At 71.5% G+C, this 56969-nt stretch carries 54 protein-coding genes (1 of these 54 running past the window's edge); 29 read left to right on the top strand and 25 right to left on the bottom strand.

Features of this window, described 5'->3' with window-relative positions:
• The 4 genes from AB0C15_RS17280 to AB0C15_RS17295 all read left to right on the top strand — a co-directional run.
• On the top strand, window positions 1-1064 hold a 1064-nt coding region (locus AB0C15_RS17280; RefSeq protein WP_357352940.1), incomplete at its 5' end, for a sugar ABC transporter permease.
• Window positions 1057-1896 carry a carbohydrate ABC transporter permease gene (locus tag AB0C15_RS17285; protein ID WP_357352942.1) on the top strand — a complete coding sequence of 280 codons (840 nt, stop codon included), beginning with the start codon at window positions 1057-1059 and terminating at the stop codon, window positions 1894-1896. The genes AB0C15_RS17280 and AB0C15_RS17285, both read left to right, overlap by 8 nt.
• A 29-nt stretch (window positions 1897-1925) precedes the next feature.
• Window positions 1926-3302 (top strand): GH1 family beta-glucosidase, encoded by a 1377-nt coding sequence (locus AB0C15_RS17290; RefSeq protein ID WP_357352944.1) that lies wholly within the window; start codon window positions 1926-1928, stop codon window positions 3300-3302.
• Between the two features lie 108 nt (window positions 3303-3410).
• Window positions 3411-4079 (top strand): TMEM175 family protein, encoded by a 669-nt coding sequence (locus tag AB0C15_RS17295; RefSeq protein ID WP_357352946.1) that lies wholly within the window; start codon window positions 3411-3413, stop codon window positions 4077-4079.
• Here the strand turns inward: AB0C15_RS17295 and AB0C15_RS17300 are convergent.
• Complete coding sequence (locus AB0C15_RS17300; protein ID WP_357352948.1) at window positions 4024-4671, bottom strand: NTP transferase domain-containing protein; 648 nt, start codon at window positions 4669-4671, stop codon at window positions 4024-4026. The genes AB0C15_RS17295 and AB0C15_RS17300 overlap by 56 nt on opposite strands.
• 103 nt (window positions 4672-4774) lie before the next feature.
• On the opposite strand from AB0C15_RS17300, the gene AB0C15_RS17305 reads away from it, so the two are divergent.
• Genes AB0C15_RS17305 through AB0C15_RS17330 form a run of 6 tightly spaced genes read left to right on the top strand, consistent with a single transcriptional unit; the run spans window position 4775 to window position 9937 of the window.
• Window positions 4775-5314 carry a 2Fe-2S iron-sulfur cluster-binding protein gene (locus AB0C15_RS17305; protein WP_357353290.1) on the top strand — a complete coding sequence of 180 codons (540 nt, stop codon included), beginning with the start codon at window positions 4775-4777 and terminating at the stop codon, window positions 5312-5314.
• A complete protein-coding gene (locus AB0C15_RS17310) occupies window positions 5311-6294 on the top strand; it encodes a xanthine dehydrogenase family protein subunit M (protein WP_357352950.1) in 984 nt (327 codons plus the stop codon). Before AB0C15_RS17305 ends, AB0C15_RS17310 begins: the two co-directional genes overlap by 4 nt.
• Window positions 6291-8381, top strand: coding sequence for a xanthine dehydrogenase family protein molybdopterin-binding subunit (locus tag AB0C15_RS17315; protein ID WP_357352952.1), 2091 nt, complete (start codon window positions 6291-6293; stop codon window positions 8379-8381). The genes AB0C15_RS17310 and AB0C15_RS17315 overlap by 4 nt, the downstream gene beginning before the upstream one ends.
• A 28-nt stretch (window positions 8382-8409) precedes the next feature.
• Window positions 8410-8775: a metalloregulator ArsR/SmtB family transcription factor gene (locus AB0C15_RS17320; RefSeq protein WP_357205230.1), complete on the top strand. Its 366-nt coding sequence runs from the start codon at window positions 8410-8412 to the stop codon at window positions 8773-8775.
• A complete protein-coding gene (locus AB0C15_RS17325) occupies window positions 8775-9410 on the top strand; it encodes an SRPBCC family protein (RefSeq protein WP_357352954.1) in 636 nt (211 codons plus the stop codon). Before AB0C15_RS17320 ends, AB0C15_RS17325 begins: the two co-directional genes overlap by 1 nt.
• An 11-nt stretch (window positions 9411-9421) precedes the next feature.
• Window positions 9422-9937 carry an NUDIX domain-containing protein gene (locus AB0C15_RS17330; protein ID WP_357352956.1) on the top strand — a complete coding sequence of 172 codons (516 nt, stop codon included), beginning with the start codon at window positions 9422-9424 and terminating at the stop codon, window positions 9935-9937.
• Window positions 9938-10151: 214 nt separating this feature from the next.
• On the opposite strand, the gene AB0C15_RS17335 is transcribed toward AB0C15_RS17330, so the two are convergent.
• The 3 genes from AB0C15_RS17335 to AB0C15_RS17345 all read right to left on the bottom strand — a co-directional run bounded on the left by AB0C15_RS17335 (window position 10152) and on the right by AB0C15_RS17345 (window position 15327).
• A complete protein-coding gene (locus AB0C15_RS17335; protein WP_357353292.1) occupies window positions 10152-12095 on the bottom strand; it encodes an ABC transporter ATP-binding protein in 1944 nt (647 codons plus the stop codon).
• Between the two features lie 75 nt (window positions 12096-12170).
• Window positions 12171-13625, bottom strand: a complete 1455-nt coding sequence (locus AB0C15_RS17340) for an ATP-binding protein (RefSeq protein ID WP_357352958.1) — start codon at window positions 13623-13625, stop codon at window positions 12171-12173.
• Window positions 13626-13668: 43 nt separating this feature from the next.
• On the bottom strand, window positions 13669-15327 hold the full coding sequence (locus tag AB0C15_RS17345) for an FAD-dependent oxidoreductase (RefSeq protein WP_357352960.1): 1659 nt from the start codon (window positions 15325-15327) through the stop codon (window positions 13669-13671).
• 151 nt (window positions 15328-15478) lie between these two features.
• Here AB0C15_RS17345 and AB0C15_RS17350 point away from each other — a divergent pair, with 151 nt between their 5' ends.
• The 7 genes from AB0C15_RS17350 (at window position 15479) to AB0C15_RS17380 (ending at window position 22391) form a co-directional block, all read left to right on the top strand.
• Window positions 15479-17707, top strand: coding sequence for a hypothetical protein (locus tag AB0C15_RS17350; protein ID WP_357352962.1), 2229 nt, complete (start codon window positions 15479-15481; stop codon window positions 17705-17707).
• Between the two features lie 73 nt (window positions 17708-17780).
• A complete protein-coding gene (gene smpB / locus AB0C15_RS17355) occupies window positions 17781-18272 on the top strand; it encodes an SsrA-binding protein SmpB (protein WP_357352964.1) in 492 nt (163 codons plus the stop codon).
• A 143-nt stretch (window positions 18273-18415) separates the two neighbouring features.
• Complete coding sequence (locus AB0C15_RS17360) at window positions 18416-18808, top strand: SCO5389 family protein (RefSeq protein WP_357352966.1); 393 nt, start codon at window positions 18416-18418, stop codon at window positions 18806-18808.
• 354 nt (window positions 18809-19162) lie between these two features.
• Window positions 19163-19585, top strand: a complete 423-nt coding sequence (locus tag AB0C15_RS17365) for a helix-turn-helix domain-containing protein (protein WP_357352968.1) — start codon at window positions 19163-19165, stop codon at window positions 19583-19585.
• Between the two features lie 44 nt (window positions 19586-19629).
• Window positions 19630-20415, top strand: coding sequence for a molybdate ABC transporter substrate-binding protein (modA, locus tag AB0C15_RS17370; RefSeq protein WP_357353294.1), 786 nt, complete (start codon window positions 19630-19632; stop codon window positions 20413-20415).
• Between the two features lie 65 nt (window positions 20416-20480).
• A complete protein-coding gene (locus tag AB0C15_RS17375; RefSeq protein WP_357353296.1) occupies window positions 20481-21251 on the top strand; it encodes an ABC transporter permease in 771 nt (256 codons plus the stop codon).
• A 36-nt stretch (window positions 21252-21287) separates the two neighbouring features.
• Window positions 21288-22391, top strand: coding sequence for an ABC transporter ATP-binding protein (locus AB0C15_RS17380; protein WP_357352970.1), 1104 nt, complete (start codon window positions 21288-21290; stop codon window positions 22389-22391).
• A gap of 19 nt (window positions 22392-22410) precedes the next feature.
• Here the strand turns inward: AB0C15_RS17380 and AB0C15_RS17385 are convergent, their stop codons facing one another.
• The 3 genes from AB0C15_RS17385 to AB0C15_RS17395 all read right to left on the bottom strand — a co-directional run bounded on the left by AB0C15_RS17385 (window position 22411) and on the right by AB0C15_RS17395 (window position 24778).
• The gene (locus tag AB0C15_RS17385; protein ID WP_357352972.1) at window positions 22411-22824 is read right to left on the bottom strand and encodes a type II toxin-antitoxin system Phd/YefM family antitoxin; all 414 of its coding nucleotides are present in this window, start codon (window positions 22822-22824) and stop codon (window positions 22411-22413) included.
• 60 nt (window positions 22825-22884) lie between these two features.
• Window positions 22885-23427: a GNAT family protein gene (locus AB0C15_RS17390; RefSeq protein ID WP_357352974.1), complete on the bottom strand. Its 543-nt coding sequence runs from the start codon at window positions 23425-23427 to the stop codon at window positions 22885-22887.
• Between the two features lie 124 nt (window positions 23428-23551).
• Complete coding sequence (locus AB0C15_RS17395; RefSeq protein ID WP_357352976.1) at window positions 23552-24778, bottom strand: hypothetical protein; 1227 nt, start codon at window positions 24776-24778, stop codon at window positions 23552-23554.
• Window positions 24779-24953: 175 nt separating this feature from the next.
• On the opposite strand from AB0C15_RS17395, the gene AB0C15_RS17400 reads away from it, so the two are divergent.
• Window positions 24954-26501 carry an NAD(P)/FAD-dependent oxidoreductase gene (locus tag AB0C15_RS17400; protein ID WP_357352978.1) on the top strand — a complete coding sequence of 516 codons (1548 nt, stop codon included), beginning with the start codon at window positions 24954-24956 and terminating at the stop codon, window positions 26499-26501.
• On the opposite strand, the gene AB0C15_RS17405 is transcribed toward AB0C15_RS17400, so the two are convergent.
• The 4 genes from AB0C15_RS17405 to AB0C15_RS17420 all read right to left on the bottom strand — a co-directional run bounded on the left by AB0C15_RS17405 (window position 26449) and on the right by AB0C15_RS17420 (window position 32021).
• On the bottom strand, window positions 26449-30201 hold the full coding sequence (locus AB0C15_RS17405; RefSeq protein ID WP_357352980.1) for a serine protease: 3753 nt from the start codon (window positions 30199-30201) through the stop codon (window positions 26449-26451). The genes AB0C15_RS17400 and AB0C15_RS17405 overlap by 53 nt on opposite strands.
• Window position 30202: 1 nt before the next feature.
• Window positions 30203-30568, bottom strand: coding sequence for a CU044_2847 family protein (locus AB0C15_RS17410; protein WP_357352982.1), 366 nt, complete (start codon window positions 30566-30568; stop codon window positions 30203-30205).
• A gap of 137 nt (window positions 30569-30705) precedes the next feature.
• Window positions 30706-31524: a hypothetical protein gene (locus AB0C15_RS17415; RefSeq protein ID WP_357352984.1), complete on the bottom strand. Its 819-nt coding sequence runs from the start codon at window positions 31522-31524 to the stop codon at window positions 30706-30708.
• A gap of 62 nt (window positions 31525-31586) precedes the next feature.
• A complete protein-coding gene (locus AB0C15_RS17420) occupies window positions 31587-32021 on the bottom strand; it encodes a TetR/AcrR family transcriptional regulator C-terminal domain-containing protein (RefSeq protein WP_357352986.1) in 435 nt (144 codons plus the stop codon).
• On the opposite strand from AB0C15_RS17420, the gene AB0C15_RS17425 reads away from it, so the two are divergent.
• The 3 genes from AB0C15_RS17425 (at window position 31996) to AB0C15_RS17435 (ending at window position 36974) form a co-directional block, all read left to right on the top strand.
• Window positions 31996-32790: an FAD-dependent monooxygenase gene (locus AB0C15_RS17425; RefSeq protein ID WP_357352988.1), complete on the top strand. Its 795-nt coding sequence runs from the start codon at window positions 31996-31998 to the stop codon at window positions 32788-32790. The genes AB0C15_RS17420 and AB0C15_RS17425 overlap by 26 nt on opposite strands.
• Before the next feature lie 38 nt (window positions 32791-32828).
• A complete protein-coding gene (locus AB0C15_RS17430) occupies window positions 32829-33362 on the top strand; it encodes a hypothetical protein (RefSeq protein ID WP_357352990.1) in 534 nt (177 codons plus the stop codon).
• A gap of 150 nt (window positions 33363-33512) precedes the next feature.
• Window positions 33513-36974: a ThuA domain-containing protein gene (locus AB0C15_RS17435; RefSeq protein ID WP_357352992.1), complete on the top strand. Its 3462-nt coding sequence runs from the start codon at window positions 33513-33515 to the stop codon at window positions 36972-36974.
• 146 nt (window positions 36975-37120) lie between these two features.
• Here AB0C15_RS17435 and AB0C15_RS17440 read toward each other — a convergent pair whose 3' ends face one another.
• On the bottom strand, window positions 37121-40171 hold the full coding sequence (locus AB0C15_RS17440; protein ID WP_357352994.1) for a S8 family serine peptidase: 3051 nt from the start codon (window positions 40169-40171) through the stop codon (window positions 37121-37123).
• 276 nt (window positions 40172-40447) lie between these two features.
• On the opposite strand from AB0C15_RS17440, the gene AB0C15_RS17445 reads away from it, so the two are divergent.
• Window positions 40448-41149 carry a VOC family protein gene (locus AB0C15_RS17445; RefSeq protein ID WP_357352996.1) on the top strand — a complete coding sequence of 234 codons (702 nt, stop codon included), beginning with the start codon at window positions 40448-40450 and terminating at the stop codon, window positions 41147-41149.
• A 22-nt stretch (window positions 41150-41171) separates the two neighbouring features.
• Here the strand turns inward: AB0C15_RS17445 and AB0C15_RS17450 are convergent, their stop codons facing one another.
• On the bottom strand, window positions 41172-41465 hold the full coding sequence (locus tag AB0C15_RS17450; protein WP_357352998.1) for a hypothetical protein: 294 nt from the start codon (window positions 41463-41465) through the stop codon (window positions 41172-41174).
• A gap of 137 nt (window positions 41466-41602) precedes the next feature.
• Here AB0C15_RS17450 and AB0C15_RS17455 point away from each other — a divergent pair, with 137 nt between their 5' ends.
• Together AB0C15_RS17455 and AB0C15_RS17460 are read left to right on the top strand one after the other, a co-directional pair.
• Window positions 41603-41854, top strand: coding sequence for a thiamine pyrophosphate-binding protein (locus AB0C15_RS17455; RefSeq protein ID WP_357353000.1), 252 nt, complete (start codon window positions 41603-41605; stop codon window positions 41852-41854).
• Entirely contained in the window at window positions 41851-42111 is a 261-nt protein-coding gene (locus AB0C15_RS17460) for a thiamine pyrophosphate-dependent enzyme (protein ID WP_357353003.1), read from the top strand. Before AB0C15_RS17455 ends, AB0C15_RS17460 begins: the two co-directional genes overlap by 4 nt.
• Window positions 42112-42198: 87 nt before the next feature.
• Here the strand turns inward: AB0C15_RS17460 and AB0C15_RS17465 are convergent, their stop codons facing one another.
• A complete protein-coding gene (locus AB0C15_RS17465) occupies window positions 42199-42546 on the bottom strand; it encodes a hypothetical protein (protein ID WP_357353005.1) in 348 nt (115 codons plus the stop codon).
• Window positions 42547-42645: 99 nt separating this feature from the next.
• Here AB0C15_RS17465 and AB0C15_RS17470 point away from each other — a divergent pair, with 99 nt between their 5' ends.
• Together AB0C15_RS17470 and AB0C15_RS17475 are read left to right on the top strand one after the other, a co-directional pair.
• Window positions 42646-43446, top strand: a complete 801-nt coding sequence (locus AB0C15_RS17470) for a GntR family transcriptional regulator (protein ID WP_357353298.1) — start codon at window positions 42646-42648, stop codon at window positions 43444-43446.
• A gap of 2 nt (window positions 43447-43448) precedes the next feature.
• Window positions 43449-44168, top strand: a complete 720-nt coding sequence (locus AB0C15_RS17475; protein WP_357353300.1) for a protein phosphatase 2C domain-containing protein — start codon at window positions 43449-43451, stop codon at window positions 44166-44168.
• Window positions 44169-44211: 43 nt separating this feature from the next.
• Here the strand turns inward: AB0C15_RS17475 and AB0C15_RS17480 are convergent, their stop codons facing one another.
• The 9 genes from AB0C15_RS17480 to AB0C15_RS17520 form a co-directional block, all read right to left on the bottom strand.
• Window positions 44212-45363: a hypothetical protein gene (locus AB0C15_RS17480; RefSeq protein ID WP_357353007.1), complete on the bottom strand. Its 1152-nt coding sequence runs from the start codon at window positions 45361-45363 to the stop codon at window positions 44212-44214.
• A complete protein-coding gene (locus AB0C15_RS17485; protein ID WP_357353302.1) occupies window positions 45356-46153 on the bottom strand; it encodes a sugar phosphate isomerase/epimerase family protein in 798 nt (265 codons plus the stop codon). Before AB0C15_RS17485 ends, AB0C15_RS17480 begins: the two co-directional genes overlap by 8 nt.
• A gap of 122 nt (window positions 46154-46275) precedes the next feature.
• Window positions 46276-47451, bottom strand: coding sequence for a dihydrodipicolinate synthase family protein (locus AB0C15_RS17490; RefSeq protein ID WP_357353009.1), 1176 nt, complete (start codon window positions 47449-47451; stop codon window positions 46276-46278).
• Window positions 47448-48599: a Gfo/Idh/MocA family oxidoreductase gene (locus tag AB0C15_RS17495; RefSeq protein WP_357353011.1), complete on the bottom strand. Its 1152-nt coding sequence runs from the start codon at window positions 48597-48599 to the stop codon at window positions 47448-47450. The genes AB0C15_RS17490 and AB0C15_RS17495 overlap by 4 nt, the downstream gene beginning before the upstream one ends.
• Window positions 48600-48638: 39 nt before the next feature.
• Window positions 48639-49433, bottom strand: coding sequence for an ABC transporter ATP-binding protein (locus AB0C15_RS17500; protein WP_357353013.1), 795 nt, complete (start codon window positions 49431-49433; stop codon window positions 48639-48641).
• Window positions 49434-49437: 4 nt separating this feature from the next.
• Window positions 49438-50442 (bottom strand): ABC transporter substrate-binding protein, encoded by a 1005-nt coding sequence (locus AB0C15_RS17505; protein WP_357353015.1) that lies wholly within the window; start codon window positions 50440-50442, stop codon window positions 49438-49440.
• Window positions 50443-50465: 23 nt separating this feature from the next.
• Entirely contained in the window at window positions 50466-51335 is an 870-nt protein-coding gene (locus AB0C15_RS17510; RefSeq protein ID WP_357353017.1) for an ABC transporter permease, read from the bottom strand.
• 178 nt (window positions 51336-51513) lie between these two features.
• On the bottom strand, window positions 51514-52230 hold the full coding sequence (locus tag AB0C15_RS17515; RefSeq protein WP_357353019.1) for a cupin: 717 nt from the start codon (window positions 52228-52230) through the stop codon (window positions 51514-51516).
• Complete coding sequence (locus AB0C15_RS17520; RefSeq protein ID WP_357353021.1) at window positions 52223-52567, bottom strand: cupin domain-containing protein; 345 nt, start codon at window positions 52565-52567, stop codon at window positions 52223-52225. The genes AB0C15_RS17515 and AB0C15_RS17520 overlap by 8 nt, the downstream gene beginning before the upstream one ends.
• A 93-nt stretch (window positions 52568-52660) precedes the next feature.
• On the opposite strand from AB0C15_RS17520, the gene AB0C15_RS17525 reads away from it, so the two are divergent.
• Both AB0C15_RS17525 and AB0C15_RS17530 read left to right on the top strand, forming a co-directional pair.
• Entirely contained in the window at window positions 52661-53734 is a 1074-nt protein-coding gene (locus AB0C15_RS17525) for a LacI family DNA-binding transcriptional regulator (protein ID WP_357353023.1), read from the top strand.
• Complete coding sequence (locus AB0C15_RS17530) at window positions 53731-54750, top strand: aminoglycoside phosphotransferase family protein (protein WP_357353025.1); 1020 nt, start codon at window positions 53731-53733, stop codon at window positions 54748-54750. Before AB0C15_RS17525 ends, AB0C15_RS17530 begins: the two co-directional genes overlap by 4 nt.
• 52 nt (window positions 54751-54802) lie before the next feature.
• Here the strand turns inward: AB0C15_RS17530 and AB0C15_RS17535 are convergent, their stop codons facing one another.
• Complete coding sequence (locus AB0C15_RS17535) at window positions 54803-55465, bottom strand: fasciclin domain-containing protein (RefSeq protein WP_112602446.1); 663 nt, start codon at window positions 55463-55465, stop codon at window positions 54803-54805.
• A 133-nt stretch (window positions 55466-55598) separates the two neighbouring features.
• On the opposite strand from AB0C15_RS17535, the gene AB0C15_RS17540 reads away from it, so the two are divergent.
• Window positions 55599-56084, top strand: a complete 486-nt coding sequence (locus AB0C15_RS17540; RefSeq protein WP_357353027.1) for a GNAT family N-acetyltransferase — start codon at window positions 55599-55601, stop codon at window positions 56082-56084.
• Window positions 56085-56244: 160 nt separating this feature from the next.
• Here the strand turns inward: AB0C15_RS17540 and AB0C15_RS17545 are convergent, their stop codons facing one another.
• Window positions 56245-56969: the 3' portion of an MFS transporter gene (locus tag AB0C15_RS17545; protein ID WP_357353029.1), read on the bottom strand. Its footprint extends 556 nt past the window's final position; the window shows 725 of its 1281 coding nt (coding positions 557-1281); its start codon lies beyond the right edge, outside the window; the stop codon is at window positions 56245-56247.

Raw genomic sequence — 56969 nt, forward strand, 5'->3', positions numbered from 1 at the left:
CCCACGGCGACCCGGGGGGCGGGGGTGGGGTCCGCACCCCCACCACGGCCACCGACTCCGAGAGGACCCCGATGGCTACCAGCACCACCGCGCCGGACGCTGCCCGGCGCGAACCCCGGGCCGGGTCACCGGCACGAGGGCCGGCCCGCCGGCCCGGCGGCCCGCGCCGCTCACTCCTGCCATACCTGCTGCTCGCCCCGGCCATCGTGCTGGAACTCGCCATCCACGTGATCCCGATGGTGGTCGGGGTCTGGATGAGCATGCTGGAGCTGACCCAGTTCCACATCCGCGACTGGTCCACCGCACCCTTCGTGGGGTGGGAGAACTACCGGGCGACGCTCGACGTGAACAGCGCCGCAGGCAAGGAACTGCTGCACTCGTTCTGGGTCACCCTGGCCTACAGCGTGCTCTCGGTCGGCTTCGCCTGGCTGCTCGGCATCTCGGCGGCGGTCGTGCTGCAACGCCCGTTCCGGGGGCGGGCGATCCTGCGGGCGCTCTTCCTCACCCCGTACGCCCTGCCGGTCTACGCCGCGGTGATCACCTGGAGCTTCCTGCTGCAACGCGACACCGGCCTGGTCAACCACGTCCTCGTCGACCAGCTCGGGCTGCTGGGCGAGCGGCCGTTCTGGTTGATCGGCGACAACAGCTTCTGGTCGCTGCTGGTGGTGTCGGTGTGGCGCAACTGGCCGTTCGCCTTCCTGTGCCTGATGGCCGGGTTGCAGAACGTGCCCGGCGAGCTGTACGAGGCCGCCGCGATCGACGGCGCCGGGTTCTGGCGTCGGCTGCGCTCGGTCACCCTGCCGATGCTGCGGCCGGTCAACCTGGTGCTGCTGCTGGTGCTGTTCCTGTGGACGTTCAACGACTTCAACACCCCGTTCGTGCTGTTCGGCGGCTCCGCGCCGGCGCAGGCCGACCTCATCTCCATCCACATCTACCGCAGCTCCTTCAAGACCTGGGACTTCGGCTCCGGGTCGGCGATGTCGGTGGCGCTGCTGCTGTTCCTGATGATCGTGTCGGCCGCGTACCTGCTGATCACCAACCGTCGAAGGGACGACCATGCGTGAGACCGCCGGTGAGCGCTGGGGCCGACGCATCGTGCTGACCCTGCTCACCCTCTTCGTCGTCATCCCGCTCTACGTGATGGTCACCTCGGCGGCGAAGCCGTTGCAGGACGTGCAGAACGGCTTCACCTGGTGGCCCAGCCGGCCCACCCTGCAACCGTTCGTCGACATGTGGAGCACCGTGCCGCTGGCCCGGTACCTGGTGAACAGCCTGGTGGTGTCGAGCATCGCGGCGATCTGCTCGGTCGCGATCGCCATCTTCGCCGCGTTCGCGGTGAGCCGGTACCGGTTCCGTGGCCGGGGCGTCTTCACGGTGACGGTGCTGTCCACGCAGATGTTCCCCGGCATCCTGTTCCTGCTGCCGCTGTTCCTCATCTACGTCAACCTCGGCAACGCCACCGGCATCGAGCTGTACGCCAGCCGCACCGGCCTGGTCATCACGTACCTGACGTTCTCGCTGCCGTTCTCGATCTGGATGCTTGTCGGCTACTTCGACTCGATCCCGCGGGGTCTGGACGAGGCGGCGCAGGTCGACGGCGCGGGGCCGCTGCGCACCCTGTTCCAGGTCATCCTGCCGGCCGCCGTCCCCGGCGTCGTCGCGGTCACCGTGTACGCGTTCATGACCGCGTGGGGCGAGGTGCTCTTCGCGTCGGTGATGACCGACGAGGGCAGCCGCACCCTGGCCGTCGGCCTGCAGGGCTACTCCACCCAGTTCAACGTCTACTGGAACCAGATCATGGCCGCCTCGCTGGTGGTCAGCATCCCGGTCGTCGTCGGGTTCCTGGCCCTACAGCGGTACTTCGTCGCCGGCCTCACCGCCGGCGCGGTCAAGTGAGTCATCCGATCCCAGAGGAGAACCATCCCGTGCCCGACCTGTCCAAGCTGCCACCCGACTTCCTCTGGGGGGTCGCCACGGCGGCGTACCAGATCGAGGGGGCCGTTGACGTCGACGGCCGGGCGCCGTCCATCTGGGACACCTTCTCGGCCACGCCCGGCAAGGTCGACAACGGCGACACCGGCGCGGTGGCCTGCGACCACTACCACCGGTGGCCGGAGGACGTGGCGCTGCTGCGCCGACTCGGCGTGGACGCGTACCGTTTCTCGGTGGCCTGGCCCCGGGTCATGCCCGACGGCGTCGGGCGGGTCAACGCCGCCGGGCTGGACTTCTACGACCGGCTCGTCGACTCGTTGCTCGCCGACGGGATCCGGCCGTTCGTCACCCTCTACCACTGGGATCTGCCGCAGGTTCTGCAGGACTCCGGCGGTTGGCCGGAGCGCGCCACCGCCGAGGCGTTCGCCGAGTACGCGGCGGTGGTCGCCGGTCGCCTCGGTGACCGGGTGGCCGACTGGTGCACCGTCAACGAGCCGCTCTGCGTGTGCTGGATCGGGCACCTGGAGGGCAACATGGCCCCCGGTGAGCGGGACCTGACCCGCGCGGTGCACGCCTCGCACCACGTGCTGCTCGGGCACGGCCTGGCCACTCAGGCGATCCGGGCGAACGCCGCCCGACCCGCCTCGGTGGGTCTGGTCGTCAACCTCAGCCCGATCGAGGCGGCCACCGACCGCTCGGAGGACGTCGCGGCGGCCCGCCGGGCCGACGGGCACGTCAACAGGTGGTGGCTGGACCCGATCCACGGGCGCGGCTACCCGGCCGACATGATCGCCACCTACGGCGTCGAGCCGCCGGTACGCGGTGACGACCTGGCGGTGATCGCCACGCCCACCGACTTCCTCGGGGTGAACTACTACTTCCGTCAGCTCGTGGTCGACGACCCGACCGGGGCTGCCCCGTTCGCGAAGCAGGTGCCGGTGCCCGGCTCGGTGGAGACCGCGATGGGCTGGGAGATGTTCCCGGCGGGTCTGGAGCGGCTGCTCGTCGACGTGCACGAGGAGTACCGACCGGCCCGGATCATCGTCACCGAGAGCGGCTCGGCGTGGCCGGACGAGGTCACCGCAGACGGCACGGTGGAGGACAAGGAGCGCACCGACCACCTGGAGCAGCACCTGGCCGCGTGCGCATCGGCGGTGGCCCGGGGCGTGCCGCTGGACGGCTACTTCGTGTGGTCGTTGCTCGACAACTTCGAGTGGGCGTACGGCTACGACAAGCGCTTCGGGTTGGTGCACGTCGACTACGCCACCCAGCAACGGACGATGAAAGCGAGCGGTCTGCGCTACGCCGAGGTGATCCGCGCCCACCAGCGGGCCGCGCGGGCGGCCGACACGGCCACGCCGGTGGCCTGAGACGCGGGCAGTGCGGACGGCCGCCCGGGGGTGACCCCTGGGCGGCCGTTCGTGTTCCGGTGGGTCGAAACGCCGCGAGCCGCCGCGCCGAGTGGCTAGCCTGCGGCAATGTCCGCAGCACCCGACGAGGCCGCGCAGCCCGGGCCCACCGGGCGGGTGGCCGGCACCGACCGGATGAGCGCCTTCAGCGACGGCGTCTTCGCCATCGTCATCACGCTGCTCGTCATCGACCTGCGGGTGCCGGAGTACCACGAGGGCGAACTGCTCACCGATCTGCTCGACGAGGGCCCCTCGTACCTCGCCTTCGTGGTGTCCTTCGTCTACGTCGGGGTGCTCTGGCTCAACCACCACGCGCTGCTGCGGCTGATCCGCCGTACCACCCTGGCGCTGAGCTGGATCAACCTCGGCATCCTCTTCGGCGCGGTGATCATCCCTTTCCCCACCGCCGTGCTGGCGTCGGCGTTCACCCAGGGCGACACCGACGACCAGCGCGCGGCGGTCGCCCTGTACGCGCTGTCCGCGGCGCTGATGTCGGCCCCCTGGCTGGTCTTCTTCGGCTACCTGCACCGCCATCCGGCGTTGCTGGAGAACCGGGTCGACCCCGGGTATGTGCGGGCGCAGCGGCTGCGACCGATCACCGGCCTGGTGCTGTACGGGATCGGCGGTCTGCTCGGCTGGTTCGTCAACCCGCTGCTGGGCCTGATCGCCGTCATCGTGATGATCACCTATCACGCGGTGACGAGTCAGGGACTGCCCCGGTGGCGCGTCCACCGTTGACAGCGGAACGGCGGTGACGCGGCTCCAGGCGTAGCCGGAGCAGGTCGGCGGGGGTGTCCACGTCGAGCGGGGAGCCGACGTCGTCGCAGGGCACCTCGACGACCAGGTCCGGCCGGTCGCGCACCAGGTCGCGGGCACCCCGGTCGCCGACGGCGTACCCGCTCAGCAGCGGCCAGGTCTGGCGACCCAGCAGGATCGGGTGCCCGCGCCGGCCGGCGTAGGTGGCGACCGCGACGGCGGCCCCGCCGGCGTACGCGGTGCGCACCCGGCGCACCGCGACCGGGCTGAGCAGCGGCTGGTCGACGAGGACCACGACGGCGGCCGGCACGTCGACCGGCAGCGAGGCCAGGCCCCGTAGCAGCGACGACCCCAGCCCGTCGGGCCAGCGGTCGTGCCGGACCGACACCGCGCCCGGCAGGTCGGGCACCTCGTCGGCGCCCGCGCCGAGCACCACGTGCACGGGTCCGCAGCCACCGTCGGCGAGCAGCCGGACCCCGCGCCGCACCAGCGGTTCACCGTCCAGCTCGACGAGTGCCTTCGGCCGGCCGTACCGCCGCCCGGCGCCGGCGGCCAGCAGCAGTCCGGCGGTCACCGTGGTCACCTCCCCGCACGAAGGGCTTTGCGTTATTCACCCTGACATGTACCGACAAAGCTAGTCTGGGCCGGTGCCTGGCGACCCGGAGAACGCGACGACGATGGACACGCGCCACTCGTCCCGGGTGACTGTCGACGTCAACGGCGAGTCCCACGAGGTGACCCTGGACAACCGCACCACCCTGCTCGACGCGCTGCGCGAGCACCTCGACCTGACCGGGGCCAAGAAGGGCTGCGACCACGGCCAGTGCGGCTCCTGCACGGTGCTGCTCGACGGCCGTCGGGTGAAGAGCTGCCTGGTCTTCGCGGTCACCGTGGACGGCCGTTCGGTGGTGACCGTCGAAGGGCTGGCCGGCCCCGACGAGCTGTCCCCGTTGCAGGCCGCCTTCATCGCGCACGACGCGTTCCAGTGCGGCTACTGCACGCCAGGGCAGCTCTGCTCCGCCCGCGGCATGCTCGACGAGGTCGCCCGGGGTTGGCCCAGCGCGGTCACCGGCGACCTGGACACGCCCACCGAGCTGACCGACGCGGAGATCCGCGAGCGGATGGCCGGCAACCTGTGCCGCTGCGCCGCGTACCCGCACATCGTCGCGGCCGTGCGCGAGACGGCGAGCGCCGGTACGACGGCGGTGGCGCGGTGAGGGCCTTCCGCTACCACCGGCCGGCAGACGTGGCCGACGCGGTCGCCGTGCTGGTGGCCGAGCCGCAGGCGGCCTACCTGGGTGGCGGCACCAATCTGGTCGACCTGATGAAGCTCGGGGTGCAGCGCCCCGACCTGCTGGTGGACGTGACCCGGCTGCCGCTGGACACCGTCGAGGAGCTGCCCGACGGCGGGCTGCGGATCGGCGCGACGGTCCGCAACAGTGACCTCGCCGCCCACCCGGTGGTGCGCCGCGACTACCCGGTGCTGGCCCGAGCCCTGCTCGCCGCCGCCTCCGGACAGCTACGCAACATGGCCACCACCGGCGGCAACCTGTTGCAGCGCACCCGCTGCGTCTACTTCCAGGACACCGGCAAGGCGTGCAACAAGCGGGACCCGGGCAGCGGGTGCGCCGCCCTGCACGGCCAGAACCGTGACCTGGCGGTGCTGGACTGGTCCGAGCAGTGCGTCGCCACCCACCCGTCCGACCTGGCCGTCGCGCTGGCCGCCCTGGACACGGTGGTGGAGGTGCACGGGGCCGACGGCCCGCGCGACGTCCCGATCGCCGACCTCTACCGCTCCCCCGGCGCCCACCCGGAACGGGAGACCACCCTCGCCCGGGGCACCCTGATCACCGCCGTCCGGCTGCCCCCACTGCCGGCCGCGCGTCGCTCGACGTACCTCAAGGTGCGCGACCGGGCCTCGTTCGCCTTCGCCGCCGGGTCGGTGGCGGCGGTGCTGGACCTCGACGGGGACATCGTCCGCGACGTGCGGTTGGCGTACGGGGCGGTGGCGCACCGGCCGTGGCGGGCGTACCGGGCCGAGGAGGAGCTGCGCGGCCAACGGTTCAGCCCCGAGCTGGCGGCCCGGGCCGCCGACGCGGAGCTGGCCGAAGCGCGCCCCCTGCGGCACAACGGCTTCAAGGTGCCCCTGACCCGGGCCATCACCGTGCGGGCGCTCACCGATCTGGCGTCGTCGTGAGCACCGGGGCGGTCGGGCGGGCGTACCCCCGGTTGGAGGGCCCGGCGAAGGTCACCGGCACGGCCCGGTACGCGGTGGAGTACCCGGTGGACGGGGTCACCTACGGCTGGGCGGTGCCGTCGGGGGTGGTGCGGGGGCGGATCACCCGGATCGACACGACGGAGGCGCTGGCGTCACCGGGCGTGCTGAGCGTGGTGCACCACGGCAACGCGCCCCGGATGGCACCCGGCCCACAGCCGGAGCTGCGGCTGTTGCAGGAGCCGACCGTGCACTACCGGGGGCAGTACGTCGCCGTGGTGGTGGCCACCAGCCTGGAGGCCGCCCGCGAGGGCGCCCGCCTGGTGCGGATCGACTACGACACCGGCCCGCACAGCACCGTGCTCACCGACGACCACCCCGGCCTGTACAAGCCCGAGCACGTCAACCCCAGCTACCCGACGGACACCGCCGAGGGTGACTTCGACGCCGGGTACGCGGCCGCGCCGGTACGGGTGGACGCCACCTACCGGACACCGGCGTACCACAACAACCCGATGGAGCCGCACGCCACCACCGCGCAGTGGCACGACGGGCACCTGCTGGTGCACGACTCCACCCAGGGCGCCACGCCGGTGCGCGCCACCCTCGCCGAGCTGTTCGAGCTGCCGCCGGAGTCGATCCGGGTCGTCGCCGAGCACGTCGGTGGCGGCTTCGGCAGCAAGGGGTACGCCAAGGCGTCGGTGGTGCTGGCCGCCCTCGCCGCCCGGCACGTGGACCGCCCGGTCAAGCTGGCGCTGACCCGTCAGCAACTGTTCGGGCCGCTCGGTTACCGCACCCCCACCATTCAGCGGGTCCGCCTCGCCGCCGACACCGACGGCCGGCTCACCGCGATCTGCCACGACGCGATCAGCCAGACCTCGACCATCCGCGAGTTCGCCGAACAGACCGCCGTCTACACCCGCAGCATGTACGCCGCACCGCACCGCCGCACCACGCACCGGCTGGTCCGCCTCGACGTGCCCACGCCGTTCTGGATGCGCGCCCCGGGTGAGTGCCCCGGCGCGTACGCCCTGGAGTCCGCACTTGACGAGCTGGCCGTCGCCACCGGCATCGACCCGGTGGAACTGCGCATCCGCAACGACACCTCGGTCGACCCGGACCAGGGGCTTCCGTTCACCAGCCGCAACCTGGTGGCCTGCCTGCGCGAGGGCGCGGAACGGTTCGGCTGGGCCGCTCGTGATCCGTCACCCCGGTCCCGGCGCGACGGGCGTTGGCTGATCGGGACCGGGGTGGCCGGGTCGAGCTACCCGGCCCGGTCGCGGCCGTCCTCGGCGACTGCCACCGCCCGGCCCGACGGGACCTTCCTGGTGCGGATCAACGCCACCGACATCGGCACCGGTGCCCGGACGGCGATCTGGCAGGTGGCCGCCGACGCCCTCGGGGTGCCGCCGGAGCGGGTGGAGATCCACATCGGGGACAGCGAGCTGCCGACCGCGTCGCTTGCCGGCGGGTCGATGGGGACGGCCAGCTGGAGCTGGGCCGTGGTACGCGCCGCGCAGGCGCTGCGCGAGAAACTGCGCGACGGCGCACCGCCGACGGGTGAGGTGACCGCCGAGGCGGACACCACCGAGGAGGTGGGCGAGCAGCCCGCGCTGCCCCGGTACGCGTACGGGGCGCAGTTCGTCGAGGTGCGGGTCGACGCGGACACCGGCGAGGTACGGCTCAACCGGATGCTCGGCGTGTTCGCGGCGGGCCGGGTGGTGAACCCGACGACGGCGCGCAGCCAGCTCATCGGCGGCATGACGATGGGGCTGTCGATGGCGCTGCACGAGGAGGGCCTGCTCGACGAGCGGTACGGCGACTGGGTCAACCACGACCTGGCCACCTACCACATCACCGGCTGCGCGGACGTGGAGTCGATCGAGGCGTACTGGCTGGACGAGCGGGACGACGAGCTGAACCCGACCGGGGTGAAGGGCATCGGCGAGATCGGCATCGTCGGCGCCGCAGCGGCGGTCGCCAACGCCGTGCACCACGCGACAGGCGTACGGATCCGGGAGCTGCCGATCCGGCTGGACAAGCTCATCGGAATATCAGACTTGGCTTAATTAAGCCGCCGGTGATACAACTGTCGTCGTGCACGCCTTCGACGTGCTGGGCGATCCGGTCCGGCGCCGCATCCTGGAGCTGCTCGCCGCCGGCGAGCAGACTGCCGGCGCGGTCAGCACGGTCATCCGCGAGGAGTTCGGCATCTCCCAGCCCGCCGTGTCCCAACACCTCAAGGTATTACGCGACAACGGCTTCGCCACCGTGCGACCGGAGGGCACCCGGCGGCTCTACGCGGTCGACCCACGCCCACTGCGCGAGGTCGACGGATGGCTGGAGCACTTCCGCCGCTTCTGGACCCCACCCCTGGCGGCACTCGCCACCGAGCTGGCCCGGGGCCGACGCGAGCGTCGACTACGCGGGCCCGCCGACCCACCCGACGAGAGGAACACCTGATGTTCGACGCCACCGAGCAGATCAACGCCGTCCAGCGCAAGGTCGGCAGCCGCACCCTGGAGGCCGGCGAGGCGCGGGTCACCACGATCAGCCAGACCTACCAGGCGACGGTCGAGGACCTGTGGGACGCCTGCACCAGCGCCGACCGCATCCCCCGCTGGTTCCTGCCGATCTCCGGTGACCTCCGGCTGGGCGGCAGCTACCAGCTCCAGGGCAACGCCCACGGCACCGTCGAGAGCTGCGAGCCGCCGCACCGCTTCACCGCCACCTGGGAAATGGGCGGCGAGGTGAGCTGGATCGAGGTGCGCCTCACCCCGGTCGGCGACGAGCGGGCCCGCCTCGACCTGGACCACATCGCGCACGTCGACCAGGACCGGTGGGCCCAGTTCGGGCCGGGCGCGGTCGGTGTCGGGTGGGACCTCGGGCTACTCGGCCTCGCCTCGCACCTGGCCGCCGACGGCAGCGGGATCACGCCGGAACAGGCCGCCGAGTGGACCGCCTCCGCCGAGGGACGACGGGCCATGGAGCTGAGCAGCCACCTGTGGGGTGAGGCGAGCATCGCCGCCGGCACCGACGCCGACGAGGCGAAGGCCGCCGCCGAACGCACCACCGCCTTCTACACGGGATCGGAGTAACGTGCTGCGGCATGACCGGCACGCCGTACTCGCACTGCTCCTACTGCGGCGCCGCCTACCCGCCGGCCGCCGGATGGCCGCGAGTCTGCGCGGCCTGCGGCGAGACCGTCTGGCGTAACCCGCTGCCGGTGGCGGTCGCGGTGCTGCCGGTCCGCACGACCGAGGGCCTGGGTGTGGTGGTGGTCCGCCGGGACATCGAGCCGGCCCGCGGCCAGCTCGCGCTGCCCGGCGGCTTCATCGAGTACGGCGAGGAGTGGCCCGACGCGCTCGTGCGTGAGCTGCGGGAGGAGACCGGCCTGGCAGCCGCGGCCGAGGACGCCCGCCTGTTCGCGGTGCACGGCGCACCGGCGGGCGGCACGATGATGGTCTTCGGCGTGCTGCCCGAGCGGGCGGCCGAGGACCTGCCCCCGTCGGCGCCGACCGAGGAGGCGACCGAGTGGCTGGTGCTCACCGACCCGGTCGAGCTGGCGTTCTCCACCCACACCCGGGTGCTCGCCGACTTCCTCACCCCCGGCCACCCCGCCTGACCGCGCGCGCACCCGCGCCAACGCCGCACGATCGCGCTCGATCCCTGTCGTGATGCATCGAATTCACCGAGGCCACTGCGACAGGGACGTCGATCCCGCACGGCCCCTCCTCGGCGATCTTGCACTTACTGTCGCGACATAAGGGGCATCCCCCGCATACCGACGACCGAAAGTGCAAGATCGGCGCGGGCGGCGTGGCGGACACTCCCGGGGGTCAGTGGGGGTGGGCTTCGTCGGCGCCGGCCAGGTAGCCGCTGGCCTGGAGGTCGAACAGCTCCCGATAGAGGCCGCCGGCCGCCATCAGCTCGTCGTGACTGCCCTGCTGGACAAGGCGGCCCCGCTCCAGCACGAAGATCCGGTCCGCGTGTCGGACGTTTGCCAGCCGGTGGGTGATCAGGACGACCGCCCGGTCGGGGTGGCGGCGCAGATGTTGGAACAGCGCGTGTTCGGCGCGGGCGTCCAGGGCCGCCGAGGGCTCGTCACAGATCAGCAGAGCCGCGTCACGGTAGAGGCCGCGGGCGGCGACCAGCCGCTGCCACTGCCCGCCGGACAGCTCGTGGCCGTCCTTGAACTCCCGGTCGAGCAGGGTGTCGTAGCCGTGCGGCAGGCCGACGATCATGTCGTGCGCGGCGACCGCGCGGGCCGCCTCCCGCACGGTGGGGCCGGAGCGGTCGGGGGCGCGGTCGTGCCGCCCGACCCGGATGTTCTGCCCGGCGGTGAACGGGAACTTCCACCACTCCTGGGTCATCACGGCCACCTGTGCGCCGAGCGCGCGGGGGTCCAGTTCGGCGATGTCGACGCCGTCCCAACGGATGACCCCGCCGGTGGGGGTGTAGAGCCCGGCGATCAGTTTGGCCAGTGTGGTCTTGCCGGAGCCGTTCTCACCGACGAGTGCGATCACCTCGCCCCGGCGGATGGTCAGACTGACCCGGTCCACCGCGGGCGCGTCGGTGTCCGGGTAGCTCAGACTCACCTCGTCCACGTCGACAACCTCGACGGCGTCGGCGACCCGGTCGCCGCCGCTCGGCACGCGGGCGTGGGCGCGGGTCAGGAAGTCCTGGTAGTCCTGGTAGTAGAGGGCGTCCTCGTACAGCGAGTTCGTGGCGACGACCGCCACCCCCAGGCTGGTCCGTGCGCTCTGCAGGGCGAGCAGGGCGGTCGCCGCGGCGGCGAGGGCGACCATCCCGGTCAGCAGCAGGCCGCCGAGCACGGCGTACACCCCGAAGGTGGCGAGCCCCGCCACTGTGGCGCCGGCTACCCGGGTGCCCGTCTGGGAGCGCACCAGCCGCAGCTGCGCGCGGGTCTCGACGGCCATCACGCCGCGGTACTCGGCGAGCAGAAAGTCGCGCATCTGGTAGGCACGCACCTCGGCGGCGGTGTGCCGGTTGGCCATCAGGTGGGCGAGCATCCACATCCGCCGTCGGCGGGTGATCCGGGCCAGCATCGCCAGGTACTCCCGGCGAGCCATCCGCACCGCGGTGATCGCCTGGGGCACCGCGGCGAGCAACAGGCAGGGCAGCAGCAGCGGCTGGATGACGGTCACCGCCACGGCGGTGGCGAGCATGCCGACCACACCGGTGACCAGGTTGACGGTGTGGTCGACGATCGACGCCGCCTCCGCCATCCCCCGGTCGCGCACCCGGTCCATCTCCTCGGCGAACCCGGCGTCGTCGAACGCCGCCAGGTCGACAGCCGTGGTGGCCTCGAACAGCCGCAGCTCCACCTGATAGTTGATCTGCGGGATCAGCCGGGCCTGGGCCCAACCGGCCGCGATGGCGAGGCCGCCGCGCGCCGAGACCGCCGCCGCGGCCACGATCAGCGCCGGCAGCGCTGAACGCACCCGGTCCGGGGTGGGCCCGGCGGCGAACAGCTCCCGCAGTACGGAGGTGGTGGCGAGCAGGCCGAAGGTGGTCATCACCCCGGCGGCGACGTTCAGGCCGATGGAGGCGAGAGTGTCCATCCGGTTGGTGGCCCAGGCCAACGCCACCGCCTCGCGAACCAGCCGGGGCAGTCGTCGGGCCACCGCCCAGAAGCCGGTGTGCGCGAACGCTCTCGAGTGGTGCATCCAGGCGGCGTCCTCCAGCTCCGGCAGCATCGAGGCGCTGCCGGGCGGGTCGATCGGCGGGTCGTCGTCGGCAGGGGTGCGCTGGCGGGCCATCGACTCCACGGGCCCTCCTCGGGGGCGGGATCACGAACGCCGCCCGAGACTACTGCCCGCAACGTATAGCTGTCTCTAGGTAGTCGGCGCGTCGCCTGGTTCGTTCGGTGCACCCTCGGTGACCGGCAGCAGGACCCGGAACGTGGTGCGTCCCGGCTCGGTCTCCACCCGGATGTCGCCGTGGTGTTTGTGCACCACGATCCGGTACGAGATGTCCAGCCCCAGGCCGGTGCCCGCGCCGACCGGCTTCGTGGTGAAGAACGGCTCGAAGATGCGCGGCCGGACCTCGGGCGGGATGCCGGGCCCGGTGTCGGTGATCTCCACCGCCAGCAGGTCGCCGGCGAGGCAGGTGCGGACGGTGAGCACGCCCTTCTCCCCCATCGCGCCCAACGCGTTGTCGATCAGGTTGGTCCACACCTGGTTCAGCTCCGCCGCGTACGCCGGCACCGGCGGGAGGCCGCGGTCGTACTCGCGGACCAGCTTGACCTCGGCGGGAATCTTGCCCTTGAACATCACGAGCGTCGCGTCGAGCAGGTCGTGCACGTCCACCACCCGGTGCGGCGCCCGATCCAGCTGCGAGTACTGCTTGGCGGCGTCCACCAGCCCGGAGATCCGGGTGACGGCGTCGCCGATCTCGCGCATCAGCAGCTCGGTGTCGACGGTGTAGGTGAGCCAGCGCACCGCCGCCTCGAGGTCCGCGGCCCCGACCGCGGCCTTCACCTGCGCCAACCAGGCCGCGTCGAGCCCACCGCCGACAAGGATCGGCGCCAGGTCCCAGGCTCCGCCGACCCCGTGCTCCTCCAGCCAGTCGGTGAGGGTGTCCTCGGCGTCGGCGGTGGCCATCGGCGTCAACTTCGGCGCGGTGGCCACCCGGGCGACCGCCTCCTCCTGCAACGCGACCAGGCCGTGCAGGGCGCTGCCGTCGAGCCGCCCGTCGGCGATCATGGCGAGCTTGTGTCGCATCCCGGCGACCCGGTCGCGCAGCACCGACGTGGCCCGCACCGCGGCTGCGGCCGGGTTGTTCAGCTCGTGGGTCAAACCGGCCGAGAGCGAGCCGAGGGCCAGCAGCCGCTCCCGCTCTCCGACGATGGCCTGACTGTCCCGCATCCCGAAGAACAGCCCCTCCAACAGGTGCATGGGCATCGGAAACCAGGACCGCAGGGCGTACGCGAAATCCTCCGCAGGCAGCACGAAGAACTCCGCGTCGGTCACCGCCCGCAGGCTGTTGCGGTAGATCTGCTCGACCTGGTCACCCAGGTACGCCTGGGTGGCCCCGCCGTACACCCCGCGCTGCTCGGTCCGGCTGACCTCGACGTCGTCACCGCGCACCAGGCGACTCAACGCCACCGCCCCGCGCACCAGCACGAAGAAGCAGGTCGCCGGCTCGCCCTCGCCGTACACGAGGGTGCCGCCGGCGCGCTGCTCGACCCGGCCGTGCTCGGCCAGCCAGTCGAGCTGCCCGTCGTCGAGCGCCTCGAACAGGAACAGGGTGCGCAACTGCGCCGGTGTCAGCCGGTCGGACTCGGTCACTGGGCCTCCTTGGTGCGCGACTGCGGGGCTCGCAAGACCCGACTCATTGGGCTTCCAGGTAGCGGTGCACCAGCGACACCGCCATCGCACCCTCGCCGACGGCCGAGGCGACCCGCTTGACCGACTCGGCCCGCACGTCGCCGGCGGCGAACACCCCCGGCACACTGGTCTCCAGGTGGTACGGGTCGCGCGACAGCGACCAGCCGGCCGGCCGCCGACCCCCGGCGAGCAGGTCCGGACCGGTCACGATGAAACCACGCCCGTCGCGGACCAGCACCCCGTCCAGCCAGTCCGTGCGGGGCTCCGCCCCAATGAAGATGAACAGCCAGGAGGCGTCGACCGAGCGGGCCTCCCCGGTGCGGGTGTCGCAGAGGGTGAGCCGTTCCAGGTGGTCCTCCCCCGCAGCGCCGACCACGGCGGTGTGCGGGTGCACGGTGATCCGGTCGATCCGTTCCAACTGGTCGATCAGGTACCGCGACATCGAGCCGGTCAGGTCCGCGCCACGGATGAGCAGGTGCACCCTCGACGCGTACCGGGAGAAGTGGACCGCGGCCTGGCCGGCGGAGTTGGCCCCGCCGACGATGTAGACGTCCTGCTCGACGCAGCTCGGCGCCTCGGTCGCGGCAGCGCCGTAGAACACTCCCCGCCCGGTGAAGTCGGCGAGCCCCGGGGCGTCGAGCACCCGGTACGACACACCGGTGGCCAACACCACCGTGTGCGCGGCGATCTCGGAGCCGTCGCCGAAGCGCAGCAACCGGGCGCCGCCGGCCTCGCTGAGCCCGACCACCTCCCGCGCGCTGAGCAGCTCGGCGCCGAACTTGACCGCCTGCCGCCGGGCACGATCGGTCAACTGCGCGCCGGAGACACCGTCCGGGAAGCCCAGATAGTTCTCGATCCGGCTGCTCTGCCCGGCCTGACCGCCGGTCGCCCGTCGCTCCACGAGCACGGTGCGCAGCCCCTCCGACGCGCCGTACACGGCCGAGCCGAGACCGGCGGGGCCACCGCCGATCACCACCAGGTCGTAGAAGTCACACGCCGGCACCACCGTCAACCCGGCCAGCGCCGCCAACTCGGCCTCGCTCGGGGCGACAAGCGCCTTGCCCTCCGGCGTCACCACCAGGGGTACGTCCGCCTCGGTGGCCCCGGCCGCGTCGAGCAACCGGACACCCTCCGGGTCGTCGGACAACAGCCACCGGTACGGCACCAGGTTGCGGGCCAGGAAGTCACGGACCTTGAACGACGGCGCCGACCAGCGGTGCCCGACGACCCGGATCTCGGCGCTGGCCGCGACCGGGGTGGCCGCCCACGCCTCCAGCAGCCCGTCGACCACCGGGTACAGCTTCTCCTCCGGCGGGTGCCAGGGTTTGAGCAGGTAGTGGTCCAGGTCGACCACGTTGATGGCCTCGATCGCGGCGTCGGTGTCCGCGTAAGCGGTGAGCAGCACCCGACGGGCGGCAGGGAAGATGTCCATGGCCGCCTCGAGGAACTCGACGCCTGTCATCTCCGGCATCCGGTGGTCGGCGAGCAGCAGCGCCACCTGTTCGCCGCGCAACTTGACCTCGCGCAGCGCGTCCAGGGCTTCCGGCCCGGAGGACGCCCGTAGCACCCGGTACCGGTCACCGTAGCGGCGCCGGATGTCGCGGGCCACCGCCCGGGACACCACGGGGTCGTCGTCGACGGTCAGGATCACCGGGTTCGCCATGGCGCCATGAAATCACCTGTCGAGGGTCGACCGCACCATCGCCGAGGTCTGCCGGACGCGTGATCGCCGCGCAGACGGGTAAGCCGAGGGGCCGCGCGGGGCGCCGGACATCGACGACCCGCCCGGCCGACGCGCACACCTCGGGGGGCCCATGGCGGACGCGACACCGACCGGACCGCCGACGACGGGCGGGATCGTGGAGCTGCGGGTGCATGGTGTCTCCGGCGCGGGGGCGGACCAGGTGTTGGACCGGCCGAACGTGCACCAGGTCGCCGGAGACCGCAGCGGAGGGTTCTACCGACCGCGTCCCGGCTACCCGGACTCCACCGGCACCGACGGGGTGACGCTCGAGGCGTACCGCTGGAGTGACCTGCCGTCCGGCACGGCGGTGCGGACGCTGTCGCTCGTCTTCCTGCTGCCGTTCATGCTCTGCAACGTGGCGCTCTGGATGCGCCCGGCGCAGACCGTGTCGGCCCGCGGATTCATGGCGCTGTGCCGGGTGCTCGCCCTCACTCTCACCGCGCTCTACGTGCTCTCCATCGTCGGGGTGGCGCTGGACCTGATCGCCTGGCGCTGCATGGACACCCCGTCGTGCCTGGCCGGCCGGAGCTGGCTGTCCTGGCTCGGCGGGCGCCCGCCGGGGCTGCGCCTCGGTGTGCTGGCGCTCGTGCCGGTCGCCGCCATCGGGCTCGTCTGGTGGTTGGGTGCCCGCCCCAGCCACTCGTTCGACGCGTTCCGGTCCCCGGCGACGCCGACCACGAAACACCAGCTCAGCGCCGTCGGCCAGTGGGACGGCGAACCGCTCGTGGGTCGGCTGCGCTCGGTGCACGTCGCGGCGGCGTTCGCCACGCTCAGCGGCAGCCTGCTGGCCGCACGAGCCAGCCAGCACTCCTCGTGGGTGATGGTGACACTGTTGATCGCCACCGGGGCGGTGCTGCTGAGCTGCCTGGTCCTGGTCACCGTGGTGCCGAGCATCGACCGCACCGACCGGGCCCCCCGGGTGGACGGCGCCTTCCGCGGGCTGCGCACGATCGCCTGCGGCCTGACGATGCTGGTGATCGTGCACGTCGTCATCAGTCCGGCGCCGTGGCCGAAAGGTGGTGCGTTGCCCGGTTACAGCGCCATCGTGGCCTGGCTCTTCGTCAGCCAGACCGTGCTGGTGGTCGCGCTCGCCGCACTGGTGATCGCGCGGCGCGGTGGAGGGCAGCACAGGGCGCCGCTGCGTGCGCTTGGCGCGCCGGTCTTCCTGACGATTTCCGCCGGGCTCGCCGTGGCGTTCTCCGCCGAGCTGGTATACCGGGTGGCGGACCTGCTCGACCGGGACGGGACGACCGCGGACAGCCTGGAGACCAGCCCGCCGCTGGCGTACAAATGGGCGATCTTCGGGTTTTTCCTGGCGGTGGTGACCGCGCTGCTGGTGGCCGCCGTGACCACCAGGTTGACCCGGCGCGGGCGGCGGCGGGCCGCGCGGGCGATCGTGGCCGCCGACTTCCCGCACGCGCCGCCGCAGGCGGCGGACCGGCTGCGGCGGGTCGAGCAGGCGGTGGCCCGGGCCCGCTTCACCGAACGGTTGGAACCGCTCTCCGTGGTGTACGCCGGCCTCGCCGCGATCGGCCTGGCCACAAGCGTGCTCGGCCTGCTCCAGCTCCTGCCTGGCGACGTGGCGCAGCGCTACGTGGGCGTGCCGGAAGGCATGGTCGACTTCCTGATCGGGTCGGGTAGCTACGTGATCGCCGGGATCCTGCTCGGCCTCGTGGTCGGCGGCATCTTCGCGTACCGGACAGCGCAGTTCCGACGCTACGTGGGGGTGCTGTGGGATCTCGGCACCTTCTGGCCCCGGGCGGCGCACCCGTTCGCGCCGCCCTGCTACGCCGAGCGGGCCGTGCCGGAGCTGGGCAAACGCATCACCTACCTGGTGGAGCAGGGACAGGCTGTCCTCCTGGCCGGGCACAGCCACGGCTCGGTGCTGCTCGCCGCCACGGTTCTGCAACTGCCCTCCCGGATCACCGACCGGGTCGCGCTGCTGACCTACGGCTCGCCGCTGGGACGTCTGTACTCCCGACTGTTCCCGGCGTACGCCGACGAGCCGGCGTTGCGCGAGATCGGCGAACGGATCGGCTGGCGCTGGATCAACCTGTGGCGCGACACCGACCCCATCGGCGGCTGGATCTTCGCCTCGCACCGTCCCGGGGAGGCCGAGACGTTGACCGGGCCGGCGGCGACGGTGGACCGCCGGTTGATCGACCCACAGGACGTGGTGCCGGCACCCAGCGACAGCGTTCCCCCGCCGATCCTGGGACACTGGCCGTGCGAGTCGCAGGAGGCGTTCGCGGAGGCGGTACGGGACCTGACCCGGCGACTACGCCCAGCACGAAACTGAGTCGGCCGGGATGACCGTGCCGGTGGCCGAGCCGGGCGGGACGACCGTGCCGGTGGCCGGATATCGTCGCGTGGTGAGCCCGTCCAAGCCGCCCGCGCGCCGGTTGATCGCCTCGAACAAGAAGGCGCGACACGAGTACACCGTCCTGCGCACGTACGAGGCGGGCATCGTGCTTGTCGGCACCGAGGTGAAGTCGCTGCGCGAGGGGCGGGCCTCACTGGTGGACGCGTTCGCGCACGAGCGCGACGGCGAGATCGTGCTGTACGGCCTGCACATCGCCGAGTACGCCTACGGCACGTGGACCAACCACGCCCCACGCCGCAACCGCAAGCTGCTGCTGCACCGGGCCGAGATCGACCGGATCCTGGACAAGGTCCGCGAGGGCGGGGTGACCCTCGTCCCGCTGTCGATGTACTTCGAGAACGGCTTCGCGAAGGTCGAGCTGGCCCTGGCCAAGGGCAAACGCTCCTACGACAAGCGGCAGACGCTGGCCGAGCGCGACGCCAACCGGGAGATCGCCCGCGAGCTGGGCCGGCACCTCAAGGGCCACCCCCGCCGGCCCTGACGCCCCCGCGGATCGCCCGGGGTCGCGGCGTGGGGGTCGCGGCGTGGCGCGCGGGACATCGTTGACGTGGTCCGACAGACGTGGTCTCCTCAGTCGATGCCGTTATTGAAAACGGTAATCATTAACTTCTGCGAAGGAGAACCATGTCGCTCACCGTTCCGCCCGCCCTGCTGGACGCCGCCGAACGCGGCCCCGTCGACGACGAGGCGTTCATCGCCTGCGTCCGCGACTCCCTGCCGTACGCCTGGGCCACCGTCAGCCGGGTCGTCGCCGAACTTGAGGCAGGCAACGCCGACCTGGCCGACAACGACGTCGCGCCGCCCACCGACGCCGACCGCGGTCAACTGCTCCGCGCGCTGGCGAGCGACGCCATCCGCGCCGGCCTGGAACGGCACTTCGGCGTACGCCTGGCCTTCCAGAACTGCCACCGCGTCGCCGCGTTCCGCCCGTCGGCCGTCGACGGTGAGCGCTACCGCCGCTTCGTGTCGACCCGTGGCCAACTGCTCAACCAGTCGCCCGAACTCCGCAACTGCTGACCCCGCCTAACGGCCGGTCGGGTGGGCGCACGCGAGCCCACCCGACCGCGCCCCGCGCCCGCACCCCCACCAAGATCGCGCTCGAACCAGGATGTAGTGGCCTCATCGGCACCCGACACCACTGGTTCATTGATCGAGCACGATCTTGTGAGTGTGCCCCACGCGAGAGCACCCCCACCGAAGGACGGGCACTCACTGAGCGGCGCTCACGAAGCCAGGGTTCCCGATTGGAACCGCAAACCCCCAGGGACAGGTGAGCCAGACGCAAATGCTGGGCCTGACACCGCCAAACCCACGCTGTTGCCGCCAAATCCAGGCTTCCGGGCTCGCAGGTGCGGACGTTAGAGTGAGCGCGTGACGACGTACCGGATCGGGGAGGCCGCCGAGTTGCTCGGCGTCAGCGCCGACACCGTCCGCCGCTGGATGGACGCCGGGCGCTTGCCCGCTGGGCGCGACGAGCACGGCCACCGGGTCGTCGCCGGCGTCGACCTGGCCGCCTTCGCGCGTGCCCAGGCCGCCGACCCGGACGCGGGCGCCGAGTTCTCCTCGGCCCGCAACCGGCTGCGCGGCATCGTCGTCGACGTCCGCAAGGACACGGTGATGGCCCAGGTCGACATCCAGGCAGGCCCGTTCCGGGTCGTGTCGTTGATGAGCCGGGAGGCCGTCGACGAGCTGGACCTGCGGGTCGGGTCGGTGGCCGTCGCGGTGATCAAGTCGACCACGGTGGTGGTGGAGCGGGCCACACCTGTCACGAGTAGGGGACGAGCGGGCGGATGAACGCGTGGAGCAGGGGCACGGCCTCCCTGGTGGCCGGCGGGCGGATGAGCACCCGGGCCAGGGTCGCGGCCCTACTGGTGGCGGCCGGGCTGGCCCTGACTGGCTGCGGAACGGGTGACGAGGGGGTGGCCGGCGGCGACGAGGACGGTCGGGTCACCGGTACGGTGACCGTGTTCGCGGCGGCCTCGCTGACCGAGTCGTTCACCCGCATCGGGAGGGACTTCGAGGCCGCCAACCCGGGCAGCAGTGTGACCCTCAACTTCGCCGGCAGTGCCGCCCTGGCCAACCAGATCACCCAGGGCGCACCGGCGGACGTGTTCGCCTCGGCCGCACCGGCGAACATGGCCAGGGTGACCGGGGCGGGCAGCGCCGACGGGGCACCGAGCGTCTTCGCCCGCAACCAGTTGGTGATCGCGGTGCCCCGGGGCAACCCGAACCGGGTGGCGGGCCTGGCCGACCTGACCGGTCCGGGTGTCAAGGTCGCGCTCTGCGCCGAGCAGGTGCCCTGCGGCGCGGCGGCCCGCACCGCACTGGGCGCGGCCGGCGTCGCACTGACACCTGTCACCCTGGAGCAGGACGTCAAGGGTGCGCTCGCCAAGGTGCGGCTGGGCGAGGTGGACGCCGCGCTTGTCTACCGCACGGATGCGCGGGCGGCGAGTGCAGACGTGACAGGTGTGGAGTTTCCCGAGTCGGCGCGGGCGATCAACGACTACCCGATCGTCGCGCTCAAGGACGCGCCGAATCCGGCCGGTGCACAAGCTTTCGTCGCGTACGTCGGATCGGCGCCGGCGCAGGCGGTCCTTGCCGAGGCGGGTTTCCAGGCGCCGTGAGGCAACAGGTCCACGCCCACGACGCACCTCGCGGTCGCCGGGCCACACCTCGACGGCGGGGGCGGGTGCCGGCGGCGTTGCTGATCCCCGCCGGGCTGGGGTTGTTGTTCCTCGTCCTACCGTTGGCCGGGCTGCTGGTCCGGGCGCCGTGGGCGACCCTGCCGGAGCGGCTCACCGGGCCGGGCGCGTTGACCGCTCTGCGGCTGTCGGTGCAGACCGCCACCCTGGCCACCGCACTGTGCCTGCTGCTCGGGGTGCCGCTGGCCTGGGTGCTCGCCCGGGTCGAGTTTCCCGGCCGTCGGCTGGTACGCGCGCTGGTCACCGTGCCGCTGGTGCTGCCGCCGGTGGTTGGCGGGGTGGCGTTGTTGCTGGTCTTCGGCCGGCGTGGCCTGCTCGGCGGTTGGCTCGACGCCACGTTCGGCATCACCCTGCCGTTCACCACGGCGGGTGTCGTGTTGGCCGAGTCGTTCGTCGCCATGCCGTTTCTGGTGATCGCCGTGGAGGGTGCGTTACGCGCCGCCGACCACCGCTACGAGGAGGCCGCCGCGACGTTGGGCGCGAGCCGGTGGACCACCTTCACTCACGTCACCCTGCCGTTGGTGGCGCCAGGTCTGGCCGCCGGGGCGGTGCTCTGCTGGGCGCGGGCGCTCGGCGAGTTCGGTGCCACCATCACCTTCGCCGGCAACTACCCGGGTCGTACGCAGACCATGCCGCTCGCCGTCTACCTGGCGTTGGAGACCGACCTGGAGTCCGCGATCGTGCTCAGTCTGGTGCTGCTCGTCGTGTCGGTGGGCATCCTGGTCGCGTTGCGGGACCGCTGGATGACCACCGCATGAGCTGGATGAGCACCGCATGAGCTGGATGAGCACCGCATGAGCACCCGATCGGTTGCGCCGGTCGACCTTCGGGCGGCCGGTCGACTGCTCGACGCCCGGCTCGTCGTCGACCGGGGCGCCTTCCGGCTCGACGTGCCGTTGCGGGTCGCGCCCGGCGAGGTGGTGGCGCTGCTCGGCCCGAACGGCGCGGGCAAGACCACCGCGTTGCGGGCGTTGGCCGGGCTGCACTGCCTCAGCGACGGGCACGTCACCCTCGACGGCGTCGACCTGGACCGCCCGGCGGCCGGGGCCTGGGTGCCCACCGAACGCCGGTCGATCGGCGTGGTCTTCCAGGACTACCTGCTCTTCCCGCACCTCAGTGCGGTGGACAATGTGGCGTTCGGGCCGCGCCGGCACGGCGTCGACCGGCGGGCTGCCCGTGCCACGGCCCGGGAGTGGCTGGGCCGGGTGGGGCTTGAGGCGCAGGCGCAGCGCCGGCCTCGGCAGCTCTCCGGCGGTCAGGCGCAGCGGGTGGCGTTGGCCCGGGCACTGGCCGTGGCGCCGTCGCTGCTGTTGCTCGACGAGCCGCTGGCCGCGCTTGACGCCCGTACCCGACTGGACACCCGCGCGGAGCTGCACCGGCACCTGTCCGCCCACCCGGGCGCCACGGTGCTTGTCACCCACGACCCGCTGGACGCGTTGGCGTTGGCCGATCGCCTGGTCATCGTGGAGGGTGGCCGGGTGGTGCAGGAGGGCGACGGGCCGAGCGTCACCGCCCGGCCCCGCACCGACTATGTGGCCCGGCTGGTTGGGCTGAACCTGTATCGGGGCCGCGCCGACGGGCACGGGGTGCGGGTCTCGCCGGAGCTGACCCTCACTGTCGCCGACCGGGTGGAGGGTGAGGCGTTCGTGGCGTTCCGGCCGGCGGCGGTGGCGCTGCATCCGGCCCGGCCGGAGGGCAGCCCACGCAACACCTGGGCGGGCACCGTGGCGGGCGTCCAACGGCACGGTGACAACGTGCGGGTGCAACTGGACGGACCGGTCGGGGTGGCCGCTGACGTCACGCCGGCCGCCGCCGCCCAGCTACGGCTGATCCCCGGTCAGCGGGTCTGGGTGGCGGTCAAGGCGACCGAGACGCACGCGTACCCGGCGAACGGCTGACCCGCCGGCCGGAAGCGGCTCAGCCGGCGAGCAGGTCGGTGTGCGCGGCGCGCAGCCGGGCCACCGTCGGGTCGCTGCCGGGGACGACCCGGCGATCCAGCTCGGCCCACACCTCGGCAAGCGCCGCGCGGACCGCGCTCAGCTCGACGGCGTGCCGCTGACTGCTGCGGCGGTGCTGCTCGTCGAGGCGGCGGGCCCAGCCGGCGGTGACCGTGGCAAGTCGGTCGGCGTCGGCGCGAGCCTGCGCGCCGCTGCGGGCGGCTGCGGCGGGGACGATGGCGGCGACCGGGCGGGGATCGCCGTCGCGGGTGACGACGGTGACCGCGTCGGTCAGCTCGGCCAGCGCGACGAGTTGGCTGAACCGGGTGCGCGCCTCACGCAGCGGCACGGAACGCGGCGGGTCGGAGTGGGGGGTGAGCGCGGGGACGGCCATGGATGCATGGTGCCGTGCGGGTACGACAACAATCCGCCGTCGGTAGTGGACGGTGCGTCATCACCCGGGCCACTCGTCGGCAAGCACCGACCAGACCTCGAGGTCGATCCGACCGTGCGGGCCGGGCCTGAGCTGGCGAAGCGTGCCGTCGAGACGGAAGCCGAGCCGTTGGGCGAGGGCCTTGCTGCGGGTGTTGTCGGCGTTGGTGCGCCACTCCACCCGCTGAATGCCGCGCTCGCGCACCGCCCAGTCGATGATCCGGCGGACCGCCGGGGCGACCATGCCCCTGCCTTGCGCGGCCGGCTCCACCCAGCACCCGACCTCGCACATGCCGGTGCTGGCGTCGAACGACACGAAGATGACCCCGCCGACGAGGGTGCCCCGCCACCACAGACCCCAGATGCCGCCGCTGTCGCTGGCCCAGCGGTCGGCGTAGCGCTGCAACACCGCACGGGCGGATTCCAGGTCGGTGGCGGCGAAGGACGGTGACACCCAGGGCTTGATGTGGTCGCGGGCCCGGTCGATGTGGGCGAGGAACTCCTCGGCCCGCCACGGCTCCAGCGGACGCAGCTCGACCTCGTCGGTCAGCGGCAGGGTGAACACCGGGCCTCCACTCGGTTAAGCGTCGAACGTCGGTAGCAGGCTCGCACAGGCCGGTGCGTCCCGGCCGCGCCGGGGCCGGCTCAGGTCGTGAGATGGGTACGGCCCGCCCCGTCGACCGACCCGATCAGATGATCATGTGGGTCCAGTAGCTGAGCCAGAGCACGAACAGCACGCCCTGCACCACGGCGAGCGTCGCGGTCAGCCAGACGTCGACGCTCGCGTGCCGGGCGCAGCGGGCCAGCACGAGCGCCACCGGGAAGACGGCGAGCAGGTAGCGCAGCAGGCTCTTGTACACCGGCGGGCCCATCGACAGTGGCACCAGCACCATGAGGACGCCGTACACCAGATAGGCCAGCTCCCGGCGGCGGAAGCCGGCGATCAGCACGGCCAGGACAGCCACGGCGAACCACACCCGAGCCGCGTCGCGGGGCTCGCCGGTCAACCCGTTCAGCAGCACCGGTGCGGGGTTCTGCACCTCGATGCCCCACCCGGTCCGCTGGGCGTGCTGATAGGCGAACCAGCCTCCACCCCGCCACCGGCAGTACGCCATGAAGGTGAACCACCCGGCGGGCAGCAGCAGCAACGGCCAGCCGGTCCGGAGGTAGCCGAGCAGTGCGCGCGGGCCGAGCCTCCAGTCGTGCTGCCGCAGCAGCACCAGGGCCAGCGGCAGCACCACGAGCAGTCCGACGGAGCGGCTCATCGCCAGGAAGTAGCCGAACACTCCGACCAGCAGCCACCGGCGCCGCTCGGCGTGGTAGAAGGTGGCCAACGCGAGGCAGACGAAGAGCGACTCGGTCAGCGCGGCCTGGAACAGGAACGCGGTCGGCAGCAGCACCAGATATCTGGTGAACCGCCGGGCCGCCGGGCCGTCACCGAGCAGCAGTTCCGCCAATCGGTAGCCGTACCAGAGCGCCAGCAGGAACGCGACGTTGCTGATCAGCAACAGGGCGAGGGCGGTGTCGCCGCCGAGCAGCACGCCGACCGGCCGGGCCAGGAACGGGTACAGCAGCGGGAAGCCGAAGTCCACCCACGGCCCGCTCAGCGGCAGGGTGCTCAGCCGTAGGTAGAGCATGGAGTCCCAGGCGAACCAGAAGGAGATCCACCGCTGCCCGGAGATGTCCCGCTGCTGCGCCCACATCAACGCCTCGTCCGCGGGCGGGGCACCGGGGACGCCGTCCCAGGCGTGCAGGACCAGGAGCCCGAGCAGGGTGAGCAGCAGCTTGGCGCCGAGGAACAGGCCGATGACGTACGGCCAGGGCGGCGGCACGCGGCGGGCCAGCCGCGCTCCGGCGTGCCCTGCCGCGACCGCTCGGGCGGCACACGCCGCCGCGCCGCTGCGCCACCGGTCCATCCGCCCCGCTCCCCACTCCCCCCGGTCGCCGGCCGCGCGGGGGGTCGCCCTTCTCGTGGTACGCCGCGGCGCGCCCCGCCGAAGCGAGGACCAGCTACCGTCAAGTGTGACATTCTGCGCATAACGGGTGGACGTCGAGGCCTCCACCACGGCGGTGAGCAGGGAGCGCACCAGCATGAGCGAGCAGCACTGCACGGTGGTCATCGGTGCGGGGCCGGCCGGGCTCACCGCGGCGTACGAGCTGCTCCGGCACGGCCGGTCGGTCCAGGTGTTCGAGGCCGACGAGGTGGTCGGCGGGATCAGTCGCACGGTGGAGCGCGACGGGTGGCGCTTCGACATCGGCGGCCACCGCTTCTTCACGAAGGTGCCCCGGGTGGAGGCGTTCTGGCACGAGATCCTGCCGGACGACGACTTCCTGACCAGGCCCCGGATGAGTCGCATCTTCTACCGGGGCGCCCTGTTCAACTACCCGCTCAGCGCGATGAACGCCCTGCGCAACCTGGGGCTGCCGGAGGCCGCCCGCTGCCTCGGCTCGTACGCCCGCGCCCGGCTGCGGCCACCCCGGGACCAGTCACACTTCGAGGGCTGGGTATCGGCCCGGTTCGGCTGGCGGCTCTATTCGATCTTCTTCAAGACGTACACCGAAAAGGTCTGGGGCATGCCGGCGGACCGGCTGCGGGCCGACTGGGCGGCGCAGCGGATCAAGAACCTGTCGCTGGCGACGGCGATCCGCAACGCGCTGCTGCCCCGACGGCGGCGCACCGACGTGACGAGCCTGATCGAGGAGTTCCAGTACCCGAAGTACGGGCCCGGGATGATGTGGGAGCGCTGCGCCGAACAGGTCCGTGAGCGGGGCGGGAGCATCTCCACCGGCAGTTGGGTCACCGCCGTGCACCGCGACCCGGCCCGTCGGCGGGCGATCAGCGTGACGGTCAACGGCACGGGCGGGCAGCGAACCGAGGCGGCCGACGAGGTGATCTCGTCCATGCCGATCTCGGAGCTGGTGGCCGCGCTCCACCCGCCCGCGCCGCCGGAGGTGCGGGCCTGCGCGGCCGACCTGCGCTACCGCGACTTCCTGACCGTCGCCCTGGTCGTGCCGGCGGAGTTCTCGTTCCCGGACAACTGGATCTACGTGCACGACCCGGGGGTCCGGGTGGGTCGGATCCAGAACTTCGGCTCCTGGTCGCCGTACCTCGTCAAGGACGGCCGCACCTGTCTGGGCCTGGAGTACTTCGTGTTCGAGGACGACGAGATGTGGCGTACCCCCGATGCCGACCTGGTGGCCCTCGCCACCGCGGAGCTGGAGCGGTTGGGGTTGGTGCGACCGGGCGTGGTGGAGGCCGGCTACGTCGTGCGCATGCCAAAGGCATACCCGGTGTACGACGAGCGCTACCAGCACAACGTGGACGTGATCCGGGCGTGGCTGGCCGAGGCGGTGCCGAACGTGCACCCGGTGGGCCGCAACGGCATGCACCGGTACAACAACCAGGACCATTCGATGCTGACCGCGATGCTGACCGTCGAGAACATCGCCACCGGGAGTACGCACGACGTCTGGTCGGTGAACGTGGAGCGGGACTACCACGAGGAGTCGTCCGCGGGCGGCGACAGCAGGCCCGGCACCGGCCGGGACGCGCCGGTGATGCCCAGCCGGATCATCGCGGCCCCGATCACCGCGCCGGACGAGCCAGCTTCTGTCGCAGCTCCCCCGTCTCACGCATGAAGCCGAGCACGATCTCGCGGAACGAGTCGACGGACAGGTCGACGGCGGACTGGAACTTCGCGAGGGCCAGGTCGATGTCGGACCGCCCGCGATCCTTGTCCCAACCGATCGGGTTCGGCGTCTGGAACTGCTTGCAGGCCACCAGCAGGGCGCGGCCCTGCTGGAAGTTCACCGACGGCACGTTCCAGACGGTCCCGGCCATGATCCGTACGCCGTCCAGCAGGACGAGCGCCGCCGTGACCCGCTCCAGCCCCTCGCTCGGCGACAGCATGTGGGAGCGGACGAACATCGCCCCGAGCGCGACGAGCAGGCCCACGTCCGTGAAGTCGTGCAGGAACCTGTCCACCAGTGGCGCGCTCTCCGGCCCGACGGCGGTCGCGATCTCGGCCCGCATCGCGTGCATGCCGGTGGCGAGCTCCGAGAAGCTGCCCACCCGCGCGATGGTCTCGGCCAGCTTGCCGTACCCCTCGGACAGGGTGCCGTGCAGTTCGAGCCGGGCCAGGGCGCAGACGATCGACGCGGAGAAGTCCGTGGGCTCGTGCGGTTCGGCCCGTGCCGCCGCCGCCACCAGTTCGTCTCGGGAGCACTCCCCCGCCGCGTAGGCCTGCGACAACGATTCGCACGCGCCCACCGCGGCACGCAGGCGCAACAGCGGGTCGCCGAGCGCGAGGCCGAAGGCGTCGAGGTAGGCGGCCGCCGCCGTGGTGAAGTGCCGCCGGTGCCGGTGGTGGGCCGCGAGCAGGTGCGCCATCCGCGGGTTGGACGGGAAGGCCCGCCGGCCGCGGGCCAGGATCTCGTCGACCGGACGGAAGTCGATGGGGACGTGCGCCACGATGGCGAGCGCCGTCTGGAGCTGCAACTCGTTGTGCGCCTCCCGCTCGACCGCCTCGACCGAGTCGCCGCACCGTTTCACCAGCGAGGAGAGTCTCTTCCTGCGTACCTCGCCGAGCTGTTCGAGCACGGCCAGCTTGTGCGGGGTCGGACGGCTCAGCCAGCGCTCGTCGGACATCCGCGCCTGCCGCAGGAGAGACCCCGCGATCGCCCACTCCGTACGCACCAACCGGTACTCGATCTCCACGACGAGCGGTGTGACCTTCGGATTGTTCCTGCGCCACCTGCGGTAGGCGCGCTTGATCGGGGCGAGCTGACTCTCGGCGGAGCGGTGCGCGGGCAGGTCCGAGTCGACGGCGTTGTCGCCCTCCCGGCTCACCTTGAGCGTGGGGTCGGCGACGAGCAGACTCAGGAAGGCGTCGGCGGTCGGGGCGTTCTCGACCGTCCACGCCAGCAGGCCCCGCGCGAGTTGCAGCCGACCGGGTTCGCCGGTCCGCCGGCCGCGCTCCAGCCGGTGCAGCCGCCGCTGCTGCCTCGCGATCGCCAGCAGAGGACGGCTGTCACCGGCAAGCGCGAGCGACTTGAGCAGCTCCTCGTGCGGCGTGAGCGCGCGCAGCGCCCGGGTGAGGAAGACCTCGGTGAGTGACTGGTCGCCGCTGAAGTCGCCGGCGCGGCCGATCAGCGAGACGTACATCGTCCAGGTGCCCGGGTCGGCAAGGAACGATCGGTCGTCCTCCACCTGGGACAGACACCATTCGGCCACCGCGCGGAGACCGTCCGGCGAGGGCAACGGCCGGACGGTGACCGCTCGGAGCGCGTCGTGCAGCACGATCCGCACATCGGCGCGGCCGGACAGTCGCTCGTCGGCGACGACGGCGCTCATCCACGCTCCGACGGCGGCACCGACGGCATCGCCCGTGCCGACCCCCAGCCACCACGCCAGCACAAGCACCTGGGCGTCCTGGACCTGCTCGAGGTGGCTTCCCGCCTCGACGATGCGGTCGACCGTGCGCACCCCACCGACCTCGGCGAACGTACGGCTGGCGGCGGCCACGTCGCCGGTGTGGATCTGACTGCGCCAGAGCCGCAGGCGGACCCGCATCGACGGGCCGCCGCCGTCACCGCGCCCTTCCAGCTCGACGATCTGCTGGTAGAGCGACTCCACCCACTCGGGTCGCAGCGAGCGGCTGGACACGCGATGGGCGATGTCCTGCATCGCGAGCCCCTGTTCGGAGGTGAGCGTGTCCACCTCGAAGACGAACGGCGCGGTGCCCGGCCATTCGTCGAGCCCGATGGCGTCAGCGCTGAACGCGCCACGGGCCAGGTCCTGGCGCGTCGCCGTGGGCGCGCGGATGCCGAGCGGGTCGTGGGCGGAGGCCAGCACCTGCTGTTCGAGGGCATCCCGGATGAGTGGCGGCACGGCGTTGCGGACCTCTCCGTTCGAGCCGGGTCCGACGGTCGCCAGCCCGGGGTCGCCGAGCGCCGCGATCGGGTCGTCCGGGAGCGCTGCGGTGGGGTCGAGAATGGGCAGGTCGAACCGCTCGGACAGGGCGATGGCGAGGTCCACCGCGTCGTCGCCCTCGTGCTGTGCGCAGGCCGCCAGGATCTCCCCGGGGAGAAGACACCGTGGGTCGACGAGGTCCAGCGCGTACTCGGCCGCCTCCGCCGGCACCCGGCCGAGGGTGGCACGGGCGACCAACGCCGCCGCGTCCGTACGACTGATCGGCCCCACCTCGACGGCGGTGGAGAGCCCGACGCAGGACAGTTCGTCGCCGAGTTCCCGCCCGACGAGGACGACCGCGGCGTTCATCCGCTCGGCGGCCTTCATCAGAGCGGTGAGATCCGCGTCCGCGGCGGCGTCGACGTTCTGGTGCTGAAGGTCGATGACGAGCCGCCCACCGCGCAGGTCGCGCATGACCGTCCAGCAGGCCAACGCCAGCGTCTCCTCGTCGGAGCGGCTCCCGAACGGATCCTGCGGGATGTGCACGCCGAGCACCGGCAGGACGATCCCCACCACCGGATGCCGCGCGGGGACGGGCGGGGCCACCGCCGCGTCGACGTACGCCGTGTCACCGGCGGGGACGTGCGCGAGGCGGACCCAGACGCCGGTCAGCGCCGACTTGCCGGCGAGTGCGTCACCGACGACGAGGCGGTGGCGGGGGCCGTCGCGCGAATCCAGCGCGGCGATCTCCGCCTCCCGGCCGACGAGTTCCACCAGGTCCGAGGGCGCGTCGCCGCGGATCAGACTGCGCGGAGGCCAGGCGAGCCCGCTCGCGGCGTGCCTGATCTGCATCCGCCGGTCGTGCGTGTCCAGGCCGAGCGAGGTTCGGAGCGGAACGATCTCCGTACCCAGCAGGGCGTGTCCGCCCAGGTCCGTCTGCCGGCCGCGGGTGACCCGGACCATGCCGACGAGCCGGCCGCCCTCGCGGTCGAGCACCGGTGCGCCGCTGTATCCCCGCTGGATCTGACCCGACCGGAGCTTGAGCCAGGCGATCCCGTCGTCCTCCACGAGGCCCTCGTTGACCACCAGCGTCGTCTCGGCACGCCTGTCGACACAGCTGACGACCACGTACTCGGCGGCGAGGGTGGGGGGACGGGAGTCCGGCACGAACCAGAAGTCGTCGGCGTCCTCGACGCTCAGGAGGCAGAGGTCACGCTGCTTGTCCCAGACGAGGACCGTCGCCGGCTCGTCGGGAGCGGCGGCGGACCGGCCGATGCGGCGGATCTTCACCGGCCCGGTCCGGTCCAGCCCGTGCGTGGCGGTGGCGACGACCCGCGGCCCGATCATGAAGCCGGTCTGTGTCACGGACCCCTGGTGAACGCCGACCAGCCCCGCCCACAGCTGCCGGCCGGCCTCGACATCAGCCATCTCAGCCGGCGAGGTCCTTCCAGGCCAACTTCAACTCCACCGCGCCCTCGGCCTTCCCGTCCACGAGGAGCGCCACCGCCTTGCCGTTGGTGATCGAGAACCCGACGCGCATGGTGACCTCGATCTCCGTCGGGGCCGCCTTGCGGGCGTGCTCCACCAACTCCTCGGCCACCTTCGACACCTGCTCCGCCACGTCGCTGAGCTTGACCTTGAGCGACTGGAAGGAGACCTCCTCCTCGGAGTCGATCTCCATCGCCAGCGCCGCGAACGTCGTCTGGTCCTTCAACTCAAGCGCTATCAGGTCGCCATGCATCAGGTCGTTCCCCTCGGTGAGGCGCTCGTCGGGTCGGGTGGCAGCAATTGTCAACGCGGTGCAGTGTGGACACCCTGGGCCGGTCAGCCCTTTCCGTCTCACACTCTCGGGGTGATCCAGACCCTAACGCGCTCCGGCCAGGGGCTTCCCGGCCGAGCGGGTCGTCTATCGGATCATCGACACTGCGCCGCTCACCGTGGCAGGCGCGTCCAGTACGCCACGGTCGCGTCATCCGGCACGGCCGCATCAGCGCGGTCGACGGCCTGCGCCTCGGCCTGCCGAACCTGGCTGATGACGTCGGCCGGCCCGCTGGCTCGGAGCAGGTCCAGCAGGCCCGGCCAGTCGGTCCGACCGTACGGGCTGACGATGCGGCTGGCACCGTTGCTGAGCAGCGCCACACCGTTCAGGTCGGCGAGGAACCGGCTGCCGGTCACCGCCTCGTCGGCGGCGCGGGGGTCGTCCTTGGCGATCCAGTAGCCGCCGGGCCGGTTCCGGCGGGCACGAATCGCGGTGACGCAGGAGGCCAGCACGCGGTCGTACTCCGGTGTGCCCTGGGCGACGCCGACCAGCGGCGCCGAGCACTCGCGACGGGCAGTCGTCTCGCGCTCATCGGTGACGACCTGCGGGCCGGCCTCGACCTGGTCGAGGACGAGGTAGGAGTCCGCGAGCAGGAGCCAGTCCAGGCGGCCCTGGTGGGCGCGGACCACGGCGACCGTGGCCTGCGGGCTGCTGGGGTCGGTGATGTCGCAGGTGTCACCGTGCTCGGCGGCGATTTCGCCGATGGCCGCGGCGAGGATCGCGGCGAGGGCCCGCCCGTCGCCGCACGACAGGTGGCGGAGCAGCGCGCCGCCAAGACGGTGCGTGTACCAGGCGACGCCGTGGAAGCACAGCGGTTCAGCTCCCGGGATGCCGGCACCGTCGAGCAGGACGACGGCGCCGGGAACGACGCCGACGAAGTCCTCGTTCGGCCGGTCCGCCCGACCGGCGTTCGTCGCCAGGCTGACGTGCACTCGTGGCTCCTGTCCGGGTACGACGGCCGACCGTCGGGGCGGGCGGCGACCTGCGCGGGCACTCAGGCTCGAGGCGGGCCGGTGATGCCGTCCAGGATGGTGGTCAGGTTGTCGTTGAAGGTCTCCTCGGCGCTGAGATGGGCGCCGTCGATGACCAGCCGGGCGACGGTGGGGTACCTGCCGGTCTTCAACATACGGGTGAGGTAGGGGCCGAGGCTCGCTTGGAAGGCGGCTTCGTCGGTGCCGGTGGCGCGTGTGGTGCGTCGCTCGGTGACCTCTCGGCGCACCGCTCCGATGATGAAGGCGTTGAGGGCACCCAGAGCTCGCTGGAGATCGTCGATGTCACGCACGGTGGGGGCCGTGCCGAGCGCTGCCGCGGTGGCTTCGCCCACGGCGAGGGCGTGTGGTCCCAGGTGCGGCCGCCCGCCGAGCACGTCGGAGAACCACTCGTGCTCGAGGGCCGCGGCGCGGGTGCTCGACTCCCTAGCCGGCGACACGGTTGTCTGGCGGCACCGGCTCGTCGCGGCGACTCCGCGACCCGACCAGGGCTGGGACCTGACGTTCCACGGCGGCCGCCGCACCAACTGCGACATCCTCATCGGCGCGGACGGCGCGCGCTCGGTCGTCCGGTCGCTCCTGACCGACGTCGGGACGTCCTATGTGTCGACGGTCGTGGAGCTGAACGTCGAGGACGTCGACAGGCGTCATCCCGACCTCGCCGAACTGGTCGGCCCGGGGAACCTGTGGTGTGTCGGCGTGAACCAGATCCTGTCGGCCCAACGCCTCGGCGACGGCGGTCTCCGCGTCGGGATCTCGCTGCGGGCGGAGGGCCGGCCCCTCGACACGTACCTCGACAAGCGCGCCCTGCTGGACATGTTCGCTGGCTGGAACCCTCGCCTCACCGCCCTCATCGAGGCCGCCGACGGCACGCCGACGCCGCGCCTGATCGAAGCGATGCCCTCCGGTACGCGCTGGACCAACCGCCCGGGCGTCACCCTCATCGGCGACGCCGCGCACCTCATGCCACCGGTCGGCGAAGGCGCGAACCAGGCGATGCTCGACGCCGCCGAACTCGCCGACCACCTCGCTGCCAACCCCGCCGACCCGGGTACGGCGATTCGGACGTACGAGGAGTCGATGTTCACCAGGATCCGCCCGATCGCCGAGATGTCCGCACGGGTCCAGTCGATGATGCTGTCTCCCACCGCGTCGGACGACATCGTTCGTTTCTTCAGCCGGACGGCGGAGCCGGCGCGCACAGACTGACACCTGGCGCAGTCGACGCCGGTGGTGATAATCGGTGTATGACGATGGATGTGCACCCTGAGTCAGGTCTCCGCAAGGCCACCCTCACGGATCGGGACCTCGGGGAAACGCCGTGGGACTACTGTCGGATCCACGCGCTCGCCGTCACCGACGACGAGGGGCCCGAGGACCCGACGCTGGACTTCCTGGAGTACGACGACCTCGACCCCACCGCACCGTCGGCCCTGCAGCTCCATCTCGACCTCGACTACATCGTGGGCCGGTTCGACCCGGGGCCGATGCGCGACGTGCGCTTCTGGGTGGCGCCGGCCACGCTGGTCTTCCACAGCGTCTGGGACATCGTCGGTGACGTGCGCTCGGCGTGCCTGCCGTTCGAGTTGAAGAACCTGCACCGGGAGCCCCCCGCACGCTCGGGTGAGCCCTGCTGGCACCTGGAGGGACGCGACCTGGACCTCAGGTTCCAGGCGTTGGGGTACACGCTGTACCTGCGCCAGCCACCGCGTTACGGCGATCGGGTGCTCCGGATGGTGGAACGGGGTGGCATCAGCTTCACCCCGAAGTCGTTCGCCTGATTCCGGCCGGGGGCAGGGGCCGCGACGGTCGCACGGACGGGAAAACGCTTACCAGAGCGCTATTGACGGTCATCACTGGCTGTCAGTACCGTGGTGCGGGCAGCGAGAAAGCGCTTTCCGACCCCTCACCGTCCAACAGGGAGCGCCCCCATGCCCCGACATCTCCGAACGTTCGGCCTGATCCTGCTCGCCATCATCGCCATGGTGAGCACCACCACCGCCCTGCCCGCCGAGGCCGCGCCCCGCTTCCGGGTGCTGGTCTTTTCCAAGATCACCAACTTCTACCACGACTCGATCCCGGCCGGCATCGCCGCGATCCAGCAGCTCGGTGCCGCCCACAACTTCGAGGTCGTCGCCACCACCGACGCCGCGGCCTTCACCGACGCCAACCTCGCCACCTTCGACGCTCTCGTGTTCAACAACACCAACAGCCTCCCGACCTCGGGTGACCTGCTCAACGCCAGCCAGCGGGCGGCATTGCAGACGTTCATCCGCAACGGCGGTGGTTGGGCCGGCCTGCACGCCGCCTCGGCCAGCGAACGCGACTGGACCTGGTACGAGGGTCTGGTCGGCACGATCTTCGACTACCACCCCGACTTCTCGTCCACCGGCGGCACCTTCCCCGGCCGGGTCAAGGTGCTGGACCGGGCGCACCCCTCCACCCGCAACCTGCCGGAGCTCTGGGAACAGAGCGAGGAGTGGTACAACTGGCGCACCAACCCGACCGGCAACGTGCACACCCTCGCCCAGATCAAGGTGCGCGACGGGATCAACGGCCTGGACGAGGGCGTCGACCACGCGTACTCCTGGTGTCAGCGCTACGACGGCGGCCGGTCCTGGTTCACCGCCGGTGGGCACGCCAGCTCGCAGTTCAGCAGCGCGACCTTCCTGGAGCACCTGCGCTACGGCATCGAGTGGGCGGCCGGCGCGGTCGCCGGTGACTGCTCGGCCACCAGGACCAGCAACTTCGAACGGGTGGGGCTGGTCACCGAGAACCTGGCCGACCCGTTCGAACTGGCCGTCGGCCCGGACCGGAAGGTCTACTACATCCAGCGCACCGGCGCGCTGAAGGTGGTCAACTCCGACACCCTCCAGGTCACCACCCTGCTGGACTTCGCGTACACCTCGGCCATGACCGACCAGTCCGACGGGCTGCTCGGGATGACCCTGGACCGCAACTTCGCCAGCAACGGCTGGATCTACCTGCTCTGGTCGGACAAGACCCTCAAACAGCTCAACCTGTCCCGTTTCACGGTCGCCAACAACAGCGTCGCGCTCTCCTCGGAGAAGCGCCTGCTGGCCATCCCCACCTACCGGGGTGAGGGTCGGGCCAACTCGCACATGGGCGGTTCGCTGGCCATGGACGCGGCCGGTCGCCTCTACGCCGCGATCGGCGACAACACCGACCCGTTCGCCTCCAGCGGCTACACCCCGATCGACGAACGCTCCGGGCGCGCCGCCTGGGACGCCCAGGGCACCGCCGGCAACACCAACGACCTGCGCGGCAAGATCCTGCGGATCACCCCGCAGTCCGACGGTACGTACACGGTGCCCAGCGGCAACCTCTTCGCCCCCGGCACCGCGCGGACCCGGCCGGAGATCTACGCGATGGGCATGCGCAACCCGTTCCGGATCACCATCGAGCCGCAGACCAACGCGGTGCTGGTGGCCGACTACGGCCCGGACGCCCGCGCCGCGGACGCCAACCGCGGCCCGGAGGGGACCGTCGAGTTCAACCGGATCACGGCGGCCGGCAACTACGGGTGGCCGTACTGCGTGGGTAACAACATCCCGTTCAACGACTACAACTTCGCCACAAACACCTCGGGGGCGAAGTTCAACTGCGGCGCGTTGGTCAACAACTCCCCCAACAACACCGGCCTGACCAACCTGCCGGCGTCGAAGTCGGCGCTGGTCTGGTACGCGTACTCCGCGTCCACCCAGTTCCCGGAGCTGGGCACCGGCGGTGGCGGGCCGATGAGCGGCCCGGTGTACGACTACGACCCGGCCAACACCCGCACCACCAAGTTCCCGGAGTACTTCGAGGGCAAGTGGATCACCTACGAGTTGACCCGCAGGTGGTTCAAGACGCTTTCGGTCCACAAGACGGCGCAGACGTTCAGCAACGCGCGCTTCGGGCCGACCGCCGTCGGTGACCTCCAGTCGATCAACGGCATCTTCGAGAACATGAGCTGGATCCAGCCCTTCGAGGCGGAGTTCGGCCCGGACGGTTCGCTCTACGTCATCGACTTCGGCGAGGGCACCGGCAGCGGTCGCGGTGGCAGCAACGCCGGGGCGGGCATCTACCGCATCGACTACGTCGCCAACGGGCGGCCACCGACCGCGAAGCTCGCCGCCACCCCGGACAGTGGACGCGCGCCGCTCACGGTCAGCTTCTCGTCGGCCGGCACGACGGCGGGTGACGGAACGGCACTCAGCTACGCCTGGGACTTCACCAACGACGGGACCACCGACTCCACCGCCGCCAACCCGAGCTTCACCTACACCAGCGCCGGCAGACACACCGCCCGGCTGACCGTCCGCAACAGCGGCAACGGGTTGACCGCCAGCGCGGTCACCGACGTGGTGGTCGGCAACACCCGACCCACGGTGACGATCAGCGTGCCCGACGGCGGCTTCTTCGACTTCGGCGACAAGATCCCGTTCACGGTGACGGTCACCGACCCGGAGGACACCACAGTCGACTGCAGCAAGGTGACCGTGCAGACGCAGCTCGGCCACGACCAGCACGCCCACCCGTTGGACGTCTACACCGGCTGCTCGGGGCTGCTCGCCACCGAGGCCGACGCCGGTGACGGGCACGGGCCGGGGCAGAACCTCTACACCCTGATCACCGCGCAGTACACCGACGGCGGCGCGGCCGGCGCACCGGCGCTGACCGGCTCGACCCGGGTGCAGTTGCAGCCCAAGAGCAAGGAGGCCGAGCACTTCAGCGCCCAGTCCGGCGTCACGGTCAACGACCGCGCCACCGCCCGTGCGGGCAAGCGACTCGGCGAGGTCGACCACAACGACTGGGTGGCGTTCGGGCCGGCTGACCTGCGCAACATCGGCTCGGTGACGCTCGGGCTGACCAACGGCGGCCTGGGCGGCACCATCGAGCTGCGCACCGGCTCGCCGACCGGCACACTGATCGGCTCGGCCGCCATCGCCTCGACCGGCGGGTGGGACAACCTGGTCTCCCCCACCGTCACGCTGACCAACAAGCCGACGGGCACCACCACCCTGTACGCGAAGTTCGTCAACACCGCCCAGGTCGGTGGCACCCCGGACCTGCTCGCCCTGGACTGGCTACGGTTCAACGGCGCCGGGGTCAAACAGGAGCCGGGCGGGACCTTGACGCTTGCCGCGAACCCGGCCAGCGGCACCGGGACGCTGAACACCACGCTCACCGCCACCGCGACAGCGCCGTCCGGGCAGAGCATCACCGACTACGCGTGGGACTTCGGTGACAACAGCGCCATCACGCACGGGGCGACGCTGCGGTCGATCGCTCACACGTACCCCCGCAAGGGCATCTACACCGCCCGGGTGACGACCACCTACACGAGCGGGGAAACCCGCTCGATAAACCTGACCGTCACGGTCAACTGATCGCAGAGCGGTGGCAGGCGGGGTGAGCCTGCCTGCCACTCGGCGACGTCGCCTCTCGCCGCGCATTCGTCGAACGGATGGCGAGCTGATCGTGGATGCAGACGGTGGGGCGGTGCCAGCGGCACCGCCCCACCGCTCACAACTGCTTACTCCCAGGAACTCTGATTCGTGTAGACGAGGTTGCCGGGGACGACGGTGCCGTTGGTGTTCCACTCGGTGTAGGCCCAGAAGTCACCCTCGGCCAGCGGCTTCTTCGGCTTCAGCGTGAACCCGTACGTCATTCCGCGCTCCACGGTGGAGGGCAGCTCCAGCGTGGCACCCGCATACGTGGCGGTTCGGCTGATGACGGCGTGCCCGAGTTGGAAGTCGACGACCGGGCCGCCGGGGTACTGCGCGAACACGTACGCGGTGTAGCGCCCCGGCTCGGGCAGGAACTTGTAGGCCTGCTCCGCGCTGGTCCAGTACCTGTCACTGCTGTAGATCAGCTCGTCGCCCTTGTACAGGTACAGGTCGAGGTTCGTGTTCGGGTCCTCGGTGTTGGTCTCGACCACGATGCCCGCGGTGTTCGCCGGTACCGTGAAGTCGACCTTCTTCACTCCGGCCGCCTTCGGGTCGAACACGCCGCCGTAGACGCCGGCCGGCATCGAGTACGACGTCCGCCGCATCGGCGTGTAGCCGGTGCTGCGGCCGGCGAACGGTCCGGTGAAGCCGGGCTGGATCGAGCCGAACGCACCGTTGGTCATCCGGCCGAACTCCTCGCCGTCGTCGGCGTACGGCCGGGGGGTGATGCCCCACGGACGGGCGGCGACCGGGATTCGGGCGCTGTGGGCCTTGCCCTGCCAGGTGATCGAGCCGGTCACGTACCGGTCCCAGGGTGCGCTGCCGCGACGCAGCGTGATGGTGACGGTCGCGGACGCGCCGGGTGCAAGCGTCACCGAGGACGGTGACACGGTGGCCCTCATGCCGGGCAGCCCGGACACCGACGAACGGTAGGTCTCCTTCGTCCTGCCCACGTTGGTGAGGGTGCGGGTGACGGTCACCGGTCGGGTGCCGTCGTACTCGCGCAACGAGATGGCCGGAAGGTTGAGTTCCTTGCCGTCGGGCTGGTCCGTCTCGCTGAACTCGGTCAGGTCCGCAGCCGTCGGTTGGATGACCAGGCCGGGGTCGTTGGCCTTGGCCAGGTTGACGAAGCCGCTGCCCTGCTCCAGCGGGTTGCTGGTGCCGACCGTGTCGGTGGCCGTGGTGCGCAACGCCGAGGCGACCGCGCCGGGTGACCAGTCCGGGTGGGCGGCGCGCAGGACCGCCGCCGCGCCGGCCACGTACGGCGAGGCCATCGAGGTGCCCGAGTACGCGTCGTAGTCCCGCCCGAAGTTGCCCGCCGGCGAGACCGCCGCGATGATGTTCGACCCCGGCGCGACCAGGTCCGGCTTGAAGACGCCGTAGGTCGTCTTGTCCGGCCCGGTGGAGGAGAAGTCCGCCACGCTGGGCAGGCCGGGGACGCTGGAGCCGTCGCCGCCGGTACGCAACGACACGGTCGCGTCGGTCGGGTGGCGCATCAGGTAGTTGAACAGCGTGCCGGCCTGCTTCTCGGTCGGCAGATAGACCACCGGGAAGTTGAAGATGGAGTTGATCCGGTAGTTGCCGACCGGGTCGAACACCATCATCGCCGCCCCGCCCTTGGCCTTGATCTCGGCGGCGGAGCCGAACATGTCGGAGAGCGCGCAGGCGACGACCTTGCCCTTGATCTTGGCGGGGTCGAGGCTGCCGGGCTCGCAGTAGACGGCCCCCAGGTCCGGCGTGCCGGCCTGGTCACCGAAGACCAGGGGGCGTACGCCGCCGGGGAGAGCGTCGAGCGAACCGCCGACGAGCTTCGTGCCGTCACTCAGCTTGGCGGTGGCCTCGTCGAGCTTGGTCACCGCCGCGCCGACAGTGGTCACCCAGGGCGCCGCGTTGCTGATCGCTCCGCTCACGATGCCGGTGTTGCCGGCCGACGCCGCCACGAAGACCCCGGCCAGCGTCGCGTTGAGGAACGCGATGCCGATCGGGGTGTTGGCCTCCCAGTCGCCGAGCTGGGAGCCGATCGAGAAGTTGATCACCTGCACGCCGTCGGCGACGGCCGCGTCGATGCCGGCGATGATGTCGGCGTCGTAGCCCATGCCGCCCCAGAGCACCTTGTAGACGGCGATCTGGGCGTCCGGCGCCACCCCGGAGACCGGACCGAAGCGGCGACCGTCGATCGTGACGTTCGGCAGGGACAGACCGGCGGCCGTGGACGCGGTGTGCGTACCGTGCCCGGACATGTCGCGGGGGGACAACATCTCACCCTCGGGCACCGAGCCGCCGTAGGCCAGCCACGAGTCGGCGAAGTACCGGGCACCGACGATCTTGCCGTTGCAGTGCTCGGCCACGAAGCCGACCCCGGTCTGGCAGGTGCCGCGCCAGGTCGCGGGGGCGGTCATCTTCGTGGCGAACGACGCGCTCTCCGGCCAGATGCCGGTGTCCAGGACGCCGATGACCATGCCCGCGCCAGTACCCGGGCCGGGCTTGCCGGGCTTACCGGGCTTTTCCGGCTTGCCGGCGGGATCCACTGCTGCCGACTGGTCCAGCTCGCCAGGGCTCGGCGTGGCCGGGGCGCCGGGGGCCGGTGCGGTCGGCGGGGGCGTCGGGGTGCCGAGCGCCCGCGAGGCGGTGACGGCGCGGACGCGCTTGTCGGCCCGCAACGCGGTCACCTGCTGGGCGGTCAGCTTCGCCGAGAACCCGTTGAAAGCGGTCGTGTACGAGGCGGTGACCTGCACCTTCGCGGCGGCGGCGACGGCACTGCGCTGGGCGTCGAGGTGACCGCGGTAAGCCCGTGCCGGTGCCGACGTCACGTCCAGCCGGTCACCCGCCTGCGGGCGGGTCCGTGCCAACCCGGCCGAGCCGCCGGCGTACGAGGTCAGGGGTTCCTCGGCCAGCTCGACGATGTACCTGCCGGGGCGGGTGTCGTCCGCCGTGGCCTGTTGGTCGACAGCCTTCCTGCCGCCCGGCCGGCGGTCGGCGCCGTCGGCCAGGGGGACCTTCTTGTCGGACCCGGCGGTGAAGTAGCCGGTGCTGCCGCCACCCGACGGTCCCGCGGGTGCCGCCGATGCCGATCCTGCGACGCCGGTGGTGCCGGTGACCAGGGCGAGGACCAGCGTCGGTATCGCTAGTCTTCGCACCCTTGTTCCGCTCGTGCTGGTAGCCACGAGGCTCCTTTCGATGGCTCCTTTGTGGAGCACTGTTCCGATCGCGACCCGTTCATGGGAGCGCTCCCCCACCTAAGCCGCCGACGGTTAATCGAGGGTTCGGAGAGTGTTTCGGATCGCTGGTGCGTATAAGATCACGTTCCGCGGGCCACGCCTAGATCAAGTTTTGCTGATGCCGTCGGAACCCAGGCCCGGTCTCACGACCTTGCTGGCGTGCGGAACTCGTCCCGGACGCATGAGAATGCCCGCATGGACGAAACACTGAGTCGACGGACGGCCTCGGACGCGGTCAGCGACCAGGGTTGGCGGTATCTGCTCGGCGCGTTGCGCACGTCCGTCCCCGTCGGCTCACTGGTCCAGGCAGTCGAGGTGGCGGCGCGCGTGGTGACGGCATCCGGCAGCGACGCCGATGGGCACCTACGCGCTGACATCCGGCCGGACCGGGTCGTGCTGACCCTGCAGTCGTTGGATCAGGCGGCCCTCACCGCCCGCGACATCGACCTCGCGCATCGGCTGTCCGCCGCCGTGCGGGCCGTCGGGCTACGGACCGAGCCCGAGATTGGTACGGGAGCACCGCGGTCGGTCCAACTCGTGGAGATCGCTGTCGACGCGCTCGACATCGCCGCGGTCCGGCCGTTCTGGAAGGCCGTACTCGGCTACACGGACGAGGCGGGCGCTGACGGTCCCGAGGATCCGATCGTCGACCCCGTCGGGCAGAGCCCGGCGGTGTGGTTTCAGCAGATGGATCAGCCACGGCTGGGCCGCAATCGCATCCACTTCGACATCTGCGTCCCGCACGACGAGGCAGCGCGGCGGATCGAGGCCGCGCTGACGGCCGGTGGCCGACTTGTCTCCGCGTCCCGTGCTCCCGCCTTCTGGGTTCTCGCCGACGTCGAGGGCAACGAGGCATGTGTGACGACCTGGCAGGGCCGAGACGTCCCGCCATCATGATGCGCTGATGAGGCCCCGAGATCTAATCGGACAGACCCGCTGGCACCGGCACCTGAAGGTGCGCCAGGAGGGCGGCGACCTCGGTGTCGAGTTCCCGGCCCACCTCGTGGATCGCGTCCACCCCGAAGGAGCCGAACGCGTGACCGGGCTGCTCGATGATGAAGCGCACTCCCCCGTCGGGTCGGTCGCAGATCGCCGTGCGCAGCGGTGCGTACAGCATCATCGCCGGTTCGTGGCGGAACATCCGCTCAGCCGTGGTGTGGTTGCCCATCAGGTATTCGACGCAGTGCCGGCTGTTGCCGGCGAGGCTCATCATCGGCCACAGGTCGCCGCTGCTCCAGTAGATGACGAAGGCGTACGGTCGGACGATTTACCGGAACCTAGCAGCAGCGGCCCGAAATGCGGACTTAGTATCGAATCACTGCTGATGTGACTGATGACGGGGGGACGTGCGTGAACGGCGCCGAGGCACTGCTGCGGACCCTCGTCGACGGTGGGATCGAGGTGCTCTTCACGAACCCCGGCACCACCGAGCTGCACCTGGTCGGAGCGCTCGAGTCGGTTCCCGAACTGCACGGCGTACTCGCTCTCTTCGAAGGCGTGGTCAGCGGTGCTGCCGACGGTTACGCCCGGATCGCGGGCAAGCCCGCCGCGACACTGCTGCATCTCGGGCCCGGGCTCGCGTACGGCCTGACGAATACGTGATCCTCAACAACCACGGGTACGCGATCCTGCGCCAGGAATGGGGGTACTTCAGCAAGCGGCCCGGCCCCGCCGATCCGGACGCCAATCCGCTGTTCGACCTGACCGACCCGCAGATCGACTTCGTCGGGCTGGGGAACGCGTTCGGGATGCCCGCCACCCGCGCCACCACCGCCGAGCAACTCGCGGAGCAGTTCGCCGCGGCGCTGGACGAGCCGGGCCCGCACCTCATCGACGCCACCCTCCCGTCCGTCGCCTAGGTCACCTGCTCAGCAGGACAACCCAGGGCAGGAGCCGACGGTACGCAGCGGACAGCTCTTCCCTGCGCAACGGCCGGAGGCGCACGTTCAGGGGTTTTGCCGGACCCTCGCCATGTTCAGATCCAGCTTGGGACCGAAGAACCTGGTGAAGTCTTCCAGCGAGTCCGATCGAAGAATTTCCCGCGCGTCATCGAGGATGGCCACTGCTCCGGATGGAAGATCGAAAAGGTAGCCAACGACCTCCTCGTCCCTGATGAAAACGAAGACCTGTGGCACTTTCGCCACGACAACCGTTGGGACCTCAGGCATCGGCGAGTCGTTCACCGGCCACAGCTCTTCTGGCTCGCCAAAGGTTCCCATCATGTACGCCCTTTCCGAGGCACCACGAAGCGCCCGTCCCGACGGAAGACCTCGACCGGCGGGGCTCATCTTCACCAGATTGTCTTGGGACAATCTATCCACGATAGTGTGGGGACAATCTGACCCAGAGTCAAGGATTGTCATGGGACAACCGGGAAGGGTGTAGACGTGCCGGTGCACTCGCGCTACCTGGACATCGCGTCCATGATCCGGCAGCGGATCGAAGCTGGAGAATGGGCGCCACGCGCACGGCTTCCGACTCTCAACGACCTCGCTGCCGAGTACGACGCCAACCGCGACACCATCGGTCGGGCCATCGCCCTTCTCGAGACGGAGGGCTACGTGTGGGCCGTCCAAGGGCGAGGAATCGCCGTTCGGTACGGCACCATGCGCCCACGTCGACCACGCGGCGACGTGGTTAAGCGCAACGAGCAAGCAACCGGATACTCGTTCCCCTCGGCGAGCAGCCAAGAGGTATGGGTTCGCCACGGCAAGGCCTTCAGCGCGCCAGCCCGGCTGGACAATCCCCGCGTCGCCAAGCTTCTCGGCGTAGACCCTGGCACCGAGGTACTTCGCCGATTCCGGGTTACCGGGCCAGCGTCCGAAGCCCCATTCCAGATCAACATTTCGTGGATTCACCCGCGCGTCGCCAGCATCATTGCCGACCTGGACGCGAACCCCGCTGCGGGCGAGTGGCTGTACCACATTGAGAACGCCGGCCACTGGCCCATCAGTTGGATGGAGATTCACCGAGCCCGGATGCCCAGTAAGGACGAGGCCTCTCTCTTGGAGATCCCCACCAACCTGCCCGTACTGGAGATCGTGCGGGTCGGCACCTCCGGGGCCGACGACAAGCCGGTCGAGGTGACCGAGTACGTCGTGGCGAGCGACCGGGTCGAGACGGTCCACGTTCTGCACCGCGCCGAAAACGCCCAGGGCCCATGGCCCGGCACGGGATCGAGAGTTGACTCGTGACCGTGGCCCTCGCCCTCGAAGCCGCCAGCCGAACGCACCAGGGCCTCGTTCGCAGAAGAAACGAGGACTCGCACAGCCAAGGGCAATGGCTCTTTGTCGTCGCAGACGGTCTCGGCGGCCACGTCGCCGGTGACATCGCCAGCAGCACAGTGACAGGTGTCATGGAGACATTTGACCGTCCTGTGCAAGCGAAGGATCTTGTCAGCTTCATGGGACGGGCGATCAACGAAGCGGGCGAGGCGTTACGCCGGAAAATCCGCAAGGACCCGAAGCTGGCTGGGATGGGAACCACGTTGGTTGCTCTGCTCTGTTCCGGCGAGGAGGCGGTCGTGGCGAACGTCGGGGACTCCCGCGCTTACCTAATCCGACGCTACGACTCCCGCGACAACTCGATGCTCCAGATCAGCGAGGACCACACCTACGGACACCTCGTCGCCAACGCTGGCACCGTGCCGAATCTGGGCGAGAAGCTGGCCCGCTTTCTCGACGGCCGCAACGACGGCCGATCGCCCGACCTGACGCCTCTCCAACTCCGTCCCGGTGACCGAGTCCTGCTGTGCTCAGACGGTCTGAGTTCCTATGTGCCCCACGAGCAGATCCGGGCCGCACTCGCATCCGGCGAGAGCCCCGGAAACGTTGCTGACCAGCTCATCGCCATGGCGGTCAACCAGGGCGGGCACGACAACGTCACAGTGATCGTCATTGACGTAACCGAACGCTAGACGTCGCCACGCCGGTGTGTGGGGCGGATCCACTCAGGTCGGTTCAGCAACGCCGCCAGAGCAGCGTGCACGCCCCGGCGAGGGCCAGTCCCAACAGCGGGGCGACACCCACCCCGGCGAGCGTGCAGGCCACCGCGAGCAGCGCCGGCGGCACCCAGCACCAGGCGGGCACGGTACGCGGCACACGACCGCGCCGCCGGGCTGCGGCCTCCACGGCCATCGGCACCACGAGCACCGGCAACGCGGCGGCCAGCAGGGTCAGCCAGGGCAGCACCAGACGGTCGAAGCGCGCCACCGCCAGCACCCCGCCCAGCACCGCGACGAGCAGCATCGCCGCCCGCGCCGGCATCCGGGGCGTCAGACCCCGCAACGCCAGGGAACCGGAGTACGTGGTGGTCAGCGCCGCCGCGAAGACCGCCACCGCGACGAACAGATTCGCGTACGCGGCCAGCCCCGAGCCGGTGGCGAGCAACGCGACCACGTCGGCTGAGCCGGTGCGCAGCCACAGGCCGGCACCGGCCAGCACCCCGAGCAGCGCCGGCCCGACCAGCAGCCCCACGCACCAGGCCAGGTCCCGGCGCCGGGAGAGGCCCACGCTGAAGTCCGGGGCGCGCAGCGCGAACACGGCCGCGTACCCGATCAGCGCGGCGGCGTCGGCGAGCCCACCTGCCGCCGGACGGACCGGCGCACCCGGTGGTGGCAGCACCGTCAGGCACCAGCCGACAAGCACCACCGCGCTGAGCGTGGTGACCACCGCGACCCGGTTGCCGAGTCGGGCCGGCGCCCAGGAGACGGCGAGGACCGCCACCTCCAGCAGCGCCGGCCCGGCCCAGCCCGGCAGGTGGGTCAGCGCGGCAAGCGAAGCGCCGCCGAGCCCGACGTTGAAGCCGTTCCACCCGACCATCGACACCGCCAGCACCGCCGCCAGCAGCAGCCGCGAGGTGTCGCCCAGGTAGGCGGGCAGCACCGCGGTCAGCGTTCCGCCGTCACCGATCGGCGGGCGCAGACCGATGCGGCCCTGCCCCCAGAGCAGGGCCGCCATCAACGCCCCGCCGACGAGCAGCCCAGCCACCGGCACCGCGCCGCCGTGCCGGGCGGCCATCGCCGCGCCGAGCACCAGCGTGGCGGGTGCGGTGCCGATGCCCAGCCAGGCGCCGACCGCCGCCGGCCAGCGCCGTTCGACAACCTCAGACAACGTGGCGCAGGTAGCCGGCGATCGCCGCGTCGAGCACCTCCGCGCCCGGACGCGCCCACACCTGCGCGGAGAAGACCTCCACCTCGATCGGACCGAGGTAACCGGCCGCGTCCACCGCCTCGCGCAGCCGACGCAGCTCGATGCAGCCGTCGCCGGGCAGCGCCCGCCCGAGCAGCACCCCTTCCGGCAGCGGGGTCACCCAGTCGCACACCTGGAAAGCGGCGATCCACTCACCCGCCCGCGCGATCTGCGCGTACACCGTGTCGTCCCACCAGACGTGGTACGCGTCGACGACCACGCCGACCACCGTCGGGTCGAACCGCTCGGCGATGTCCAGCGCCTGGCCGAGGGTGGCGATCACGCACCTGTCGGCGGCGAACATCGGGTGCAGCGGCTCGATGGCCAGGCGCACCCCGGCGGCCTCGGCGTGCGGAGCCAACTCAGCGATCGCATCGGCGACCCGACGCCGCGCGCCGTCGATGTCCCGGCTGCCGGGCGGCAGCCCCCCGGAGACCAGCACCAGTTCCGGGGCGCCCAGGGTGGCCGCCTCCTCGATGGCCCGCAGGTTCTCCGCGCGCCAGTCGTCGGCGGCGAAGAACCCACCCCGGCACAGCGACGTGACCGCGAGGCCGGCGTCGCGCACCAGTTTCGCCGAGCGGGCCAACCCGTACTCGGCGACCGGCTCACGCCACAGGCCGATCCCGGGTACGCCGGCCGCCGCGCACCCGGCCACCACATCGGGCAGCGGCCAGCGCTGGGCGGTGGCCTGGTTGAACGAGAACCGGGCGATGCTCACTGGGCTGGTCTTCGCTCCCGACTGCGGGGCTCGCAAACCCGGCTCACTCCTCGCGCTCACTGAGCTGGCCGTCGCTCCCGACTGCGGGGCTCGCAAACCCGGCTCACTCCTCGCGCTCACTGGGCCACCCCCGCGACCGTGAAGAACGCTCGCGCGCGGGCGGCGGCCAGGTCGGCGTCGGGCAGCAGCCCGGCCGCGTCGGCCAGGGTGAGCAGGGTGGCCAGGTGCGCCGGGGAACGGCCGGACTGGGCCCCACCGATCATCGTGAAGTGGTCCTGGTGCCCGGCCAACCAGGCCAGGAACACGATTCCCGTCTTGTAGTGCCAGGTCGGCGCGGCGAACAGGTGCCGGGCCAGCGGCACGGTCGGAGCGAAGATCTCGTCGTACGCGGCCAGGTCCCCCCGGTCCAGGGCGGCGAACGCGGCGGCGGCGGCCGGCGCGATGGCCGCGAACACCCCGAGCAGCGCGTCGGAGTGACCCACCTCGTCGCCCCGGATCAGCTCCGGGTAGTGGAAGTCGTCACCCGTGTAGAGGCGTACCCCGGCCGGCAGCCGGCGGCGCAACGCCACCTCCCGGTCGGCGTCGAGCAGCGACACCTTGATGCCGTCCACGCTGGACTGGTGCGCCTTGATCAGCTCCACGACCGTGTCCGCGGCCAGGTCCAGATCGACCGCACCCCAGTAGCCGGTCAACGCCGGGTCGAACATCGGACCCAGCCAGTGCAGCACCACCGGCTCGTCGGCGGCGCTCAGCAGCTCGTCGTACACCCGCAGGTAGTCCTCCGGGCCGCGGGCCGCGGCGGCCAGGTGCCGGCTGCACATCAGCACCGGGCGGGCGCCGGCCGCGCGGACGTCACCGAGCTGTTCGAGGTACGCGGCGGTGACCGCCGCCAGGGTGGCCGGGCCGACCGGCAGCTGGTCGGTGCCGACGCCGGCGACGATCCGCCCACCCGCCGCGCGGGCCTCGGCGGCGCTGCGGCGGATCAGCTCCCGGGTCGCCGGGTAGTCCAACCCCATCCCCCGCTGGGCGGTGTCCATCGCCTCGGCGACCCCCAGCCCGTACGACCAGAGGTGCCGTCGGAAGGCGAGCGTGGTGTCCCAGTCCACCGCGGCCGGGGCACCGGGCACGTTCTCCGCGCCCGGGTCGGCGACCACGTGCGCGGCGGCGTACGCGATCCGGCTGGTCGCCGGGGCGTCCGGTCGGGCGAACCCGCCGCCCCCGCTGAGCCGGTGTCGCCGGCCGCCCGGCAGCGTCACCTCGGCCGACACCGGCGGCACCACCTCGGCCGTCATGAGCGCAGCTCCGGGACCTCGACGCGACCGCCCCCGCGCGCCGAGCGCAGCCCCAGCTCGGCGAGCTGCACACCGCGCGCCCCGGCCAGGAAGTCCCACCGGAACGGCTCACCGGCAACCACGTGCCGCAGGAACGCCTCCCACTGCACCTTGAAGCCGTTGTCGAACTCCTCGTTGTCGGGCACCTCGGCCCACTGGGCGCGGAAGTCCTCGGTGGCCGGCAGGTCCGGGTTCCACACCGGCTTCGGGGTGAGAGCCCGGTGCTGCACCCGGCAGGTGCGCAGGCCGGCGACGGCGCTGCCCTCGACGCCGTCGACCTGGAACTCCACCAGCTCGTCGCGGTAGACCCGCACGGCCCAGGACGAGTTGATCTGGGCGATCACACCGCCGTCGAGTTCGAAGATGCCGTACGCGGCGTCGTCGGCGGTGGCCGCGTACGGGTGGCCGGCCTCGTCGACACGTTCGGGCACGTGCGTGGCGGTCACACAGGAGACGGCCGTGACCCGGCCGAACAGCTCCTCCAGCACGTAGTGCCAGTGCGGGAACATGTCGACGACGATGCCGCCGCCGTCCTCGGCCCGGTAGTTCCACGAGGGACGTTGAGCGGGCTGCCAGTCGCCCTCGAAGACCCAGTACCCGAACTCGCCACGCACCGAGAGGATCCGGCCGAAGAAGCCGCCGTCGATGAGACGCTTGAGCTTGCGCAGACCGGGCAGGAACAGCTTGTCCTGCACCACTCCGGTGCGTACGCCGGCCGCGTCGGCGGCGCGGGCCAGGTCGAGCGCGGCGGCGGTGTCCTCGGCCAGGGGCTTCTCGGTGTAGATGTGCTTGCCGGCCTCGATGGCCTGCCGGATCGCCTTCTCCCGCTGCTGGGTGACCTGTGCGTCGAAGTAGATCTCGACGTCGTCCCGGGCCAGCGCCGAGGTCAGGTCGGTCGTCCAGTCGGTCAGCCCGTGCCGCTCGGCGATCTCGCGGAGCTTCGTCTCGTTGCGCCCGACCAGGACCGGTTCCGGCCAGATGGTGGTGCCGTCGGCAAGCGGCACGCCGCCGGCCTCGCGGATGGCCAGCAGCGACCGGACGAGGTGCTGCCGGTAGCCCATCCGTCCGGTCACGCCGTTGACGATGATGCCGATCGACCTGCGGGTCATGGTGGTCCCTTCCGTCGTGCTGGTCGTGCCGATCCGCGCTCAGTGGTTGGCGGCCGCGCTGCCGAGCAACCCACGCAGGTCGGTGGCGAGCCGGTCGAAGCGGGGATCCGACATCACCTGCGCGTAGTCGCGGTGCGCCGGCAGCTCGACCGGGAAGGTGCGGATGATCCGACCGGGCCGCGGACTCATCACCACGACCCGGGTGCCGAGGAAGACCGCCTCGGCGATGGAGTGGGTGACAAGCACCACGGTCGTCCCGGTCTCCCGCCAGATCCGGTGCAGCTCGGCGTTCATCTGCTCTCGGGTCAGCGCGTCGAGGGCGCCGAACGGCTCGTCCATGAGCAGCACCGGCGGGGAGTGCAGCAGCGCACGGCACAGCGCCACCCGCTGCTGCATGCCGCCGGACAGCTCGTGCGGCAACGCCTTCTCGAAGCCGGTCAGGCCGGTCATCTCGATCAGCTCGTCGGCGCGGCGGGCCGCCTGCGCCCGGTCCATGCCCCGCATCTCGGCCTGCAGCAGGATGTTGGCTCGGGCGCCGCGCCACTCCAGCAAGGCGGCCTTCTGGAAGACGAAGCCGATCTCCTTCTGCGGGCCGCGCACCGGGCGTTCCAGCAGCGACACCTCGCCGCTCGTCGGCGTGACCAGACCGGCGACGATCTTCAGCAGGGTGGACTTGCCGCAGCCGGACGGGCCGACGATCGTGACGAACTCGCCGGGGTCGATGTGCAGCGACACGTCGTCCAACGCGGTGGTCTGCGTCCGCCGGGTGGTGAACCGGACGGTCAACCCGGACATCCCGATGGCGGTGCCGGTGGCTGCCGGCGCGGCGGTCACCGGGTCACCCCTGCGCCGCGTACGAGGAGTCCCAGTACGCGTTGGGCGCGCCCGGGTCCTTCAGCTCGGCGTAGCGGGACATCAGGTCGATGGTCTCGGCCCACTGGGCCTCGGTGTTCACCCCGGGCGGGCCGTCCGCGCCGATCAGCGGCATGTTGAGGGTGAGCTGCTTGGTGAGGACCTCGGGCGCCGGCTCGTTCTCGGCCAGGGCCGCCATCGCGCTCACCGCGCCGGCCGGGTCCCGGGCGGCGTCGGCCCAGGACTTCTGGGTGGCCTTGACGAACTTGCGGACCAGCTCGGGGTCCTTCTGCAGGGTCTGGGTGTTGGCGATCAGGCCGGTGCCGAGCAGGTTCATCCCGTAGTCGGCGAAGAGCAGCACGTCGACCTTCTTGCCGGTCTTGCTCTCGATGGTGGGGGCCTGGTCGTGGAAGAAGCCCATGATGGCGTCGACCTTGCCCTCGGCCAGGGCGGCGATCTTGCCGGCGGCGTCGACGTTCACCACCTTGACGTCGTCCTTCTTGAGGCCGTTCTTCTCCAACCAGGCCGGGAAGGTCGCGTAGAGGGCGTCACCGGGGGTGCCGCCGACGGTCTTGCCCTTGAGGTCGGCCGGGGTCTTGATGTTCTTCTCGGTGAAGAACTCCACCGACGAGGGGCCCTTTTCCAGGTACGCGCCGAGGCTGCGCACCGGCATCCCGCTTGCCACCGACTTGAGCAGCACCGGGCTGTCGGCCCAGCCGAAGTCGGTCTGCTTCTGGGCGACCTGCTTGACCGTGTTGCCCGAGCCGTTGCCGGGCAGGATCTTCAGCTCGATGCCCTCGGCGGAGTAGTAGCCCTTCTGCAGGCCGTAGTAGAAGGGCGCGTGCTCGCCGTAGGGCACCCAGTTGAGGGTGAGGGTGACCTGCTTCTTGCCGTCCGCGCCGGTCGTGCCGACGGAGTCGTCCCCGCCGCAACCGGTCAGGGCGAGCAGCAGGGCGGCGGTGGCCAGGATGGTGGTGGCGGTGCGTTTCATCGGTGCCTCCGTGATGGGGTCGGTCAGGAGGTGGTGAGGGACACGCCGGCCCGGCGGCTGGCGTGCCACGGGATGAGCAGTGCCTCGGCGATCTCGACAAGGACGAACAGGACGATGCCGATGGCGGACATCAGGATCAGGTCGGCGAACAGCAGCGGGGCGTCGAGGTTGCCGTTGGCCAGCAACAGGACGTAGCCGAGCCCTTCGCTGGCACCGACGAACTCACCGACGACGGCACCGACCACGGCGAGGGTGACGGCCACCTTGAGGCCGGCCATCAGGTGCGGCAACGCGTTCGGGAAACGGATCTTGCGGAAGGTGCGCCATGGGCCGGCGCCCATGGTGGCGGCGAGGTCGAGCAGTTCCGGGTCGGTGGAGCGCAGCCCGGCCACCCCGGAGATGACCACCGGGAAGAACGCGATGAGCACGGCAAGGATGATCTTCGGGGTGAGGCCGAGGCCGAACCAGACCACCAGCAGCGGCGCGATGGCGATCTTCGGAATGACCTGTGCGAACAGGACGATCGGGTAGAGCGCCTTGTCCAGGGTGCGGGAGTAGGCGATGGCGACCGCGGTGACCAGCCCCAACGCGGCGGCCAGCAGGAAGCCGAGCACCGTCTCGTAGAGCGTGACGAGGGTGTGCCGGGCCAACTCCGACCACTGGGTGGTCATCGTCTCCCAGACCTGGCCGGGGGTGGGCACCAGGTAGTTCGGCACGTACTCCCGGGCCGCCACGAACCACCAGGCGGCGAAGAGGACCGCGAGCACCAGCGCCGGGCGCCAGAGCGAGTCGGCGAAGACCGCCGCCCGTCGACCGAGTGTCGGGCGTGGGGGGCGGCCGCCGCCGGCGGTGGCGGCCTGCCGGCCCGCCGTGTCCAAAGAGATCTCGGTCACGCGGAACCTCCTCGGGGCCCGGCACGGCACTCGTGGACCGGGCCGGTCGGCGGATCAGGCAAACGCTTTCCTGGAGCGTAGGCGGCCCCCCACGCGCCAGGCAAGGCCTTTCCTCGATCTATTCGTCGAATGTCGACACCGATGCACGTAGATCGACAAACGGCGGGATCCGGAGCCGTCAGCCCGCTGCGGGGTAGGTGTCGAGCAGGCCGCACATGCCCAACCGGCCGCGCTCGACCGGACCATCCACCGTGTACACCCCGGCCCCGGTCAGGTGCCCGGGATCTCCCCGCTCCAGCGCGTCGAGCTGCCCGGCGGTGTCCGCGGCCGCCCGGCCCGCGCCGGCCTCCCACCGCTCGCGCCAGCGGGTCAGCAACGGCTGACGCAACGCGATCGCGGCGGCGTGGAACGCGGCGAGCGCCGCCGGCCCGCCCGACCGCAGGGCCTGGAAACCGGTCACCGCCAGATCCCGTCTGCGGTACGCGGCGTGCACGTCCGCGCCCGGCGCTCCCCCGTCCGGCAACGCCGCCGCCGTGGCGTACGCGCTCGGGTCGGCCAGCACCTCGGGCGGGAAGGTCAGCACGGCGTCGCCGGCCTCGGGCAGGCCGCTGTTCTGCATGAGCACCACGATGCTCAGCCCGCCACCGTTGACCAGGCGGTGCACCGTGCCCGGTTCGAACCAGACCACCACTCCGGGCCGCAGCGGCGTCTCCCGGAAGCCGGCGGTGGTCAGGGTCTGCACCGTGCCCTCGCCGTCGGTCACCACGTACCCCTCGGTGCAGCACAGGTGTACGTGCGGGGTGCCGCCGACCAGGCCATCCGCGGCCCTGGTGTCGTAGACCCGCAACCGGGACACCCCGATACCACCGGGCAGCGGTGCCGGCCGGTCAGGCATCGAAGTACTCGTCGGCGTCGTTCGCCGCGGGCAGGGACACCAGCAGCACGGTGAGGTCGCCGATGGCCCGGTGGCGGCAGCCGGGCTTGATCAGGAACGCGGACATCGGCCGGGCGGGGTGACGGACGCCGTCCAGCTCGATCTCGCCCTCACCGGCGAGCACGACGTAGTACTCGGTGGCGACGCGGTGGTGGTGGGTCACCGCGTCCTGCACCTGGAGGAGGTGCACGCTGGCCTGGCCCTCGCTCTCGTCGATGAAGCCGCGGCGGGTGGTGCCACACGAGCAGCGCCGGGCGGGAAGTTCGTCGAGTTGAAGTACCGCGAAGCGATCAGACACGGCCGGGCCTCCCTGCGGGAAAGGGCTTTCTCTGCGGTACGGTGACGCTAGCCGGCACGACGAAACGCCGTCAACAGATCGAGGGGGCGGGCCATGGCGACCCTGTCCGATGTGGCCCGCCGAGCGGGCGTCTCGCCCGCCACCGCCTCCCGCGTCATCAACGGCAGCAGCAAGCCGGTCACCGACGAGCTGCGCGAGCGGGTGCTGGCCGCCGTCGCCGAGTTGCAGTACGTGCCGAACGCGCACGCCCAACTGCTGGCCCGCTCGCACCGCAGCGCGGTCGGCGTGATCGTGCACGACGTCTCCGACCCGTACTTCGCCGAGATCACCCGTGGGCTGCAACGGGTCGCCACCGACCAGGGCCGGCTGCTGATGATCTGCAACAGCTACCGGGACCCGGACCGCGAGTTGGAGTACGTGGAGCTGCTGCGCGGTCACCAGGTGGCGGCGCTGATCCTGGCCGGCTCGGGCTACCACGACGAGGTGTTCACCCGGCAGCTCAACGAGAAGCTGGCCGCGTACGAGGCCACCGGCGGCCGGGTGGCGGTGATCGGTCGACACGAGCACTCCGGCGACGCGGTGATGCCGGACAACCGGGCCGGCGGCTACCTCGCCGGGCGCGAGCTGTGCGGTCTGGGGCACCGGGCGATCGGCGTGGTCGCCGGCCCGCGCATCCTGACCACCACCACCGACCGGCTGGCCGGTCTCCGGCAGGCCCTCAGCGAGCAGGGCCGCGAGCTACCCGAGGCACGCATCCGGTACGCGGAGTTCGACCGCGACGGCGGCGCCGAGGCCACCGCCCGACTGCTCGACGCCGACCCGGAGCTGACCGCGATCGCGGCGCTCAACGACTCGATGGCCATCGGCGCGCTCGCCACCCTGCGGGCGCGCGGGCTGGCCGTGCCGCAGCAGATCTCGGTGCTGGGTTTCGACGACATGCCGATCGCCCGGGACGTGACGCCGGCACTGACCACCGTGCGGCTGCCCCTCGTCGACATGGGAGTGCGGGCGATGTCCCTGGTGCTCGGCGTCGGGGCACCGACGCCACGGGTCGAGGTGCTCCCCGCCGAGCTGGTCCGCCGCGACACCGCCGGTCCCGTCCCACGGTCCACCCGCGCCACCGCGGGTTCCGCCCCACGAGCACGGCGAGGTGACAGCACGTCGTGACCGGTGTCAGCCCGACCCAGCGGCCCCTCACCAGCGCCGACGTGACGTACCTGCTCGGTGCGTCGTTCGGGCCGCACACCCGGGTCCTCGACGCCGGTCCGCTGGCCGGCGGTGGGTACGCGACGGTCTGGTGGGCACTGCTCGACGACGACCGTCGGGTGGTGCTGAAGCTGGCTCCGCCGGCCGGAACGCCGCTGCTGCGCTACGAGCGGGGGCTCTGCGCCGCCGAGGAGCGATACTTCCGGCTCGTCGCGCAGCGGGCGCCGCAGGTGCCCGTCCCCCCGGTGCTCCGGCGGGGCACCGACCCGGCGTACGGCGAGTGGTTGGTGAGCGGGATGCTGCCCGGCCGGTCGCTGTCCGACCTGGCCGGGGCCGGGGTCGCGGTCGACGACGGCCCGGCGCGCCACGACCTCGGGGTGGCCCTCGCGGCGGTGCACCGGGTGACCGGCGAGCGGTTCGGGTACGACGACGACCGGGCTGGCGGGCCGACCTGGCGGGCGGCGTTCACGGCGATGCTCGACGCTCTGCTGGCCGACGCGGCCGACTGGGAGGTCCGACTCCCGGTGGCCCCGGAGCGCCTGCGGGCGCTTGTGGCGCGGCACGCCGACGTGCTCGACGAGGTGCGCCGCCCGGCGCTGCTGCACTTCGACTGCTGGGACGGCAACGTGCTTGCGGTGCCCGACCGGGACGGGCGGCTGCGGCTTCGTGGGCTGGTGGACGGCGAGCGGTTCCTCTATGGCGACCCGCTGCTGGACCTCGTCTCGCCGCTGCTGTTCCGACGCGTCGAGGACGAGCCGGACCACCCTCTGCTCCGCGGTTACCAGGGCGCCGCACCCGAACCGCTGGTGCTCGACGCCTCGGCACGCCGCCGGCTCGGTCTGTACCGGCTGCACCTGTACCTGCTGATGACCGTGGAGATGCCCAGCCGCGGGATGACCGAGCGCAGCCATCCCTGGCGGCACGCGCGGCTGGCAGCCCTGCTGGACGAGGAGCTAGCCGCGCTCGCCACGGGCTGACGTCCCGGCGCGGGTGGCGTCCGACGCGTGGTCGGACGCCACCCGCCCCCGGTCAGGGCAGGTCGATCGGGCGCAGCACCCGGTCCACGGCGTGCGCGATCTGCCGGTTGCCCTTGTTGACGTCGTAGGAGACGACCCGGGCGTCACGGTCGTCGGTGTCGGCGTCGACCAGGCGCACCTGCCGGAAGAAGTACAGGTAGGTGCGCACGTCGACCTCGACGGTCGAGCCGAGCGCGGTGGTCAGGTCCGTACCGTCGGCCCGGACCGCCGTCTTGCGATCGATGGTGGCGCCCGGGACGACGTGGTAGAGCAGCACCGACTCGACGGTGTCGATACCCAGCCCGGCCACGGCGGTGAAGGCGGCGCTCTCACTCGGCAGCTTCCGCGCCTGCGTGATCTCGCGGACCAACTGCTGGAAGGCCGCGTCGGTGGGGATGAACGCGGTCAGCGCCACGGTGCCGTCGGTGAGCACCTTGACCGGAGAGTTCGGCTTGGCCTCCAGCACGGCCAGCACGGCCGCCGTCAGCACGTCGAAGTCACGCGAGTTGCGGTCGAAGCCGCTGCTGTCCCGGGTGAGCACCTGGGCGAGTGACGTCGTGCCGAGCGGCTTGGGCTTGCTTGTCGCCTGAGCGGCCGGTACGGCGACTGCGGTGGTGGCCAGCGCGGTGGCCACGGCGCCCACCGCCATCCGGGCGGCGATTCGTGCGATCTTCATCAGCGGGCCTTTCGTCGAAGCGACGGATCCGTGACGTCTCGTCACGACCCATGCTTCGCACCGGGTACGCCGCTCGGATGCACCAGCGGATAACGGATTGTCCGGGGCTCCCGCCGGGGCCTAACCTCCCCGGGTGCTGATTCGGGAGTTCGTCGACGGGGACTGGTCGCAGGTGTGGCCGATCATCGAGGAGGTGGTCCGGGCACAGGAGACCTTCACCTACGACCCGGCGATGACCGCCGAGCAGTCGTACGCCATGTGGGTCGAGGCGGCGCCGGGGCGGACCGTCGTGGCGGTCGACGGCGAGCGGGTGCTCGGCACCGCCAAGATGGGCACCAACCGGCCCGGGCCGGGCGCGCACGTGTCCACCGCGAGCTTCATGGTCGCCGCCGACGCGCGGAGCCGGGGCGTCGGTACCGCGCTGTGCCGCGACGCCCTGGCCTGGGCCCGCCAGCGGGGGTACGCCGGCATGCAGTTCAACGCGGTGGCGCAGAGCAACCTGTCGGCGGTGCGGTTGTACCAACGGGAGGGCTTCGCGGTGGTCGGCACCGTGCCGGGCGCGTTCCGTCACCCCACGCTGGGCCGGGTCGGCCTGCACGTGCTGTACCAGGAGTTCTGACCGCACCCGCTCCGCTCGGGCGGGAGGCCACAGTGGTGGTCGGCGCCTTTGGAGCTGATGTCACGAACGAATCGGCGACTGGCCGGGCAGTCCCGATCACTCCCACCGCCCGGAGCGTCACCACCGCCTGATTCGTTTACGGCATCAGCTCCATAGCGTCTCAACCAGGGGTGCCGGCGGCCGGGGCCGGGCGTAGTCCGGGCTGAGCGGCGGCTGGCTCCGCGCCGGCGCGGCGGATCGGGGTGAAGAGGCCACCGACCGCGACCAGCAGGCACCCCGCGCCGGCGACGAGCGTGACCGCCGGCGCACCGAAGCGGCCGGCGGCCCAGGTCAGCACGACGGCACCGGCCGGGCCGAGGGCGTAGTGCGTGCTCCAGAACGCCGAGGTGACCCGGCCCAGCAGGTGATCGGGGGTGATCTCCTGCCGCAGGGACATCGAACAGATCCCCCCGACGCTGAGACAGCACAGGTACACGGCTGTCAACGCGGTGACCGCCGGCACGGTCGTGGCGATGCCGACCCCCGCCACCGCGAAACCACAGATCGCGTGCGCGCCGATCCAGGTGGCGCCGAAGCCGCGACGGCGGCGTAGCGGAGCCACCAGCAGCGCCCCCGCGACGGTGCCAAGCGCCGCCAGGCCGAGCACCGTGCCGACGGTGCCCTCGGAACCAGCGAGGTCGTGCGTGACGTGGTAGATCAGCACGTCGACGAAGCCGTAGGTGAGGAAGATGAAGACCGACAGGAGGACGGTCAGCGCACGCAGCACGGGTTGTCGCCACAGGAACCGCGCACCGGCCAGGAACTCGGCCAGCGGGCGCTGCCGGACCACCCCCTCGTCCACCTGGACGGCACGCAGTCGGATCAGCCGGAGGCCGGCCGCCGACA

Source organism: Micromonospora sp. NPDC048835 (assembly GCF_040649995.1).
Lineage (GTDB): Bacteria > Actinomycetota > Actinomycetes > Mycobacteriales > Micromonosporaceae > Micromonospora.

Coding starts and splice junctions, on each gene's coding strand:
- AB0C15_RS17285 (WP_357352942.1), top strand. CDS start 1,057: ATGCGTGAGACCGCCGGTGAGCGCTGGGGCCGACGCATCGTGCTGACC.
- AB0C15_RS17295 (WP_357352946.1), top strand. CDS start 3,411: ATGTCCGCAGCACCCGACGAGGCCGCGCAGCCCGGGCCCACCGGGCGG.
- AB0C15_RS17305 (WP_357353290.1), top strand. CDS start 4,775: ATGGACACGCGCCACTCGTCCCGGGTGACTGTCGACGTCAACGGCGAG.
- AB0C15_RS17325 (WP_357352954.1), top strand. CDS start 8,775: ATGTTCGACGCCACCGAGCAGATCAACGCCGTCCAGCGCAAGGTCGGC.
- AB0C15_RS17330 (WP_357352956.1), top strand. CDS start 9,422: ATGACCGGCACGCCGTACTCGCACTGCTCCTACTGCGGCGCCGCCTAC.
- AB0C15_RS17335 (WP_357353292.1), bottom strand. CDS start 12,095: ATGGCCCGCCAGCGCACCCCTGCCGACGACGACCCGCCGATCGACCCG.
- AB0C15_RS17345 (WP_357352960.1), bottom strand. CDS start 15,327: ATGGCGAACCCGGTGATCCTGACCGTCGACGACGACCCCGTGGTGTCC.
- AB0C15_RS17350 (WP_357352962.1), top strand. CDS start 15,479: ATGGCGGACGCGACACCGACCGGACCGCCGACGACGGGCGGGATCGTG.
- AB0C15_RS17360 (WP_357352966.1), top strand. CDS start 18,416: ATGTCGCTCACCGTTCCGCCCGCCCTGCTGGACGCCGCCGAACGCGGC.
- modA (WP_357353294.1), top strand. CDS start 19,630: ATGAGCACCCGGGCCAGGGTCGCGGCCCTACTGGTGGCGGCCGGGCTG.
- AB0C15_RS17380 (WP_357352970.1), top strand. CDS start 21,288: ATGAGCACCCGATCGGTTGCGCCGGTCGACCTTCGGGCGGCCGGTCGA.
- AB0C15_RS17385 (WP_357352972.1), bottom strand. CDS start 22,824: ATGGCCGTCCCCGCGCTCACCCCCCACTCCGACCCGCCGCGTTCCGTG.
- AB0C15_RS17395 (WP_357352976.1), bottom strand. CDS start 24,778: ATGGACCGGTGGCGCAGCGGCGCGGCGGCGTGTGCCGCCCGAGCGGTC.
- AB0C15_RS17400 (WP_357352978.1), top strand. CDS start 24,954: ATGAGCGAGCAGCACTGCACGGTGGTCATCGGTGCGGGGCCGGCCGGG.
- AB0C15_RS17405 (WP_357352980.1), bottom strand. CDS start 30,201: ATGGCTGATGTCGAGGCCGGCCGGCAGCTGTGGGCGGGGCTGGTCGGC.
- AB0C15_RS17430 (WP_357352990.1), top strand. CDS start 32,829: ATGACGATGGATGTGCACCCTGAGTCAGGTCTCCGCAAGGCCACCCTC.
- AB0C15_RS17435 (WP_357352992.1), top strand. CDS start 33,513: ATGCCCCGACATCTCCGAACGTTCGGCCTGATCCTGCTCGCCATCATC.
- AB0C15_RS17445 (WP_357352996.1), top strand. CDS start 40,448: ATGGACGAAACACTGAGTCGACGGACGGCCTCGGACGCGGTCAGCGAC.
- AB0C15_RS17450 (WP_357352998.1), bottom strand. CDS start 41,465: ATGATGAGCCTCGCCGGCAACAGCCGGCACTGCGTCGAATACCTGATG.
- AB0C15_RS17490 (WP_357353009.1), bottom strand. CDS start 47,451: ATGACGGCCGAGGTGGTGCCGCCGGTGTCGGCCGAGGTGACGCTGCCG.
- AB0C15_RS17495 (WP_357353011.1), bottom strand. CDS start 48,599: ATGACCCGCAGGTCGATCGGCATCATCGTCAACGGCGTGACCGGACGG.
- AB0C15_RS17505 (WP_357353015.1), bottom strand. CDS start 50,442: ATGAAACGCACCGCCACCACCATCCTGGCCACCGCCGCCCTGCTGCTC.
- AB0C15_RS17515 (WP_357353019.1), bottom strand. CDS start 52,230: ATGCCTGACCGGCCGGCACCGCTGCCCGGTGGTATCGGGGTGTCCCGG.
- AB0C15_RS17525 (WP_357353023.1), top strand. CDS start 52,661: ATGGCGACCCTGTCCGATGTGGCCCGCCGAGCGGGCGTCTCGCCCGCC.
- AB0C15_RS17535 (WP_112602446.1), bottom strand. CDS start 55,465: ATGAAGATCGCACGAATCGCCGCCCGGATGGCGGTGGGCGCCGTGGCC.